Raw genomic sequence first — 57,671 nt, 5'->3', positions numbered from 1 at the left:
AACATTTTGCCCAAAAATCCAACTGATACAGATAGAATAACTAATAATGCCAATATTTTCTTGATTGTTAACTGTGGTAACCTTTGGAAACCCAAATTAATAAACGGAGCCACAATCATCATAACTATGTAGGCTGTTACGTACCAGTATCTCCCTAACAGCACTGGGAATATTGACTCCACTAATAACTTAACCGACAAATCAAAGCCACCAAACACAAATACTATTGCGGCCATTACAGGGGCCCAAAAACTCGTTTGAACTATTACATCCCACACTCTGAGATACTTGATTTTTTTGTCATTCATTAAATATCCGGTTGTCATCGCAAAGATATTAACCGCAATTATGACAATATTTTCAATTGTCCATAAAGAGACAAACTGATAATTAGTTATATTTTTATCAAATAATAGCCCCCTTGTTCTAAATTGTGAAGTAACATAACGCCAAACATCGCGAAAATTTTCGCCAAATCAATCCCAAAATTTCTCTTCATTTTCCGCCTCAACATATTAACTGTAATTTTTTCCATAATAAAAGCCACTGAAGCCAAGCTTGGCCAAGTGGCCTATGATTTTCTTGTTTCTAGGGAGTATTTCTTCTAACTCGTGTCTTCTCGTAAAAATACTAGAACAAAAGAAAGGGTTCTACAATTTTTGGTACTGATAGACATTTCATTTTGAAACGTCATATCGGTACCTTTTTTAATTATTCTGGTACAAAATAAAAGGCAGTTCAGCTTGAGCCCTGAACTGCCAAAGACGTTTCCCCCTAGAAAGGAAAAGAATATCCATGGATAAGAGTATCAAAAAACTGCTTGGAATAACAGACTTAAATATCGAATTCGACGATACACAGCCAGAACAATTTCACGAAGAGGTTATTAAAGGACAGACCGTTACCGTTTGGCACTTTAAACTCACCTATCATCGTCGTTGTGATCAATGCGGGTTCACATTGATCACAACGGCACAAAACTGGTTCGGCACGTTGGCCCTCGCAGTGGCTTCCACTTCAATTACTTCGAAATCCGAAAGCAGAAGTATATCTGTGCGAACTGTGGGCACACAGCCATCTCAGAGTTTAATGACGTTAAACCCGGCGACCATATTATGCGTAAAGTGAAGCAGACTGCAGCGATGGAACTCAGTGAAAACGTCAGTCAAAAACATATCGCAATGGATAATAACATCTCAACTCACACCGTTATGCGCCAAGCTGATGGTTTATTTAGCTACAACAAAACTAATTTCCACTACCTGCCAAAGCATATTGCATTCGACGATTTCAAATCAGGTAAGTTCTCAGAAAGTGGTATGAGTATGATTCTCATCGACTCGACCATGCATCGAGTACTAGATGTCATGCGGAATCGTGGTGACGGTGCATTAGCTGCGTACTTCGAACAATACAGTGTGGAAGCTCGCCGTGGTGTACAAACCATCACGATTGACCTGTTCACGCCATATCGAAAGATGATTAAGGCATTATTCCCTAACGCAAAAATTATCGCAGACCGGTTCCACGTAGTCACCCAAGCTTATCGTGCCTTGAATCAAATTAGAATTCAAACCATGAAAAAATACGGCAGTGACAGTCGAGAATATCGACAACTAAAGCGTTTCTGGAAATTACTAATGAAGAAGGAAACAGACCTCGATTTCACTGCATGTAAGAAGCGAATCAACTTCCAATACAGCTACCTAACCGATCAAGAAGTAGTCGAGCGACTACTTCAACTTTCCGATGAACTTCGCGATTCCTATAATTTCTACCAAGAAATTATATTCGCCGTGTCACGCTCGAACCAGATTACTTAGACGCAGCGCTATTTCCAGATAAGAACGATGCCCAGTACCAGCACCTAGCTGGCCAAATGAAACACGCACGTCGCACGCTTCGTAGACATCGTGAAGAAATTCTCAACAGCTTCATCTACGGTTATTCCAACGGTCCAGTTGAAGGAGCCAATAACAAAATTAAGGCTATCAAGCCCGTCGCCTACGGCTTCCGTAGCTTCAAGAACTTCCGATTGCGCATTCTCATCTCATTCAAGAACAGCTTCTACTCGATGAACTACAAAGCAAAAACCGCCGAACTCGAAAGTTCAGCGGCGTAGCTAGGCTCAAATATTCAATTTATACGTTCATCAGTACCATTTGACTTTGAACCTTAATATTGAATACAAAAAAGCCCTTGCAAATCGAAAATGATCTGCAAAAGCTTTTTTCTATTAACTATATTTATTACTCAGCTGATGAACTCTCTTCTGAGGAAGAAGATTCTGATGATGAGTTTGACTCAGAAGAATTTGATGACTCTGATGAGCTAGCTTCTGAAGATGAAGACTTTGATGATGACTTGTCAGACTTGTTTGTCTTTTCCATCGCAGCGGCTTGCGTGTACGTTGACAAAACGTTCTTCAAGTCTGAATCCTTGATGTTAACGTCGGCCTTAGCCAATTCGTTTCCAATCACAGCTTGAACCTTCGTTGAATCTGACATTTCTTGTTCAACCAAGATATCAGTCATCTTTGACTTCATGTCCTTGAATGGCTTCTTTTCATCACGTGAATCCATCTTGATGACAAAGTAACCTGAGTAAGTTGATGACTTAACTGGGTTCTTCGTGTATTCACCCTTCTTCAAACCAAACGCAGCTGTCTTGAAGTCGTCTTCAAGCGTTGTGTTAGTTGAGTCGAAGGCTTCCATCTTTCCACCCTTGTCCTTAGTAGAAGAATCCGTTGACTTCTCCTTGGCCAAGTCCGCGAACTTCTTACCCTCATCCAATTGCTTGATGATATCCTTGGCTTCATCTTCTGAAGAAACCAAGATAACTGATACGTTCACGTCAGGTGTGTAGCTGTCGTAAGCCGCCTTCAATTCCTTGTTAGAGAACTTTGAGTTTGACTTAACGGCTTGCTTCTCCAAAGCTTGTAGGCGCAATGAGTCGCGGAACGTATCTTCCGTCATACCATTGTTAGCCAAAGCTGAGGCGAATTGTGCACCGTATTGCTTCTTAACTGAGTTGAATTGTGAGCTAACTGACTTCTCAGAAACCTTATCACCGTAGTTCTTTTCCAAAACCTTCTCGATGATCATGTTAGCCAATTGTTGTTGACCAGCACTCGTGTTCTTCAACTTCTTGTAATAATCAGCTTGTGAGATGTTACCGTCATTAGTTGTGGCGATTGACTTAGGACCAACGCCCCAGGCTGCCAATCCCAAAGCTGCCGCAACGACAACCAAAATAGCTACTACTTTCTTCCACATGGAAAAATGCCCTCTTTCAATATTTATATATGTGTTTTAAGTTTACCATACGAAGCTTTAACTTGCTTAAAGCACTTGGTAAGTCGCACCCATCGCAAAGCGTCCGTTATCAAGCGTTTGCTGAATATTCATATGTTCCGCAAAGTCCGCATCACGATAACGAAGACGTGATGTCTTGATACGCCATGGTAGATTCTTCAAATTATCAACCATTTCTTCGTCAGCCTTCGTTTGTTTATTCAACATGTAACGAACAATCAAGCGAAGCCATGAGACGCCTGTCACCTTATCAAGGAAGGCAATATGCGTAAATGGCATTGGTCGAATATCATCAGCCGTGACTTCACGGTCTAATGGCAAGCGATCCGTCACCAACTGGTACAAGCCAGCCGTATCCAGTGTCATATCAGGTCGTGGCAATGATTCCCACAATGAATCGGTCATGGCCGATTGATCGAAGACGATGCCCCCATTATCCTGATGGCCGACACCAATCACGTGCAATTCAAGCCCGTCATAGAAGTAATTCACGATGGTTTGTTGACCATCACTTAGCATACTACTTGGTAGGTACTTTTCTTTGGCGATTACTTGAACATTTACACCCATCTTACGCAAACTCGTAATCAACTTAATACGATTACCTGGCACAAACACGCGCGTTGGTTGTTCAATTTCAATAACGTTCATCACATCAGAAATTTCCAACGGCTCGTAATACTGCTTGTGTGCCAGTTGCGGAATGAATGTTAGGTCAGTCGGATTGTTATTCATCAAAACCGTCTTGATACCTTGGCGTGACAATTCATCGGCCACCATCGCCATGGTGTATGATGCTGCGGCACCATCCCCAAGACGAAAGGCCCCCGTTCCAATCACCAAGGCTGAATCATCCCCAAGTCGCTCACTCTCATTCTCCGTTTCAAACGTTGAATAGAATTGTGAAACTGACTCTTCGAATTCACCAGCTGACGGCTCGAACGCCTTATACGTTGGCAAAATACCGTTATCCCAACGATAACGTCGCACCGCCTCGTACTTTTCATCCCATAGCTTAGCTACCAAACCATCAGACAACCCGTAATACTTGGCTTGTTGCAAGGTATCGGTATCCCATGGATGATTCTTAACAGCGCTTTCCAAATTATTAATGCGCTCTAGTTTATAGAAGTAAAACGCATTAATCTTAGTCAACTCAGCCAATTCATCAACGGTATAACCGCGACGGATTGCCTCAAGCAAAACTAAAATACGGTTATCGCGTGGGTGAATTAATTGCTCAATAATTTCATTATCGGTCAACGCGTTCATCACAGTCGGTGAGAAATTACGGTTGTTAAAGTGAGCGGCACGAATGGCCTTTTCCAACGCCTCTTCAACACTGCGCCCCACACCAATTGTCGCCCCAACTGACTTTTGCACGGTATCCAAACGATTCTCGGTTTGAATACCGGCTGACTCTAGTTCACCAAAGGCAAACACCGGGAAACGAATCACAATGTGGTCCATTGTCGGCTCCAACAAAGCTGTGTGCTCGGCATAAATTGATGGTACGCGCACCTTATCAAGGGTTTCACCCATCATCAAACCAGCGATAACTGGCACCAACGGATAGCTCGTGGCGGCCACTAGCATGGCAGAGGTACGGTCAAAGTATGGCGTCAAACGTGTGATGACATACTCTTCTGTCGTCGGATTAACGGCAAAACGTACTTCCAGCAAGCCAACGACGTTAAAGCCACGTGCAACTGTAAAGGCTGCGTTACGCAATTGTTGGAACACCGGGTCCGGCAATGTTTGCACCGGCGTAATCGCAATCGAATCAGCCGAGTGAATACCAACCGGATCCATATCCTCAACACCACCAATCAACACGGTCGTATCGCGCTTATCACGTACAACCACCATGGCAATTTCTTGGTAACCGCGAATACTCTTATCCACGTTGACTTGATGGGTCAAAGAACGGTTCAACGCCGTTTCGGCTGCCCCTTCCAGTTCTTCCACATCTTCAACTTGGAGACGAATCGTTTGTCCAACTGGTGCCACCGAACGTACAACCACTGGAAAATCAAACTCACGCGCTGCATCGAACACTTCACTGACATTGCTTGCCAAACGCGTTTGAATGGCTGGCAACTTTAACTTGGTGAGACGCTCTTGCAGGTACTTGGTATTTTGCGTGGCTTGCATAACCGGCAATGTCATCCCCAAAACCTTGGGCGCATTATCACCAAGCAATTCAACAATTTCCGCTGACAAACGAACGGCTGTTGAGCCACCAACACTCGCAACCATCGCCGTAATGCCTTGTTCAACAATTACCTTAACTAAATTAGGTGCAGTCAACGCGGTTTCAATCACCGTCACATCATCGCGTTCATTCGTAAAGCCAAATGGGTTATCATCGACAATCACGATTTCATGACCACGACGACGAAGTCCCTTCACCACTTGATAGCTTGCAGCATCACTTTCAGTTTCACGACCAAAATCATTGGCAGATCCACCGATAATTAAGATTCGTTCACTCATGATAGCCACCCTCCTCGACGTGCAGTCACCATTTCCATAAATTCATCAAAGGCCTGCGTTGCTTCAATTGGTCCTGGCGCTGTATCTGGGAAAAATTGCACACTAAACGCTGGGTAATCTCGGTGACGCAATCCTTGAATAATCCCGTCCGTCATATCGATATGTGTAACAAACATATCAGTGTCACGCACAGAATCTGGATCAACACTGAACCCTTGCCCCTGTGTCGCAAACATAATGCGATTCGTGATTTGCTCACGGATTGGGTGATTCATCCCATGGTGTTCAACTGGCATTTGTTGTAGCTTGGCACCATTGGCGAGCGCAAATAATTCATGTCCCAACCCAATGCCAAACATTGGCACGCGTTGCTCAAATTGACGAATAATATCAAATGTTTCATCTGGGATTTGACGTGGGTCACCCGGTCCTGATGACAACACAATACCATCGGGGTCCAAGTTAGCAACTTCATCCGACGTGGCGTTGTATGGCAACACCGTCACATTGGCATCAAAGTCACTTAGCATGCGCAAAATACCATTTTTCAAACCGAAATCTAGTACCACTACGTTCGCCCCACGCCCTGGGTTAGCATAAGCCTTGGGCGTTGAAACTTGTGGCACCTGACGCGTCGTCAAAACCATCGCGCGCAATTGATCGAACGCGTGGTCATCTGGCGCATCAACAATTGAGGCCTTTTGCGTCCCCGTCTTACGCAAATGACGAGCCAAAGCGCGCGTATCAATTTGTGAAATACCGGGTACGTTATGACGCTTCAAATAGTCGTGCAAACTCATCGATTGCAAACGATTGGTTGAGATATCGGCGACTTCACGTACTACCACACCTTTAACCGTTGGCACAATTGATTCATCGGCGCGGTGATTAATACCAGCCGCCCCAATCGTTGGTGAGGTGAACATCACAATCTGATTGTGATAGATCGGGTTGGTAATAACCTCTTGATACCCCGTCATCCCCGTGTGAAAAACAATTTCCCCAAAATTCGTCGCAGGTGATCCAAACGCTTCGCCGGCAAAAATCGTGCCATCTTGCAAAATTAAATAACGTTTTGTCATGACGTCGTGCTTACCATGCATCAAACATGGCAAGTCCTCCTTTCCGTCCTGCCTTTTAATTAACGAATTTCAACTGAATCAACACCGTCAACTTCTTCAACATTGACGTTGATGCGCTCGGCAGCCGCCGTTGGAATGTTCTTCCCAACGAAATCGGCACGGATTGGCAACTCACGGTGACCACGGTCAACCAAAACGGCCAAGTTAACTACTGCTGGGCGGCCGTTATCCATCAAGGCGTCCAAAGCCGCACGAATCGTACGACCTGTGTAAAGCACATCGTCGACCAAGATAACACGCTTGCCGTCGATATTCGTATCCAACACAGCCTTCGTACCACGGTCCGTTGCATCATCACGATAAGTTGAAATATCTAGCTCAGCAACTGGGATTTCTGCATTTTCCAATTGTTGCAAACGTTCTGCAATACGTTGGGCAATATAAACACCGCGCGTCTTAATTCCCACAATCACGAGGTTATTAATACCCTTGTTCTTTTCGATAATTTCGTACGTAATACGTGTCAAAGCACGTTGCATTGCCATTGCATCTACAATTTCTTTAGCCATAATCGAATCCCTTATCTGTTTATGTATACAAAAAGGCGTCACCTAAAAAATTAGGTAACGCCAAGTTTAAAATCAACATGTCTCGTTACCTCTTGCATCTCTCTGGATAGCATTAAGAAGTAACTTCATTTTAGCACGAAAACCGCGTCGTTTGGGACTTAGTTTGCGTCAATTTCTGCATATGGGTCTAATTGATCCAACATTTCCGTAAAGTACGCTGGTAATGGCGCTTCAAACGTCATTTCTTCACCAGTCGTTGGTTGCGTCAAACCAAGCGTTGCCGCGTGCAAGTATTGACCATTACCTGGCAACGTCTTCTTTGGTCCGTACAATGGATCACCAGCCACTGGGTGACCGATATAAGCCATGTGCACACGGATTTGGTGCGTACGTCCTGTTTCAAGCGTTACTTGCAATAGCGTGTAACCAACAAAACGCTTCACGACCTTGAAGTGGGTCACTGCGTCACGACCACCGGCCACAACTGCTTGCTTCTTACGGTCAGCTGATGAACGACCCAAAGGTGCCTTGATGGTTCCTTCGTTTTCAATGAATTCACCGTGAACAAGGGCGTAGTATTGACGCAAGTTCTTCTTGTCCTTCAATTGCGCTGACAATGCTTCGTGGGCCTTGTCATTCTTGGCAACCATCAACAATCCTGACGTATCCTTGTCGATACGGTGTACGATACCAGGACGAACCACCCCGTTAATCGTTGAAAGTGGTGTGTGGAACATCAACGCGTTAACCAACGTGCCTGATTCGTGACCCAACGCTGGGTGCACAACCATCCCTTGTGGCTTATTGACAACCAATAGGTCATCATCTTCATACACAATGTCCAATGGGATATCTTCCGGCTTCAAATCAATCTCAACTGGTTCAGGAACCGTAAAGGTAATTTCATCCCCTGGCTTCACGCTGTACTTGGCCTTCTTCTCGGCACCATTTACCTTCAACACGCCGTCGTTAATCCAGCCTGTCACTTGGGTACGTGTATAATCTTCAAACGCGTCAGCAACGACCTTATCAAGACGGCCAGTTTGGTCCGTGATTACCAATGTCTCTTCTGTCATAAAAATTCTCTATCCTTCAATCTTCTCTTGTAGAGCTTGCAACATGCGCTGCCCCATCAAAAAGCTGTATTGCTCACCGTCATGGCTAAACATCACCGTGTGCTTGTTAAATTGTACAAATTCCATATCCTTAAAGTGGATCTTCTCGGTGTGCATCCCAATAATGTGTGGGAAACGCAACGCATCATCTTCCAATGTCACACGTCGACGCAGAATGGTTGCAGCTGCCACGACGACAAACACGAAGAATGACACATATGTCCAAACGTTAAGTGTTGTCACCTCAAGCCACATAATCATGCCGAACAAGGCAATCATTAAAATCCACGTCCACGATACCCAGCCTACTAAACCGGCGGGTTGGTAAAAACCTTTCATGTCTACGCTCCTTTCGGGAGTTCATGCTATTTTCTAGTATAATGAAGTTAGAGGTTTTTGTCATGTTAATCAAGTTATATGCTGATGCTGCGACTCAAGGAAATCCCGGTCCAAGCGGTGCCGGCGTTGTTATCTCCGCCGACGGCAAGCAAACACAACTTCACCACGCACTGGGTGAAATGAGTAATCACGAAGCTGAATTTCGGGCCGCTATTTTTGCCTTTGAGCAATTACTACCCATCGCCTCACCTGACGACACAGTCATGTTTTACATCGATTCAAAATTAGTCGCGGATAGTATTGGTAAATCCTATGCCAAGCATTATCCAGAACTAATTGACACCCTAATGGCGCTAATTGATCGGTACAAGATTGTCTTAACAACTTGGATTCCAGATCGTGAAAATCAAGGCGCTCACAAGCTGGCTTTGCAAGCCATTCATTGATAGTAAAAGCGCGCATCCTCGGATGCGCGCTTTTTGCTTTATGATGCTTTCTTAATACCAATGCCTGTCCAGGCTGACAACAATGAGAACACTGGTGACAACAAGGCAAAGAAGACAAATGGTGCGAAGCTGTGAACCGGTACGCCCAATGTTTGCGCGGCAAAGCTACCCGCCACACCCCAAGGAACCAAGTAATTAACGACCGTTCCTGAGTCTTCCAATGAACGTCCCAAGGCCAAACGTGACAAGCCAACGCGATCAAACGCTGACTTCCAAAGCTGACCTGGCAAAATCGTTGACAGGTATTGCTCACCAATCATGAAGTTGGCTGCAATTCCAGTAAAGACGGTACCGGTAATGACACCAGCCCCACTCTTAATGCGGTTTGCAATTGGCGCCATAACGGCTTGCAAAATACGTTGTTCCGTCAGCAAACCGCCTAGGGCCAAGGCCAACATAATGATAATGACCGTTGGCATCATCGCTAACATACCACCACGGTTCAACAATGCTTGTAGCATGCCATTCCTAGCTGTGGTCTTGAACCCATTCAACAAAATGTCGGCCAACATTGCTGGTGTGTGGTTAAGCAAGAAGAACGCACCAGTCACGGCAACGTTGATTAGTAGCGTTGGAATAGCTGGCACCTTTGCCCAGGCCATCCCCACCAACAAAACCAGCGGTACAATCGTCCACCAAGTTGGTGACAACAAATCGGCCAAGCTAGCTAATTTTGCAGTCGATGCACCAGCGTGACCGCCACCGATAATGAAGAAAATAATGAATGACACAACCAACGCTGGCACTGTCGTCCACATTAAGTTCTTGATGTGCGCGAACAAGTCAGTTTCTGAAATCGATGAAGCCAAATTCGTTGAGTCTGACAATGGTGAACTCTTGTCGCCAAAAATTGCACCTGACAGCACGGCTCCGGCAACCAACGCTGGTTCAAATCCCATCGCTGTACCGACACCCATCAAGGCCACCCCGACTGTTGCAAGCGTGGTGAACGCTGATCCAATCATTGAACCGACGATGGCCGTTACCAAGACAGCACTTGGCAAGAACCAAGCTGCGTTTGCAATCTTAAACCCAAGCCAGAGCATCGTTGGAATCACGTTTGTCCCCATCCACAATGCAATTAACATCCCAATCAATAGGAACAAAAACAATGGCGCCAAAGCAGTTTGTAGACCACGCAACATATCACGTTGAATGTCTTCCCATGTTGCGCGGTGCAACTTGGCAAAGACCATCGTTACCAACAAACTTAGTGTCAATGGGACGTATGGTGATAACCCAAGGCCGATAATACTACCAGCAAAAATAATGATCAAAATAACAATAAGTGCTAACGCTCGTCCAAAGCGTGGTGTTGCTTGCTTTTCCATATGTGTCTCCTCGTTCGTTACAATCTAGTCAGTTCAACTTTCAGTTATAGCTGCGATAACGAACGAGTCCGCCAACGCCACGTGTTACATCAAATACCCCATGGTGCATTCCTCCAAACAAATAAAAAAGTCCCAGTAACCTGCAAAACAGATTACTGGGACGAATTAGCAAAAATCCGCGGTACCACCCAAATTAGTCGCATACTATCGCATGCCACTCTCTTTCAGACTATTCCGTTGTAAATAGTTCAGTCATAACACCTGCGCCACTCACAGCAACCGTGGCTTCTCTTACGTACAATGTTATGTCCTACTGATGTGTCTCAGTTTACGGAATAGATGAGTGCTTGTCAACACTAAAATGAGATTTCTTTAATATTCATCGGCGATTAGATTATATTGCATCGCAATACCGAGATTACCATTCGCTGTACGTAGGGCATCAATAAAGGCTTTATCGTCCATGCCTTGCTTCATGCTTAGCAAATATTGCAACTCGAACAATGACCCCAGTTCAGTGGTTTTAATACGCTTCAGAATAAACTTTTCGGTGTATTCAGTCAAAATGGCTTCCACTTCTTGTTTGTCGTACAAATCTTCTGGCACCGTTAGCTTGAGCAATTGATCGGTCGTTGCGTGCCCACCAAAGTCCATCATATTCATCAGCAACATTGCCAATAGCAATAATGTGGCCGCAATCACAGCATACGCGATATAACCCAAACCAGATGCCAAACCAATAGCCATCGTTAATAGCACGTACGTAATTTCAGCTGGGTCACCAGGCGCTGAACGGAAGCGGATAATCGAGAATGCACCAGCCAATGAAAAGGCACGGGCGACGTTATTACCCACCAGCATAATAATGACGGCAATCACAACTGGCAATAAGACCAATGTGAATGAGAATTTTTGTGGTGACACTCTTGAATTATAAGTTTTCAAGTAAACCAAGGCTGTTACGAGTCCTAGTACCATGGCCGTGACCATCGCAATGATAAACGTTGGCAATGTAATCGCCGTGCCAGAACTACTCGTTGTAAAAATTGAATTAAGCATGTGCAATTTCCTTTTGTAAAATGTCTGTGTAAGTCTCGTCGCTCGCTTGGAAGCTACGTTTTAGGCCGCGTTCAAATTTTGAAAAACTTGTGGGACGTAACTGATAATCAGCAACTATTCGGCGGAGAAATGTTGGCATCCCCAACTCGGTTTTAATCTCCATCAATACCATTCCAGCCGGCAACAAGGTCGCCCCGATTGTTTGGCTTGAAATACTCAAATCGCGTGTCGACGTCCTAATATTGGTGTCGAACGATATCCGTAAATCGCTATCGCATGACGTCGCATGAAGCGCAACTCGTTCATACGCTACCTTAATCACCGGTTGCAATTGTTTGCGGGCCAACGCTAGGACTTCCCGACCGATTTGGTTATCCGGTAAGTCACCGGCAGCCAAGAAGCGATTCGCCGTTTCATAATCAACCGTGATGCGTCGCTTATAGGTTTTCTTCAAAAACTTCTTTTTAATCTCCAAGAAAACCGGCTTATCCGCGTTCGCCGGTCCATAAGATCGCATGCGGAGTCGCTGTTTAAATTCATTGGGTTCCAATCGCAATGCCTGCTGTGAGACGGCATCCGTTACTGATGCATAATAAAGCGATTGAATGGGATACGATTCTCCCGTTTGGTTGTAACGATCTAGACGCATCTGTTCAGCTGCAAGCAACGCCTGCAAAATGCCCTCGTACTGCGCTTGGGTAATAATATATTTCACTTCATATCGATTGAAAACTTGCATATTTTCACCAATCAGTCCTAACGCATGCCACCGGCCGGCCCACCACCAGCCATTCCTTCAGTCAAACCATTACCAGCCGTCACTTCAGTCGTCGTCCCGTTCACCGTTACCTTATAGGTAGAACCTGACTTAATGTCGGTCGATGCAACAGCAACCGTGTCACCATCAGCGTTAACCGTGTAGCTTGCAATCGTCTTGTTTGCATCATCAACTACGGTTACCTTGTCACCCTGCTTAACGCCACTTGGCAACTTCACATAGGCGTTATCAAAAGTTGCTCCAGTGCCAGTTCCACCGTAGAGCACCGTACCGCCAGTAAAGGTCAACGTGCCATCCAAATCGACTGCCTCGTTGTCTGGTGATGAACTGATCATCGCTTCGACCGTACCGCCTGACATTGTGATGTCCCCGTTTGAATCAAGGCCGTCACCACCAGCAAGGAAGACAAGCTTACCCGCCGTGATATTCAAGATCGGTGTCTTGTAACTACCTGAGGCATTCACCGCATCATCCGTACTACTAATCGTGGTTTCACCACCATCGATATCGATTTCATTGGCTTGCATACCTTCATATGAACTTGTGACCGCAACCTTACCGCCTGAAATCACCAGTTTACGTTCGGCCGAAATACCATGATTACCATCTTCCGTACCCGTGGCGACTGTAACGTCTCCACCAGTAATTTCAACCAAGCCCTTATTTTCGTCGTTGTCTTGATTTGATTCAATCGCATCATCCCCAGCTGATACGTTAACCGTACCGTCGGTAATGTGCACCGAATCATGACCAACTAAACCGTCTTTAATTGCCTTGGCAAACACCGTACCTGACTTGATTTTCAAATCATCCTTGGTATAAACCGCATCCTTTGAATCACCATTAATTGCGACCACACCGTCACCCTTAAAGGTTAAGTCGTGCGTTGCATAAACGGCTGCTTTCTCCTCGTCGGTATCAGCAATTGTGCCACCGTCAATCAAATTAATTGAATTGGTTGCTGATGAAATAATGGTCTTGTCCGCGTTCTTCTCATAGATAGCTGGACCAGTCGTCGATGTCAGATTCACGCCGTTCATAATGATTGTGACTTCATCCTTGTCACCGGCATCAACGACAATTTGTGCATCGCTCGCTGATCCTGTCACGTAATACGTACCACCCTTAGAAATCGTGATGGTTTTATCGGACACCTTTACACCAGATCCAGTTGCCTTCATCTTAGATAAATCCACCGTACCATCGGCCGTCACCTTGCCAGATGCATCGCCGGTTTGCGCTGCGGTTGGATAAGCTGTTACAGCGAGCTTATTCGTGGTGGTCGTCGATGAGCTTTTGGCACTAGCTGTTTTTGCTACTTCGGTATTCGTGTCGTCAGTATCTGATTGCATCACCGCATAACTAGCACCACCTAGCGCCATTACGCCTAGCACACCAATCGTTGCGACTGCTTTTTTATTTTTCATCATTTTCTTTCACCTCGATAATTTGTACTATTACTATGCCGGTTGAACCTTAAAGCTTCACTCAAGGGAGCTAATGTCAAACTTAAAATTTGTGAATTAAAAAAGACCAGCCATTTGACTGATCTATCCACGTTAGGCCGATTTAATTGTTTGAAATACACCACCAATTAATAGCAACGCTGAAATAACATAGTACCCAACAATAAAGGTCGAGCCCGTCCCGGCAATTTCTAAGATACCCGCGACGATCAAGGCAATGATGACCGACCAAGTGGCCAAATTGCCCCACGCCCAGAACGTTTTGTATTTTGGGGATTGGGCAATTGCTGGCTTAATGGTTACCACCAATACTTGCCAAATCAACACCGCTGCGGGTACTAACCATGCCCAATTCATTTTTGACGACTGTACCCCGTGACCGAAATAGTTGTAAATCAGGTGGAAAACAAAGATAAATCCTGTCACACCCAACCACTTAAACGCCGTTTGATATTTTGCCATGTTCCCTCCTTACTCACTGTAGCCAAAGTACAACATATCTGACACCGCCCGTTCACTAGACTGGCCAGATCCACCAACTGGATTGTTAATCACCTTGCCATTGAGCACCATGGTTGATGATCCCCCGCCGTCCAAATTGTAGGCGTAGGTTGCCCCATGACTTTTCATGACATTTGCTAATTGATACAAAGACAGCCCTGTCGATTCAGACGTTCGACCATCAGAAACCACCACCACGTAATGATTTTTACCAACCTGTCCAATTGCGGTACGTGGATTAGAAGCCTGTGATTGACCAACTTCAGCGTCTTCAGAGACCGTCACTTTGCCGTTTTCAACCAGCGTTGGGCCAAAACTTAGTACCTGCTGGGCACCATTTTTAAGTAGTTCACTCGCCGTTTCATCGCTCTGATTAACTGACTTCATATTGCCGTCGCTATCAATAACTAACGCATCCGTATCGGTTGCCACAGTATCGCGATACAATGTGCCATTGCGCACAACATAACCAGTATCGCGGAAACCATAATAATCACCATTAATCGCAAAAATCGCATTATGCTCGCTTGCCATCGATGACGTTTTTTCAGTGTAGTTACGCCCATATGTATTATTAGCCAAGGCCGTTTGTAACAAGCTTGGATCATCGACTGTTATGTCCGCCACGTAGACCGTTGTGCCATCAACCCGTTCGGTTGTGACGTTAATACTCATGTGACTATCCTCATAGGACGTGGCCGTCTTTTTGACCGTACTTGAATCTTTCTTCGCAGTTGTCTTGACGGTTTGCGTGCTCGTCGCAATTGCTGTACCACTGTGCTGTATCATAAACGTATCAACCAGTGTAAAACTCGTATAAACCGTCAAAATTGCGGATGTCACTAACGTTAACTTACGCTTCATGCGTTCTCTCCATTCGTGATTTGAAAACCAATTTCTTTTGTACTAAATAGCTACCAACAAATATTAAGGTATCTACCATTATTTTTACCGGCACTGGATGCGGAATAAACGTATCCACCAACTGTAATAGGCCTGCTGATAAGACCATTTGAAAGGTAAATAATGCGACATAGCGGCGACGATCACCAGTCGTATTTTGTGACTTAAACACCCATCGTTGATTAAGGATGAAGTTAAAAATACCAGAGATGAATCGAGCCAGCACCGATGCCCCTAATAAACTCATTGTGGAAGCCCCTTTAAACAAGGTCAGCAGCAAAACTGCAAACAACGCAATATCAACCATCGCCGAACTCAATGATGAGAAGGCAAATTTCAAAAAGCGTTTGTAGACCAATAAGGAATCACGAATTGGGTGAAAATGGGTACCTTCATTGTTACCCTCATAAATAGTTTGAATTGGCACCAGTGCTAGACCGATGTCCCGTTCTTGTGACTCCAGCAACATGTTCATTTCATATTCAAATCGGTCACCACTAATCTCGCTCATCGCTGATAATGTGTTGCGAGGCAAACCACGTAAGCCGGTTTGGGTATCCGGTATGACTAACCCCGTTGCAAATTGCGTCATCTTACTGGTTAATTTGTTACCCCAGTAAGATTTGGGCGGTACAGCCCCCTTTTCAAAATTACGGACACCCAGAATCAAGTCATCTGTTCCCGTTTCCAGCTTTTCCGCAATCCGAATAATGTCAGAAATGGCGTGCTGACCATCTGAATCGGCTGTCACAATGCCAGCTGTGTTGGGAAATGCTGTTTGGACATACTTAATACCTGTTTTAAGAGCCACACCTTTACCGCGATTCTGGTCATGTACTAGTACCGTGGCAACTAGCTCTTCGATTTGCGCAAAGATTGTTTGGTAGTGGATGCCTGATCCATCATCCACTACAACAACCGGACGATTGGTCACTGCCTGCAGGTTCATCATCACGGTAATGAAATTTTCTGTTGGTTCATAGGCCGGAATGAGAATCACGGCCGCCGAATTATTAGTCTTTGTCATAAGGATTGCCTCTCTTTCGATTGTTTGCAATCATAATGAACCGACCAAAAACCAAACTTCAGTGAAGCACAAGCCAAACATAAAAGGCCGTGAATCTCTTGAATCTGTCTCAAGAAATTCACGGCCTTAAAATATCACCTTCAGTTATTTACTTAATGTTGTAAGCTTGCAAATAACGACGTGTTTGCAAGTCCAACCAGTATTGTGGGTTCAAGTCTTCGCCGGTAGCATCACGCAATACTTGTGATGGGGTCTTTGAAGCCCCATATTGCCACACATGCTCCCTACGCCAGTCGAACAACGGTTGAGTGTCACCGGCTTCAAGCAAGGCATCAATATCCAACGTCTTCGCCATCTCATGACGGAATTGGGCAGCATACAAGTGGCCCAATGCATATGATGGGAAGTAACCAAAGTCGCCCCCAGCCCAGTGGATATCTTGTAGGATTCCTGTCAAATCTGACGGTGGTCGAATACCAAGATACTCTTCATACTTGGCATTCCACAACTCAGGCAACGTTTCGACATAGATGTCATCATTGAAGATGGCCTTCTCAATTTCATAGCGTATGATGATGTGCAATGGATATGTCAATGGATCAGCTTCCGTACGAATCAAACTGGCTTGTGTCTTCATCCAACCCTTGTAGAACGTTTCAAAATCTACATCATCTAGGACACCGTGGAAGGCTGCTTGCATAATTGGGTAATCATGGCGCAAAAAGGCTTCTGAACGACCAATGACCACTTCATTAAAGAGTGACTGTGACTCATGAATACTCATCGCAATGGCTTTGTTAAATGGTGTGTAATCCCACTTTGGCGCCACGTTTTGTGCAAATAGACCGTGCCCCGCTTCGTGCAAAATTCCCAACACTGCCATCTGGAAATCATCGGTTGCCCAACGCGTTGTAATACGAGCATCATTGCGGTTCAAATCTTGCATAAATGGGTGAATCGTATCGTCCAATCGTCCCTTGTTTGGATCGTAGCCCAAACGAACTGCGGCATCCCAAACGTACCCACGTTGATCAGCAATCGCCACATCACGGTGGAGGAAACTGTCATCTGGCTCAGTTCCTTCAGTTGCCAAACGATCACGCAAGGCCACTACGCCCGCCTTCACTTCGTTAAAGACTGCGTCCAACTTTTCAACCGTCAAGCCAGGCTCAAATTGGTTCAGCAACACATCATATGGTGTGGCCTCATCCTTGCGCCAGTACGTGATAAACTTGCGCTTCAAAGCAATCAATTGTTGGAGGTACGGTGCGTAGATGCTGTAATCATCTTGCTCACGAGCCTCTGACCACGCGTCTTGCGCTGATGAGCTCAACTTATTAAAAGCAATGTACTCGTCAGCTGGCACAAGCGCATCACGCTCATAATCTTCCTTAAACTTCGCAAACAAAGCTTGTTCATCATCAGAAAGTTCTGCAGCGTGTTCATCAAAGTAAGCCACCAACGCTTTGGCTTGGTCACCAGTTGAAACGCCCAAATACTTCTCTGTTAGATAACTTTGTAGTTCCGCACGAAATTCACCTGAATCCTTAGGCATCCCAGTTAATTGGTCCCAGCTTGCCAAAGCCATCGTTTCTTCCAGCAAGGCTTGTTCTTTCAATAGCGCACGTAAATCCGCACCTGTGTATGAGTCCGTCATCTCATAACCTCCGTTTTTAGTCGTTTCTTTATTCTAATTGAATTTTAATATAAAAACAAACCAGAAAAAAACTCACCAACCAAAGTCAGTGAGTTTAATCGTTTTTAAAATTTCATGCCATACTTCTTGTGGCTGTACCAACCGTAACCAATCGTCCAGGCGATACCACCAAAGGCTGCAATCATATCGGTCTTGTCCAAGAACAAGGTTCCGAAGATGAACAAGAAGAATGCGAGCGTCAATGGACTAGCAATCTTGTAGAAAGGCATCTTGAAGCCATCTTCAATGTAGTCTGCACTAGCGCGATACTTGCGGTGGGCCAACATAATCAAGCTGTAGATAACCAACGTAATCGCCGCCGTAGCTGATGCGAAGAAGTTAAATGCTGATTCAAAGATTGGCAATGCGTTGATGATCGGCGTCAACATAATCAAGATTGCTGAGAACAATACCGCACGTGATGGGATTGCCTTCATTGATAGCACCTTGAAGTATGATTGCCACTTCCCTGTGTTTTCCAAAGCCAACGCGTAAACGTCTCGTCCGGCTGAGTAAATCAACGTATTCAAGGCTGACATCGCTGCTGTCAAAACCACGAAGTTCAACAACGCTGCTGCCCAGTGAATACCGATTAACTTAAAGATAAACACGAATGGACTTTGGTTTGATGGCAAGTAGTGCCAATCATAAATTGACATGATAATTGCCAAGGCCCCCACGTAGAAAATCAAAATACGGAATAACACCGTGTTGATAACCTTTGGCATCACCTCGCGTGGGTTCTTTGTTTCCGCTGACATCAAACCAACGAATTCAATTCCAACGAACGCGAAGAAGACCATTGGGAATGCTTGCATGAAGCTCATCCCACCATTTGGGAAGAACTTGAAGTTGTGCGTAATATTACCTAGTGAAACTGGTCCACCATGTGCTCCTGGTGCATTGAAACCAGTCAGCATCATAATAATTCCCGTTGCGATAATACCTAGGATAGCAATAATCTTGATTGATGAGAACCAAAACTCTGCTTCACCGAAGAAGTTAACCGCGAACAGGTTAACCCCCACCAACAGAATCATCACGATAATTTCGATTAACCATGCTGGCACATTTGGTAACCAGTATTGGACATATAGCCCGATGGCCGTCAACTCCGCCATGGCTGGCAAAATCAATGTAATCCAGTATGACCAACCTACAAAGTGCCCGGCCCCCGGACCTAAGTACTTTGACACAAAGGCCACAAATGAGTTGTTGTCCGGATCGGCGTAAAGCAACTCGCCGATGGCACGCATCATAATATATAGGAAGATTCCTGTTAGTAAATAAACAAATAGGATTGATGGTCCCGTCAGACTGATTGAGTCTCCGGCTCCCAAGAACAATCCTGTTCCAATTGTTCCACCAATCGCAATCATCGTCACGTGACGCTTAGATAACCCGCGATTTAGCGAATCAGGCGCGGCGTTTTTGTCTGCCATGCGCTGCCCCTCCTCTGAATAAATTTGCTATCATATACAAATTCATTTTCTCTTTTATTCTCTTTTTATTCATCAGCCAAAAGGCAAACCCTTTTGACAACGAATAATATCATAGCACATCAATGTATTTTTTTGCACTCTTTTTTGAGTATTCGTGCATGTTTTTGCGGTATATGCATTGTACGGTGTATATATTCAGAAGAAAAATTCGAATTTTGATTCGTTTTACAAAAAACATCCAACCGCAAAGTGTTGGATGTTTTCTTTTTAGTGTTGTGGATTGTAGTTAACGACTGAACCGTCTTCATTGATAACTTGGCCGTTGTGGTTTTGATCATCAAAGAAGAATGACAAAATCAGTTCAGCGGCATTTTCTGTCGTACGAACGAAGTCACCTTGAATGTGGCCGTTCAAGTCAGTTGAAACAGCACCTGGCATCACGGCAAAAATCTCAACAGGCATACCCTTTTGTTCGAATTCAAGACCGAAGTCCTTCGTCATCACATTAAGCGGTGCCTTAGCAGCCATGTAACCAAGTGGGTGCCACCACTTACCTGGCTCAATTGGCGTTGAAACGTTAACAATCGTTCCATTGTTCTTTTGTAGTACTGGCAAAAGCCCCTTCGTCAACTCGTATGGTCCGATGAAGTCGACCTTATAGATATCAAGCAACTCTTGTGCTTCGAACTCCCATGCCGTACGTTCCATATCACCTGAAATACCGGCATTGTTGATCAACAAATCCAATCCGTTGTAGTTCGCGTTGATGTTTGCTACTGCTTCATGGATGCTATCCAAGTTAGCAACATCAATCAACAACAATTCTGCATTACCAAATGCTTGCAACTCGCTCACAGCAGCTGCACCACGCTCGGCGTCACGTGCGCCGACCAATACGGTGTAGCCCATTTGTAGCAATTGCGTTGCAATCGCATAACCGATTCCCTTGTTTGCACCAGTAACCAAAGCTGTCTTAGCCATTAATAATTTTCCTTCTTTCTTTAAAGCTCCATTATTATATAGCCGCGACTGACAAAAAGTAAGGTCTTGAAATTATTAAAAACCCTGCTCTGACTGGCCTATTTATTCGTCGGTTAGCCTCTTATCGACGTCCGATTTGCCCACGCACTAGCGCGTCATCATATGACTTTGCCAAGTTCATTGGAATCGTCATTAGGAATTCGGCCATATCGGATAGATTAACACCTACCATGGCTACACGACGCTTGCGACTTTGCAATCGGTCTTCAACAACCGTGTATAGCATTTGTTCATCACGTGTACGTGGTGCAAGTTGAATTGCTGATGTGGTTGGAATCGATGCAATACGTTCTTCACCATCATCTAGCTCGTTAAAGTAGCTCGCTGTTTCAGTCAAATCAACCGGCACCTTGAAACGCAATTCCAATTCATCCCCATTGTATGAGACTTGCACCGTGTGCAACTCAAACACCCCAGTACCATCTAAATCATCATTCAATTCATCAACCAGTGGACGAATCTCAGTCATCAATTCACGATTGAAAAACTTCTCAGCGCTTTCAGTGGACCCTTGCCCACTCATTTGATAACCCACATAGGGATCTTCGTGTTCAGTCAAAATGTTATCGACAACGTGATTAATTTCAAACTTCATATCTTTTCTCTTTCCTGTACTAGAACAAAAACACCCAACCAAGGTTGAGTGTTTTTCAGTATCGAACAATTATACCCTCTGGCAACTGCAAAACCAAAATTATCCTGGTTGTAATCGCATTATTCGTTAGTTATTAACTAAGCTATTTTTGTAATAAGACTACTTGCGAATAAGCTGAATTGTTGTAATAAATGTTTGTTGTGATTCAATTTCGAAATTGATATAATAAATACTATAAATAAAAGCACCGCAAGGAGGTCGAGATCCCTGCGGTGTCATAAATGCTATTCGTTAGTAGTGTTGTCAATGGATGAGTGTGATGTGTGGTCATACCCATCTTTTTTATTGCTCTTGGCTGCAATTTGGTCCGCCTTGTGCTCTTCATGAGCAATAAGAACCGGACTGTACATAACTACAGCCAATCCAATCACAAATACCATAGCTATCAAAACTACGAACACTTGATTTGGTGAGAGCATGGACGCCAACCGTCCTACCTCTTGAAATGCATTATTGAATGTATGCTGGAGCATAGCAAATCCTCACTATTCGTTATATTTAAAATTGTGTAAATAGGGATTTGCATGCTACTTACTATCCAACATTTATTAGTATAACAGAAATATCACGCCGAAGATTTATACCAAATAAATTTAAAGGTAACACCCTTCTGCACCAGCAATAACAACTGAATAATTTAAAAAATGACCCATTAGTTATGACTGCGTACAGTATGTATATGTTGTAGCTAATGGGCTATTTTTGTCTATAGCTCAACACCCCATTACAAACAGCTACCATGCAGTTAAAATAGCCCATGATAAGGACTATTTTCGATATCCAATGCACGTAATCCCTATTAGGTGGCAGCCGGTGACTAGCTATTGTTAATAACAACATTAGGGAATCAAAGGTTTTTGTTTCATTTGATGGATGGATTAATACTTAGTGCAAAAAATTCCAACCGCTGATCGCATTTTTAAAGATTGCTGATAATTACACAATCGAATATGCACAACGCAAAATAGACCCGACTCTCCTCTGCTAGTGTGTACGGTCGAGTCGGGTCTATTTCTTTCGTTCACTATCTACTACACAAATCCCCAGCAATCGTCATTGACGACCTGCTAGGGATTTATTTCTACATTAAAGTCAACACCGCCGTCTGTTTTTTGTCCATCCTTTGTCCTAGGACGGGGCACGACCCCATTCGATTGCGTGGTAGTTACCAACTAGATGGTAAAAATAAACGTAAAACAAAGAGCGGTTTCCGCACTAAGACAGAAGCGTCAGCCTGGGAAAATGACATGAAAATCCGACTCAACAACGGCTATCAAATTGATAAGGCAACAACTATGTTTGTTGATTTCTATGATGATCGGCTCAAAAGACATTTCTATGCACGGCTTGCGTCACACTCATTCCAGTCTATTAATCAGTAAGGTTGTTGACGTCGCATATGTTAGTGAACGACTCGGTCACAACGCGACTTTAGTGACAATGAAAACTTACCTATCACTACCTCGAAATTGAGAGGAAATCAGAAGTGAAAAAAGCCATCGAACTGTTGAACGATTAGGTGCAAAAAGGTGCAAAAAATCACCTTTCACCAGCCAATTTCAAAACAAATGTAAATCTTATCTGATTGCATCCGTTCCTGTGTCGATTCGTCACAAACGTTGCTATACGGCCGTTTATGTGTGCACAAAAAAACACCCAACCAAGGTTGAGTGTCTTTTCAGTATTGAATCGCTTAAAATTAAGCCAAACCGTACTTCTTGTTGAACTTGTCGACCGCACCATCGGCAGTAGTAAACTTTTGCTTACCAGTGTAGAATGGGTGTGAATCTGACGTAACTTCAACACGGATCATTGGGTACGTAGCACCTTCGAACTCGATCGTCTCGTTTGAAGTACGAGTTGAACCAGTCAAAAGCTTGTAACCAGTAGTTGAATCAACGAAAACCACTTGGTGGTAATCTGGGTGAATATCAGCCTTCATCGTGTTTCTCCTTATCGCCCTAGTACATTGCGTACCAGAGTCAGTTTATTTAACCTGAATATAATACCATAACTTCGAAGAGAATGGTAGTCTCTCAACCAAAGAAATTTGCAGAATATTCACAATTAGTGATTAGCACCCTTTGCAAATTCTGTATCATCTTCAGCCTTAAGCACCGCCATAAAGGCTTCTTGTGGCACATCAACCGTACCAACCGCCTTCATGCGCTTCTTTCCACGCTTTTGCTTATCCAACAACTTTGCACGACGATCAGGGTCACCCGTGTGAATCTTTGAGGTAACGTCCTTACGGTACGCCTTAATCGTTGAACGTGAGACAATCTTTGAACCGATTGCAGCTTGCACTGGAATTTCAAAGTTACGACGTGGGATGATTTGCTTCAACTTAGCCGTAATAATACGTGAACGCTCTTGGGCAAAGTCCTTGTGCACGATAAAGCTCAAGGCATCGACCTTATCACCGTTCAACAAGATATCAATCTTAACCAAGTCAGACTTGCGGTAACCTGAAATATCGTAATCCAATGAGGCGTAACCACGTGTGTTTGACTTCAACTTATCGAAGAAGTCAAAGATGATTTCTGACAATGGAATGTAGTACTTCACGTTAACGCGGTTTTGGTCCAAGTAATCCATCGTATCGAATTCACCACGCTTTTGTTGTGCCAATTCCATAACTGCCCCAACGTATTCGTTAGGCACCATGATTTGTGCGTGTACGTATGGTTCTTCAATCCACTTGATGGCACTAGCTTCAGGCAACTCTGATGGGTTGGCCACTTCAACCATTTCACCGTCCGTCGTGTACGCGTGGTACGTTACAGATGGTGCCGTCGTGATCAATTCCATATCGAATTCACGTTCAAGACGCTCTTGCACAACGTCCATGTGCAACAAGCCCAGGAATCCAGTACGGAAACCGAATCCCAATGCTTGTGACGTTTCAGGCTCAAATTCCAATGACGCATCGTTCAATTGCAACTTTTCAAGCGCTTCACGCAAGTCGTTGTACTTTGAGTTATCCGTTGGGTACAAACCTGAGTAAACCATCGGCGTCATTGGTTGGTAACCTGGCAACGCTTCAGCTGCTGGGTTCTTAACTGACGTAATCGTATCACCAGGGCGTGCGTCACGAATGTTCTTGATTGAGGCGGCCACATAACCAATATCACCAGCCATCAAGAAATCACGCTTCACAGGGTGTGGTGAGTTCACACCAACTTCTGTGATTTCGTATTCAGCACCTGAGTTCATGAAGCGAATCTTATCACCCGGCTTCATAACCCCTTCCTTCACACGAACGGTCAAAATAACACCCTTGTATGAATCGTAGGCTGAGTCAAAAATCAACGCTTGCAATGGTGCTTCCAAATCACCCTCTGGTGCAGGAATCTTGGCCACGATTTGCTCAAGCAATTCTGGAATACCAATACCTTGCTTAGCTGATGCCAAAACAGCTTCAGATGCATCAATACCGATCACATCTTCGATTTCAGCACGGACAGCCTCCGGATCAGCGGCTGGTAAGTCAATCTTGTTGATCAATGGCAAGATTTCCAAGTCATTTTCCAACGCCAAGTAAACGTTTGCCAACGTTTGGGCTTCAACACCTTGGGCGGCATCAACAACCAAAATTGCTCCATCAGCCGCAGCCAATGAACGAGACACTTCATAAGAGAAGTCGACGTGACCTGGTGTATCAACCAAGTGGAAGATGTACGTCTCGCCGTCGTTCGCCTTGTAGTGAACTTCAACCGCGTTCATCTTAATCGTGATACCACGTTCACGTTCCAAATCCATCGTGTCGAGCAATTGATTTTGCATCTCACGTTCAGTAACCGTGTGCGTTGCTTCCAGAATACGATCTGAAATCGTCGACTTACCGTGGTCAATGTGAGCCACAATACTAAAGTTACGAATGTGAGATTGGCGCGCCTTCATTTCTTGAATGTCCATTATTTATCGCGCTCCTATTCTGTCTAATTTTTCTGTCCCTACCATTATACAGGGTATTTCGGTGCCTGACGATAGTAAAAAGAGACCAATCCGCGCAGATTAGTCCCTTTCACCTTACTTCTTGGTCACGTCCTTGAATTCGCCTTCCAAGACTTGTGCCTTGTTACGCATTTCATGGTCGTGACGTGCCTTGCGTGATTGCGTGTACACAAACAGTCCGACCAAAATCAAAATAATAAAAAACCACATACTACTTCTCCTAGTGTGTTACGGTCCAATTCAACATCTTTTGCACATGGGAAACATCGGGATCATCTGATCCGCCAAACAACGTTTCACCCGTATTCATCGTGGCAATTTGTGCCATTTCGTCGTCTGTTAATTCAAAATCAAATACATCCAAATTAGAGGCCATTCGCGCTGGCTTCATTGACTTTGGAATTGTGCTAATACCTCGTTGAAGCAGCCAACGCAAAATAACGTGAACCACTTCTTTACCGTGGTTCTCAGCAATCTTAGTCAAAATTGGTGAATGGAATACATCATGCATCCCCTCCGCAAACGGTGCCCACGCTTCAACCAAGATGCCTTGTTCTTGGAAGTACGCCACCTTATCTGCTTGTTGGTGGAAAGGATGGTTTTCAATTTGGTTCACCATTGGTGCGATGTCGTTCAATGTCACAAATTGCGTCATCAACGCTGGTGAGAAGTTCGACACACCAATTGCACGAATACGACCGGCTTTATAATCTTCTTCTAGCGCACGCCAAGCACCCCAGATGTCACCAATTGGGTGGTGCAACAACACCAAATCCAAGTAATCAGTTCCCAGCAATTCTAATGAACGTGCGACAGAAGCCTTTGCCCCCTCGTAGCTCATGTCTTGCACCCAAACCTTGGTTGTCAAAAACAAGTCATGACGATCAACTTCACTTTCGGCAATTGCGCGACCAATATCGCCTTCATTGTCATAAATCACAGCTGTATCAATCATGCGATAGCCGGTCGCAATGGCATCCTTTACTGCTTGGGTAGCTTCAGCGCCTTGCACTTGCGCAACACCGTACCCAAGCACCGGCATCTTTACCCCATTTGCTAATGTTCGAAACTCCATTTTTATTGCCTCGTTATCTTATCCGTTAATACCCTGTATTATACGCTTCTACAATGAAAAAACACGGCAAATTGCCGTGTTTTTGTTTACAAAATTGGCGTCAGCAAACGTGAGAACATTTGCTTAAACTTACGCCATCCTGATTGGTTATCGAAGTATTGACGGGTCAAACGCGTTGAAACCCGCAAATCCTTTTCAAAAATCTGATTCATTTCCGCAGCCAATCGACGGCTGTACATAAAGGCATTCACCTCAAAGTTCAAAGCGAATGAACGAATATCCATGTTGGCACTACCGACCGAAACAATCTTATCGTCAATCACCAATGTCTTAGCGTGCAAGAATCCCTTGTCATACGTATAAACTTCAGCGCCCGCTCGAACCATCGCACGCGCATAGTATTCCGTCGCACGATAGACAAACGGGTGATCCGGCATACTTGGAATCATGATGCGTACCTTCACCCCTGAACGAGCGGCCACAGATAGCACATCCATAATCGCTTGGTTCGGAATAAAGTATGGCGATTGAATCGTGATACTTTCACGGGCAATCGCAATCATATGCAAGTACCCTTGATAAATTTGTTTTGAATCCGACTCTGGTCCTGATGATACAATCTGCATCGCCACATCCCCAGCTTGCGTACTGTCTGGGAAATAATCATCACTAAACTGCAACTTTTCTTCCGTTGTAGTTGCATTCCAATCCATGAAGAAGCGACTTTGCATTGCCAATACTGCGTCACCTTCAACACGCAAATGCGTATCACGCCAGTAACCGAACTTCTTTTTCTTGCCCAGATATTGGTCACCCACGTTAAAGCCACCAATATAACCGATATTACCGTCGATAATCACTAGCTTGCGGTGATTGTGATTGTTCACGCGGAATGAAAATGGCTGCCAATCATGAATCAAAAATGTTTCAATTTGGCCACCAGCTTCATGCAAGCGCTTGAACATCTTCTTGTGGCGACCACCTGACCCCCACATGTCATAAATGACACGAACACGCACACCTTCAGCTGCTTTCTTCGTCAACAAATCAACTAGTTGATTTCCGATTTCATCATCATAAATCGTATAGTACTCAACATTCACGTGATGCTTGGCCTGTTCGATATCCGCAAACAATTGCGCAAATTTGTCTTTACCATCCGTGATAACTGAGACATGATTTTCATTTGTAAAAATCGCTTGCTCATTATTCAAGAACAAACGAACAAACGTTTGTTCCTCTTGATAATCGGCTGTGGCAATGTGTGCCATTTGCTTCTTTTGCTTCTTCGCAATGCGGTCAATACCCATGACACGTTGCGTTCGAATGTCAAAAATACGCTTATTTGATAGCTTACGCCCAAAGAAGAAATAGAACGCAAAACCAAAAACTGGGAACAATAACAGCACCAGCATCCAAGCCCAAACCGTCGTAATATCACGGTTTCGATCACGGAAAACCGTGACAATCGCTCCTAACGTATTCGCGATTAACAAGACGATTAGCGCAGTATTTATCCAATGTTCAATCATTTGCTAATCCCCACTTTCCTACCTACTCACAATCGTACGTCTATTGTAGCAGTACAATCGACAAAAAAACCAGTGCCATCACGCACTGGTTACATTTTCATCGAAATCTTAACATGATGTTAAGCCAACATTTTCAGCAAATTGCGAATTATACAACTTTGCATAAGCGCCATTTGCAGCCAACAAGTCATCATGCTTACCACGTTCAACGATATTACCGTGTTCCATTACTAAAATCTGGTCGGCATAACGAATCGTTGATAAACGGTGAGCCACAACGAAACTGGTACGACCGGCCATCAAACGTGCCATCGCGTCTTGAATCATCCGTTCCGTACGCGTATCAACTGAACTCGTCGCTTCGTCCAGAATCAAAATTTCCGGATCAGCCACAAAGGCACGGGCAATCGTTAGCAATTGACGCTGCCCTTGCGAAATATTCGTTGCTTCCTCGTTTAGTACCGTATCATAGCCATCTGGTAACGTCTTAATGAAGTCATCCGCGTGGGCCATCTTGGCTGCTTCGTAGATGAAGTCATCCGTCGCATCCAAACGACCATAACGCAAATTATCCATAATCGTTCCCGAGAACAACCACGTTTCCTGGAGCACCATCGCAAAGTGATGACGCAAGGATTGGCGACTCATCGACTTCGTGTCTAAGCCACGCAGACGAATTGTCCCTGACGTCGTGTCATAAAAACGTTCCAACAGGTTAATCATCGTTGACTTACCCGCCCCAGTTGGACCAACAATTGCGACCATTTCCCCCCGCTTCACCGACATATTATAATCGGTCATCAATGGCTGATCAGGTACATAACTAAAGGCCACATTTTCAAACGTCACCAAATCATCTGTTTCAATTGGTTCAACTGGCTCTGGGCTGTCCATCTCAGGCTCATCCAGCACTTCAAAAATACGTTCAGCTGATGCCACTGTTGCCTGAATGGTATTCGTTAAGTTAGCAATCTGAGTGATTGGTTGACTAAACTGATTCGTGTACTGCAACATCGCCTGGACATCACCCAAGCTGACTGAACCTGACGCCACCTTAATGCCACCAATTACAGCCATCGCAAGGTAATCCAAATTATTGACGAAACGCATCGAAGGGAAAATCAACGTCGAAACGAACTGCGCTTTCCAGGCCGACTTATAATACGTTTCGTTTTGTGCATCAAAATCAACCATGACGTTCTTTTCTTGGTTAAACGTCTTCACCACCGTGTGCCCGGCAAACGTTTCTTCAACTTGGTCATTCAACAAACCAAGTGACGCCTGCTGGCGGGCAAAGAAACGCTGTGACAACGGCGCAATTGTTCGCACGATTAACAAGGAAATTGGCACTGTCGCAAATGCGACCAATGATAATTGCCAGCTAATTGTCAGCATGAAGTAGATAACGCCGACGAATGTCAAAGCTGATGTCACCAGCTGAATCAGTGACTGATTTAGCGTTCCTGAGATATTATCCATGTCATTAACAACACGCGACATAATGTCCCCATTTTGGTGGGTATCATAATACGACACCGGCAACTTCGTCATTTTCACTTTGAAGTCTTGACGTAATTGATAGACCGTACGTTGCGCAATTCGAGTCATAATCCATTGCTGCGTGATTGAGAAAATCGCACTCAAGACATACAAAATCGACACGAACACCAAGATTTGGAAAACCTTATCCATGTTAATGTGAATGCCTGTATGCATTTTCACTGAGCGTGTCACGTCATTAAAGATAACCGTTGTCGCTTCACCCAAAACCTTTGGCGCACGAACTGACAACACAACTGATACCGCTGCAATAATTAACGAAAAGATAACGCCGGCACGATCCTTACGCAAGTACTTAAACAGGCGAATGACTGTTGGCCAGAAATTGACTGCTTTTTCGACGGGGCGTCCCATGCCGCCACGGCCACCACCGCGACCGCCACTAGTATAACTACGCATTGACACCCACCTCCTTCAAATCTGCTTCAGACAATTGGCTCCGCATAATTTCTTGATATGCTGGGCAAGTCTTGGCTAGCTCTTGGTGCGAGCCAACCCCTGCTAATTCGCCATTGTCTAGCACCACGATGACGTCAGCATTCATAACGGTCGCAATTCGTTGGGCAACAATGACCTTGATTGCCGGTGCCAAACGTTCGTCAGCATTAATAGCAGCTCGCAAACGTGCATCCGTGGCAAAGTCTAGCGCTGAGAACGAATCATCAAACACATAAACCTTCGCGTCTTTAATCAAAGTACGGGCAATCGTCAAACGTTGACGCTGACCTCCCGAGAAGTTAGCCCCGCCTTGCTCAACCGTCATATCCAAGCCACATTGCTCTTGAATAAAATCATCTGCTTGTGCGATTTTCAAGGCATCCCAAATTTGTTCGTCTGTCGCATATGGCATACCGAACGTCATGTTTGAGCGAACCGTTCCAGTGAACAATGTCGCCTTTTGCTGGGTAATCGATACTTCCTCGTGCAAATCATGTTGAGAAAGCTTTTTCACATCAACCCCTGACAGGTCAACGTGACCACCGGTTGCATCAAGCAAACGCGGAATCAAGTTAACCAGCGTCGACTTACCTGAACCGGTTCCACCGATAATCGCCATTGTTTGCCCCGCTGTTGCTTGCGCAGTAATATGACTCAACGCTGGTCGTTCGGCGCCTTCAAATCGATATGACACATCATCAAACGCTAATGATGCTGGTCCGTCAGGCAATGCCACCGTTTGATCAGCATCCGTAATCGTGTCAGCTGAATCCAAGACCTCATCAATACGGTCCGCTGATGCTTGGGCACGTGGTACCATGACGATCACCATTGATAGTTGCATAAAACTCATCAAAATTTGGGTCGCGTAAGTCTAAAATGCCACCAAGTTTCCCATTGGCATCAGGTCAGCACCAATCAACTTGGCTCCCAACCAGACAATCCCAACGTTGGTGAATGACAAAATAATCGTCATCACTGGCATCATCATCGCAACTGTCGTAAAGACAACACGTGCTGTGTGTGTCAAATCATAGTTGGCCTCTTTAAACTTATCAACCTCGTAGTCATCACGATCAAACGCACGGATAACGCGCACACCAGTCAGTCCCTGCTGGAAAATCAGATTGATTTTATCAACCTTCTTTTGCATCGTCTTAAAACGCGGTACCGAGATGCGCATATTGATAAACACAGCGAGGGCCAAAACTGGCAACGCAACTGCGAAAACCATCGTTAAACGATGATCCAAACGCCATGCCATGATGGATGCACCCACAAACAAAAGTGGTGACATCAGCATCATACGCAACACCGTTTGGAACACGTTTTGGATTTGCGTGACGTCATTTGTCGTTCGGGTAATCAGCGTTGCGTTTCCAAATTTATCAACGTTCTTAGCATCCATAAAGGTAACCTTACGGAACAGCGCACTACGCAACTTCATCCCCAATCGTTGACTCTGAGTCGCCGCAAAGAAAACATTCAACGCTGCCCCTGACCAGCCGGCAATGGCAATCAACAACATGATGCCACCCATGCGCCAGATATAATCGATATCGTTTTGGGCAATTCCTTTATTAATAATGTTCGACGTAATTGTCGGCAATGACAAATCCGCCGATACTTGAACCATTAAAAACAACACCGCCAGTATGACTGGAATGGGTTGTAAATATCGTTTTCCTATTCGAAACATAATCATTCCTCACGTTCTGTTAGACACCGTTAGTTTACTCGCCTTTTTCGGATAATAAAAGAAAAAGCTCATGGACGCACCATGAGCTTTGATTATGTTTACTTATTTTGACCGACGAACTCCCAAAAGAGCTCACTTGCCTTAGAATGTTGGGCTGTATTCTTACGCATAAAGGCCAATTGACTCACATCATTGAGGTTAATCGGACGCTTAATGATATCTGGGTTAGCCGACATATCAACGCTCTTTTCCATCATGATTGAGACACCCATCCCGTTAGCAATCATATTTAAGATGATATCGATACGTTGCCCTTCATAGGCCACTTTTGGCTCGAAGCCAGCGGTACGGGCCATTGCCATCACACGGTTATAAATCGTTGTTTCACGCCCGAGCAATAAGAATTCTTCATCTTGCAAATCGCCAATTTTCACCTGCGCCGCGTCAGCCAATGGATGGTCTTTTGGTACAACGCAAACAAACTGATCCTTATCTGTCACGATTGTTTCGTACTTCTCATTGATGTCCCCGAAGTCACGACCAAACACTACATCCGCTTTACCATTGTCCAACGACTGAGTAATAACGCCGTGATCAACTTCAGATAGGTGCAATGAAATTTCCGGATGCTTATGATGGAATGCAGCAATCAACTCAAACCCGCGATAGTTGGAAACTGATGGAATCGCAAGGATCGTCAGCGTATTTTCAGATTCCGCTGCGTGCTGATTAAGTGTACGCAACATCGCATCATATTCGGACATAATTTTGGCTGCATAAATAGCAGTAATACCCCCGGCCTCAGTTAATTTGATGGTTCGGTGGCTACGCTCAAACAGCTTCGTATCCAATTCCTTTTCTAGCGCTAAGATTTGTTTTGAGATGTTACCTTGCGTCGTGAATAAACGTTCGGCGGTCTCGGTATAGCTTAGCGTTTTCGCCAAATCTAAAAATACCTCAAACTTATGGATATCCATAATACGTCCTCTTAAATATTACTCTTTGGAATAGTTTATCACATTTTTGGATTTGTTGCGTTTACTTATTAAGCGTAAGATAGAAATATCGCGTTTTATCACGGCTGCTATTGGTCTAAACCCCTGGCTTTAGCCAGGAGTAAAGACCAAGGACGCCCCTGATAAGGGCGACTTGGTCACATCGGAGGTATCAAACCTCCGATATTTCCAGTCTACTTTATGGAGGTTAAATAGAATATGAATATGCCTACTGGTATTATTATTAATGCTTTGTCCGTTTTAGCGGGCGGTATCGTCGGTGTCCTTTTCGGTAACCGCATTTCTGATAAATTTAAAAATGAAATTAACATGATTTTCGGCGTCGCCTCAATGACAATGGGTGTCATTGCCATTGCGCCAACTAAGAACATGGCGCCAGTCATCTTTGCTTTGATTCTTGGGACATCACTTGGGTTGATTTTCCACGTTGGTCAACTGGTTAACCGTGGTGCTGGTTTTATGCAACGCCAAATTGCTCGCGTTATCCCAATGAAATCAAGTATGCCTGAAGATGAATTCATGGCAACCTTGTTGACGGTCATCGTCCTATTCACCGCCTCAGGAACTGGTATCTACGGTTCCTTGGTTAACGGTATGACTGGTGATGCGACAATTTTGATTTCTAAGTCAATTTTGGATTTCTTCACGGCAACTATTTTTGCAGCTAACCTTGGCTTTGTGGTTTCAGTAATCGCCGTACCACAATTTATTTTCTTCTTTATTCTATTCTTGCTAGCTGGGTTCATTTACCCACTGACGAACCCAGCCATGATTACAGACTTTAAGGCTGTCGGTGGTGTGCTGATGCTAGCCACTGGATTCCGTATGATTAAAGTTAAGATGTTTCCCACTGCAGATATGATTCCTTCAATGATCATCGTCATGCCACTTAGCTGGCTATGGATGACCTACATTCTACCTGTACTAACCCACTAAATACAAAAAACCGCTTAATTCACAAATCGTGAATTAAGCGGTTTTATTTTTCAACTAATTAGCTGATTTGTAATTTTGTAGAGACAAAATTACTTTTCAGAAATAGCTGCGATACCTGGCAAAGTCTTACCTTCCAAGTACTCCAATGAAGCACCACCACCAGTTGAGATGTGGCTCAATTGGTCAGCAACACCAAGTTGTTGAACAGCGGCAGTTGAGTCACCACCACCAACGATAGTCGTTGCACCGTTCTCCTTAGTTACCTTAACCAATTCTTCACCGATAGCCAAAGTTCCCTTGGCAAAGTTAGGCATTTCGAACACACCCATAGGTCCGTTCCAAACAACAGTCTTTGCGTCTGACAAAACTGACTTGAACAATTCGATTGACTTAGGACCAGCATCAAGGCCCATGTAACCGTCCTTGATACCATCTTCAGCAATGTACGTGTCAGCATCGTTAGCAAACTTGTCAGCTGCTACGGCGTCAACAGGCAATACCAACTTGTCGCCAGCTTCTTCGATCAATTGCTTAGCCAAGGCAACCTTGTCTTCTTCAAACAATGAGTTACCGATAGCCTTACCGTTAGCTGCGTCGAACGTAAATGCCATTCCACCACCAACGATAACCTTGTCAGCCTTCTTCAACAAGTTCTCGATAATCGTGATCTTGTCTGAAACCTTAGCACCACCGATGATAGCAACGAATGGACGCTCTGGGTTTTCAACGGCACCACCCAAGAACTTGATTTCCTTTTCCATCAAGAATCCAGCAGCAGTTTGTGCGATGTTTGAAGCGATACCAACGTTTGAAGCGTGGGCACGGTGAGCCGTACCAAAGGCATCGTTAACAAAGACGTCACCCAATGAAGCCCAGTACTTACCAAGCTCAGGATCGTTCTTTGACTCACGCTTAACTTCTTCACCGTTAACAACGTCTTCGAAACGCGTGTTCTCGAAGATCAAAACTTGACCATCTTCCAAACCAGCGATTGCGTCTTCCAATTCCTTACCTTCAGTAGCAGGAACAAAAGTAACAGGTTGACCCAACAAGTCAGCCAAACGTTGTGCAACAGGCTTCATTGACAAGCCCTTCTTGTCATCTTCACTCTTGATACGTCCCAAGTGTGAGAACAAGATAGCGCGTCCGCCGTTATCCAAAACGTACTTAATAGTTGGCAATGCAGCTACGATACGGTTGTCGTTTGAGACAACAACTTCACCGTTCTCTTCCTTCAAAGGAACGTTAAAGTCAACACGCATCAAAACCTTCTTACCCTTCAATTCCAAGTCTTCAACAGTCAACTTAGCCATTGTAAAAGTCCTTCTTTCTGTGTGTGATTGCTTTTAATAAAAATCAATAACTATATTATATCAAAAAACAGGTGGTTCAGAATGTCTAAACCACCTGTTTTTACTCTATCTACTAGAAACTAGCAATTAGAGAGTTGCCAAGTGCAACAACGTACGGATCATGTTTGAAGTGAAACCGTATTCGTTGTCGTACCATGCAGCAGTTTGAACCAATTGCTTGTCACCAACAGTGATGACCTTAGTCAAAGTTGGGTCAAATACAGCACCGTGCGTGTCGCCGATGATGTCTGATGAAACGATTTCGTCTTCGTTTACACCAAATGAATCGTTGACATACTTCTTAACAGCGTTGTTAACTTCTTCGGCAGTTACAGTCTTTGACAATACAGTCGTCAACTCAGTAACAGAACCGTCAACAACACCAACACGTTGTGCGTGACCGTCCAACTTACCTGCAACAGAAGGAACAACCAAACCGATAGCCTTAGCGGCACCAGTTGAGTGAGGAATCGTGTTTGCTGAAGCAGTACGGTTTGAACGGAACTTTGATCCCTTAGGACCGTCCAAGATCATTTGCGTTGAAGTGAAGGCGTGAACCGTCGTCATCAAACCGATCTCGATACCAAATTCCTTGTCCAATGCGTTAGCCAATGGAGCCAATGATTGCGTCGTGCATGAACCAGCTGATACGATGTGATCATCTGAAGTCAAAGTGTCTTGGTTAACTCCGTAAACAACCGTTGGGATGTTTCCAGCTGGAGCTGAGATCAAGACCTTCTTTGCACCTGCATCCAAGTGAGCTTGTGACTTTTCTGCTGAAGTGTAGAATCCAGTAGACTCCAAAACGATTTCAACACCATCGTTAGCAACCCACTTCAAGTCAGCTGCGTTACGCTCAGCGTAAACGCGGATCTTCTTACCATCAACGATGATACCTTCTTCGTCAGCTGAAACTTCAGCGTTCAAAGTACCGTGCGTTGAGTCATACTTCAACAAGTATGCCAACATAGCAGGGTTAGTCAAATCGTTAATTGCAACAACTTCGATGTCGTCCGCAGTATCCTTCAACTCAAGGATGCGACGGAAGGCCAAACGACCAATACGGCCGAAACCGTTGATACCAATCTTAACAGTCATTATTAAGATTCCTCCCAGAAATTCTTTGTAAACGTTTTTACGTTGTCTATTATACGACTTTGTATAAAGTTTCGCAAACAGTTGTAACAACGTGCTTTCAACATCGCAACAAATATGAAATTTGTTACGAACCGAGTCGATCTTTCGTTCTGAAATAAATCAGTACTCCTAACCAACCGATATGTTTATTATACGCCACTAGCTTAAAAAAAGCTCACTTTTGCTTTGATTAAGAACAAAAATGCCCAGGATTCGCTCCTGGGCATTTGTTACTTTTTCATAGAATTTACAAGACGACGCTTTGTACGGCGGAACGTCGTTGACATGAAGCTCGTGTGCAATTCAATCAATGTCAAAATCACAAGCAACGTCACCGTTCCAATAACTGAGAACCACGTCCCTGTCATATCAATCAATGAACGTTCGTCACGGCTAGCCAATGAAATTGACGATGCCTTAACAACCTCTTCCTCTGACAACGCTTCGCTAATCAAATCGAAGTCTGCCATACCAATCATTTGTTGCAACGTAAATGGGTCGTTCAATGATTGGAACTCGTGTAGGTTTTCCTGTAGTTGATCTTCTTCACTCTTCAAACGATCTTCCCAACCATCGCGGTCGTTATCAAAAATCGTTAGCAAACGAATTTCGTGAATCAAAAAAATGTAGTCAGCGACATATTGGTAGGCGGCTTGTTCTAGAGACAACAACCCTTGTTCCATTTGTCCTTGGTGATCGCTCAATTGATGAGTTGCCTTCTTCAAAGCATCTACGACATCGGCTTGTGCCTTAAAGCGATCGCGCATACTATCGACCTTCCCCAACGCGGTCGTATACGCCGTATACATTTCTTCATTATCAGGCGTATCCGCCATTGGTACAGCAGACGTTTGTGCGTTTGTATCAAACACTTTCGTCTCTTCCCCGTATGCTGTTACTTGCATGCCTAGTGCGACAATAAATGTCACAACTGCCATACCAACCTTTTGCCACTTTTTCATAACATTCATGCCTTCCATTTCTCTCTTGTAAAAGAATAGCAAGACATTTTAGATTTATTTGGCGTAATTTATGACGAAATTCCAGAAAATGTGAATTTTTAATGTGCTATGTCCCAAAACAAAACGCACCCGGCCTCACAGAACCAGATGCGTTAGAAAACTCGCTTATTTTTGCAAAACAATTTGGTGTGCTTGACTAGCGTTTGCACCACTCAAACGAGCTAGTGCATAACGTGCTACACGACCTAATCCGCGTAGTACGTGTACGCCACGCAAATCCCAAAGGAAATCAATCGCAGTTGCTAACGTCACTAAGATCAACCATGCAATCGCCATCAAAAGCCCCAAAACAAATACTCCATTCCATGCTGCAATCATAACATTACCTCCCACGATTAATTTAAACCTAACTGATGTTGTTAATTAAAGTCCTAAACGTCTATCGCTTAGGACATAATTTATTATATATTAGGTTTTAACTAATTTCAACCCTAAAGTTAGGTTTTAATTAACGGTAACTAATGCGGTCCATTGGGTGGGCTGCGTTAAAGGCATTAATAATCTCAAGCATGTCTCGACGAGTTGCCCCTTTTTGGGCGTACTTAACTGCTTTTTGCTTATCTTTTGAGACATTTGATAGCGTTGATTGAAAATGCATACCGTTACGTTGGTTAGATGGTAAAGCCATAATCGATTCCTTCTTTCAACATGTTAGCCAGGGAGTAATCCACGACGCTGATAATAGTTAACCGTCTCGTCAGCAAAATCACTTGGGTAGCCCAAATGCTCTTCTAACATCCAAGCTGCAAAAGGTTCATCTGAGTGTTGACGGGCAATACGCATTAAATCATCTTCTGAAGTCATGTAGGCAATCACTTCTTCACGCGCGTTAACTTCATTATTATGGGCCCGGACAGCATCATAGTCCAAATGATCCCCTAAATCAGAAATAGCGTGATGATATTCTTCGACCAGCGTACGTGCCTTATCGAATGTATCTAGTTCGCGGTCGATGAAGATGTATGCCTTGTCACCTTTCAAGTAAGCAACACCGTCTAATCCCGAATTTTCTTTTAATGGCATCGTATCTAGAATGATAGGTTCTAACCCGTGTTGCGTCAGATCATCCTCTACGCGCATTAATAGATCATCGTAATCATTACTTCGCATTGCGGTCCTCGTAGTCAGCAATCAATCCTTCAATATATGCCTTGGCACGGTCGATAACACGGTGACGATCTTCGTCAGGCAATCCTGAAATATCCAAGCCCCAGTGTGCTGCCATCAAAACTGGTTCATCAGTCGCAACGGCCGTTGAAACCTTATCTGGATCTTCAACTAGGTCAGACTTTGACACACCAAAGTATTCAGCCATTGCTTCAATCTTATCGATACGTGGGTACGTCTTACCGTTTGACCAATCAGAAATCGTCGCCGTTGAAACACCAACGATTTCAGCCAAACGGGCCGCTGTAATTTCTCGTTGCTTGATTAGGCGCTTAATGTTTCGCCCCATAATCTCCTTACCTTCTGATGATGCCATAATTTTCACCTTTTTCTTGTTTGTGTTTTTAATGTTTATTTCAGTCTTATAGGTATTATATTAAAGGTAAACTTAACAAAACGCAAGGTTAAACCTAATCTATTTTATGCTATTGCGCGCTTTAAAAGAATTGGGCTATACTAAATAACGTATTGGACTTGTAGTGTAATGGATATCACGTCGGATTCCGGTTCCGGAGATGAGGGTTCGATTCCCTCCAAGTTCATCATATATGCTAAAAAGACCGAGATTTTAAAATCTCGGTCTTTTTTCTATCTATATTATTACTTAGCTACCTTCGCGTAACCTGTGCTGTAATCAATCACAACACCTGGCTCTACGTTAGGAACGAACACATTAAACTCAAGTGAGCCATCTGATGACTTCGCTTCAAGGTGTGATCCAGATGGTACCAAGTTATCCCCATCGTAAACTGGCGTTACACGGTAACGCACCGTCTTGCGGTTATCTTGCGCACGTCGCACTTGTGTCTCGTAGTAGTTTTGACCAGTGTTGCTGTCGTTACCATTTGACGCTTGGTTAGCCCACGCCGTTTGCGCTGTGATGTTTTGTGGATTTGCCTCAGAAGCATCAAAACCACGTACACTTCCAGCCAAAGCGTAACCGATTGAGTGCCCACGATTATAGAGCATCTTGTAGTTACCACCAATTGATAGCTGGTGCCAGCCAACTGGTTCCATTTGGCGACTATTACCAGTTTGATCACGTGATTGATATTGACGGCTAGCCTTTGTTAGTAGCGCATTGGCAGCGCCAGCTCGACCCAAAGAATCCTGCTTAGCAAGTTGCACATATGGCGCTGAACTTACCTTGGCATTCAAATCAGTCTTATTGTTGTTAAGAATGAAGGCACCATTACCATTAAAGCGAACGCTATTCGTACCCAATTGCTTCACCACGTTAGCTGTCAAAACTGATGATGCTAATGATTCATTTGGGTGCTCGTCTGACGTGCTGCCATAATTAACTTTCGCATCAGACTTAACACTTGATTGTGCATAATTTGTCTTCGTTACTTGTGTGCCATTATTATCTTTTAGCACGGTTTGTTGCAAAGCAAATACACCCAATGCAATTACAACACCCGCTACAGATACTTGTCGCTTACGTCCCATGTCAAAAACTCCTTCTCTTATATCCCTGAGATATTATTATACCAGCAAGTTCTACTTAATATTGTCTTTGAACTGTCAAAAGTTGCATGTTATCTGGTATTATTAGGGCAATTAATAAATATAAACGAGGATGTCATTATGACGAACAAGAACTTGATTGCAAAGCAAGAATTGTCACACCCTGCCGACTGGAAGCCTGAAGCTGCCCACGCCGATGTACGTGAGCAAATCGAGGATGCTATCGCCAAGCGTTTGACTGAAATCATCGCAACGGTTGCCGACTTCGGTTTCGAATCAGCAACGGTTAACCTACACGACTTGCAAGACTTCGTGCGTGATGTCGTAATTGGTCACTACCAATTCCACTTCCGCAAGACCCCTGCTTTGCGTGAACAACTTGTTTTGGCCAACGAAATGCCAATTTCTGTTTTCAACACGCTCGTTCAAAGCGGTGTTGCTGACATTTTGGATAACTCAGATTTTGAATACTCATTCCACACTGACGGTGAAGTTCAAATTTTCTGGAACTAAAAACATAAGGCGTGAACAAACAATCCGTTTGTTCACGCCTTTTCTATTTCCGATTGCCTGGCACATCTTGATTCCTAGGCAGTACATACTGCTGAATCAGATCGACAATTTGTTGATTTTGTGGCAAATCAGAGTGCTGTGCGTCATCCCCAGTCACTGTAATTTCAGTAAAATGGGCAACCTGTTTTTGGAAGATGAATTTGCCGGTTTGTACCGACTGTTCTGGCACAATGCCATCATCGTCATAGGTTTCAGTTCCCATAATTGAATACACGGTTAAATCGCTCGGTAATTCGTCACGTTCTTTAATAAAATCCTGCAACATTTGCGTGCGGTTCTTAGAATTTGTTTCTTCAAAGTTGTATGGCGTCCCGATGGTCATGAGCACGTTGATATGCTGACTATCGTTATCATAATACTTTTCCAAAAAGCGCGTCCAAATTAAGCCACCATTCGAATGCCCGATGGCTTGAAATTGACGGAAACGATATTTCTTCTGCAGCATCTGCAAAGCTTCATTAAACCAGCTGGCCTGCTTTTTTATATTGGCATAACCATCATGATTATTCTCAAATGCCACCACAAAATACGGTGCTAAATCACCATTACGCACCTTTCCAGTCGTGACCATTGAATTATCAGTCTTAACCGTCACCTTCACTAGGCTGTGCTTATTGTCACCCTTATTCAGTTGGGCAATTAGCTGATCAAACCGATTCTGCGAAGCTGATGACCCCGGAATTAAAATCGTTGGCGTCATGCGTGAGTTAAAGATTCGTTGATTTGTCGTCGTTTTGCTCTGACTCCAACGAAGCCCAACAATCGCCATTGTAATCAAGAGGACGCTTAGTAATCCTAGTATTAACATTAACCAGCGTTTACGCATAGGCAACCTCCCCACTCTTATGCAGTTCTTGCACAACACGCCAGAAAATCACAACATCCAACGCTAACAAGCCAATTGTCACAAGAATGTACAGCCACATATTATGTGAAGCTAGGCCACCAAATAGAATTGTTGGCGTTCCTGATGGCACCCAATAGACAGCTGGTGCCAAATGCACGGCCAGCAACAAGGCACCAATGCCTAGATTAACGGTAGAGGCTATTATCATCGTACGCAGAACACGCCAATTCCACATAATTGGTAGCGCAAACGCAAGCGCCCACCACTGATCAAAAAAGGTTGGAATTATCGTTAGGATTAATAACAATGGCAACGGCTTATTCCGCGCTTGAATTAAGTACGTGATTAACAATGCCAACATTAATCCCGCACCACCAAACCACACAAATGCAGATAGTGGATATAACGAGAACACATGCGGAATTGTTTGATGTTGCAGGGCAGCCACCAAATTTTCGTTTGCTGCGGTAGCTGAAATGTCTGGGCGGATTACACCAGCAACTGCATTTAAGCCAAACCAGTTTCCAAAAACGGCTACCAGCACCCATAACCAGGTCTGCCAAAGGTCAGTCGACCCATCCCCAATTAACGTGATTAGCCCCTGCTGCATTAGGCCGAACAAAGAAAGTTTTAACCAACTGTGCAAGGTAACAGCATACGCCCCGATGATTAGGGTCACTACAATCGCTACCAGATACCGGTGCCTTGGTTTAACCAGTTGAACCGGTACCATAATGGCAAATACCATCAACGGCAATACTGCCAAATTCATGAGACTCGCGGTGGTGTTCAGCATTTGCCAACTCACCAACGTCACAAGCGATAGTAATATCGTTTGCTGATGCCCTTGGAATTCATCTTGTAAGCGTTTTTGAATCGCCAAGACGATAACCAAGACTCCCATGATTTGAAAGCCTTTGTCTAAAAACAAGGTCACAACGCGATTGATTTCGCCAAAAGTTGGGATAACATTGCGCCCATATCCGAGTGTGACCGCAAAATAACCATCTGGTCGTAAGAATAATTGTTGCAGTAAATAAAGCCACGTTAGCATCAAAACGAGTGGTAACATTTGCTGCATCGCACGCCGGACAGCCTGTATATTTTCTTTCATACGCGCCATCCTTTCATAAAATTCGGAACGTCGCAGTCATAAGTGGTCAAAAAATGGCGATTAGACATCATATCTAATCGCCATTATTCTACCACTACAACTGTCAATTATGCTGATTATCTAAAAGCAGCGACATTTTTCGCCGTAGCCCATGAGTCATCAAAGAATTGATCATTCATGTCGTACGTCGGCGTCTTACTTGGCGTCGTTAGGAAGTGGTTCACTTTCTTGTCCATGGCCAACCAGCCACGCCAACCAAGGTGAATGGTATCTTGCATAAAGTGCGCCTTGCCACCATCTTGAGAGAAGTCTGCAATATTAGTGAACCCTTGTGAAGTTAATTGATAGCGGATTTTAGCCACAGCATCTTGATACATAGTCATATCAAGTCCAGTATACTTAGCCCACTTTTCATTAACTGGTGGAATCACAAACAAGACATTTGTCTTCGTCTTAGCAAATTGTTGCAATGACAATTCGAAGTCACCATATTCAGGTGAGTTCGTGTAATCAAATGACTTTTGTGAGCCAGACAAGGCCTTCACGTGCTTGGCAACACGTTGCTTGTAGAACGCATTATCAATACCAAAAGTGTTGTTTGTCGTACGCTTTGCCGCCAACTTATCAGCTAATGATTCAAGCTTTTGTTCATTATAAGGTTGTGGCAAAATCTTCGTCTTAGGCAAAATCTTCTTTTCGTAGTTATTGCCCAATTGGAAGTCTGCGAACAACGCGTCTTGGTGATTAATGAAATCTAGTCGTAGCCCAATCATGTTTCGATCGCCATCAGACAACTTTTCACCCTTGGCAATCTTCTTCAAATAACCTGTCAAAGCACTCGACACATTCATTTGTAGCAAACGCTTTGCGGCATAGCGATCAGTAGGTGTATCACCAGCCGATTGCAACCAGGTCAATGCCTGGGCCTGACTAAAGTAATACTTGAACGCTGCCGAGTCCTCACCTTGCTTCACAAACCATTGTGGTGAAATCACATAAACGGCTTGCTTCCCTTGCATTTGCTGACTAATTTGCTGCATACCGAAGTATTGCGTCAAAGACTGTGCACCACGCTGACCAAGCAAAAATGGTCGGTATGAACGATCATACGCTTGCGCCAAAACTGATGGGTGCAAAGAATCCATACGGCTCCATTCACTTGAACCAAAGAAAGGCACGAAGCGGTGCTTTGGATCCGTTAAGGCCCGTTGCTTCAACGTTTGATTTTTAAAAACCGTTGGCGTCAAGGCGTTAGCAGCGCGCTGCTCATCTTGAAAATTGTGTTTGTTGGTTGACATCGGTGCCAACTCAATCACCGCAACGACAAGTGCAAAAGCTAAGATGACAGGACCAAAAATTAGTCCCAATCGTTTAAGCATTACGCAACTCCTCGATACCTTCGATAATCTTGTTAGCAGTGTTCCAATCGTCACGGCCCATTTCTGATACTGGCACCTTAATGTTAAACTTTGATTCGATTTCTAGCACAAGCTCAACCGTTCCCATTGAATCCATGATACCGGCATCGAACAAATCTTCATCCATCATGTCGGAAACATCTTCCAAGAACAAGTCATTAATCATGGCAATCAATTCTGCTTTTACATCCATTTTTATTTACCCCATTTTTAAACTATAACTGTTAGTGTTGGTGGAACCAAAGTTGGTTCAAGAAACCAGAGAACAACAAGAAACTCAACATCACGACATTAAACGTGAAGAAGATGGCGAAGGCCTCCGTAAACTTGTTGTGTGGCACTTGTCCCTTGTGACGCTTCTTATAACGTAGCCACCAGTCATTGATGACCAGTGCAACACCGTGGAAGATTCCATAAGAAATGTAGTACCACGTCACACCGTGCCAGAATCCCATAATCGTCATATTGATGATGTAGGCCACACCTGATGTGACATTACGGTTCTTGAATACTTTGTTGCGCATCAGAACCATGACCAAACGCATGAAGATGTAGTCACGGAACCAAAAACTCAATGACATGTGCCAACGATTCCAGAAGTCCTTCAAATTCTTCGCCATAAATGGCTTATCGAAGTTAATCGGCGTTTCAATTCCCATCATGTATGAGATGGCAACGGCAAACAATGAATACCCCGCAAAATCAAAGAACAAGTCGAATCCGTAAGCGTACATAACCCCTAGCGTTGGTAGATTGAATAATCCGCCTGCCCGTAAGGCTGCCTGTTCCAAAGGTGGCAACAACAACGACCCGAAAATGTAAGCCAAGACAAACTTGTACAAGAATCCTAAGAACAAGTACTTAACTGCCTTTTCAAGCATACCCAAATACTTGTCGCGATCAGGTACATTTTCATAATCTTCATTGAAACGACGGTAACGATCAATTGGTCCTGATGACAGCGTTGGCATGAACAACATAAACCGCATGAACTGTGGCAATGAAAATTCCTTCAACACGCCATCGCGGATTTCCATAATCATACCGACTGAACGGAACATCAAGTATGAAATCCCCAAAAATCCAAGCAATGAATTTTGACCATTATCGATAGCTGGCGTGATTTTAACAATCGCCAATGGCAAGATGTCTAACAAGACAGCGCCGTAGAACACCCACTTGTTGTCGGCTCGCTTACGGTATGCTGCATAACCAAACACCATCACCATCTGCCAAATAATGTAGCCAATCAATGCGATAAACTGTTGCCAATGTGTCCCAGCAAACATCAACACGATGAACGCTAATGACACCAGACCTTCATACCACTTGATTCGCTTACCATACAGCATGGCAATCACAATTGGCACTAACGCCAAAACTAAGTACCCAAAGTATTGTGGATCACCATATGGCTGCCAATTTGGCAATGCTTTAAGCCAATCCATCATCGATTGTTAACCTCAGCAATCAAAGCCTTGATGTTAATCTTACCGTTTGGCGTAATTGGCAAGTCATCACGGTACAAGAAACGTGATGGCATCATGTAAGGCATCATATCGTCCTTCAAGTCTTCCTTGATAGCCTTCGTCAATTGCAAATCCTTTTCGAATTGCTCACGAACACCTGGCTTTACAACCACATATGCCAACAAGTTTTGCACCTTGTGTTGGTCGTTGTAACGTGGCACAGCCACAGCTGATTCAACGTATTGTGACAAGTTCAAGACGTGAGACACTTCTTCCAACTCGATACGGTAACCATTGAACTTGATTTGGAAGTCCAAACGACCACCGTAGTGCAACATGCCATCTTCATCAAAGAAGCCAAGGTCACCGGTGTGATAAGCTGGTTGACCATCCAATTCAAAGAAAGCAGCAGCTGTCTTTTCAGGGTTGTTCAAGTAACCCTTTGACACAGCTGGACCTGAAACAATGATTTCTCCTTGTTCACCAACTGGCAACTTGTTCCCCTCTTCGTCCATGACAAAGGTTGGTGAATCAGGCTTTGGGAAACCAATTGGCAAGCGCTCAGCCTTTTCAATCATTGCTGGCGTAATGGCAACTGCTGACAAAGCAACCGTTGCTTCCGTTGGGCCATAGGCATTCACGATGCGAGCTTCTGGGAAGCGTTCGTGCAACTTAGCTGCCGTGCTTACCGTTAGCTCCTCACCATCGAAGTAGAAGTACTTAATTTGTGGCATCTTTTCAGCCGTAAAGTCTTCTGACAACATGGCCATGTCCGCAAATGATGGTGTTGATGTCCAAACTTGAATTGGCAAATCTGGCAAAACAGCAAACAACTCCTTGAAGTTTTCCGTTACATGCTTTGGTAGCGCGTACAACGTACCACCCATTGCCAACGTTGGTGCCCAATACATCACTGACAAGTCAAATGAGTATGGTGGTTGTGCCAACATTTGTGGTTGCTCTGGTACTGAGAAGTCCTCAGTGTTTAGCATCCAGTTCGTGTATGACAATAGGTTGTTGTGTGAAATTTGCACACCCTTTGGCAATCCGGTCGTTCCTGAAGTAAAGATGATGTAGTAATTATCATCTCCTTCAACAGCGTGCGTCATCTCATATGAAGCACCTGACTTGAAGGCCGTTTGCAATTGATAGATATCAATAACCGGCACGTCCGTAATCTCAATTGGCAACGGGTCAACCGCAATGACCAAGCTTGGCTTACCAATTGACAAAATGTTTAGCAAACGCTCATTAGCTGAGTTAACATCAACCGGTGCATAAGCGTGGCCTGACTTGCTCAAACCAACAAAAGTTGCCAACATTTCATATTCTTGACCACCAAATACCATCACCAATGACTTATCTGGTAAATCAAGCGAATCGACGTAAGCTGCCAATCCATCTGAGTCGCGCTTCAAATCAGCGTATGAGTGCGTCTCACCTAGCACATTGTAGACAGCCATATCTGGTTGTGTTTGTGCGTATCCATCAATCGTCTTCAACATGTTCGTAACTTGCATGTTACTAAGCCCCCAAAAATCTCTTATCTCTAGAATTCGTTATAAATAAAGTGTCCTTGGCCTAAACCTGAATAGCCGTACAAATAGAACAAAATCATCAATACAACTGCGTAAAACAGCGTTTGCAAAACAAATTTCACAACTGGCTGCTGACTCATTGCCACCAGCTTTTCAATCATATCTAAACCTCTCGCACATATTTCTGTCTTTTTCGCAACACAAATGTCACAAAAGTTTCATTTGTTATTTTAGCACGTATTCATAAACGAACCATAAAATTTACCTTTTCTTGGAGTTTAAATTTTTAGTTTTTTCGGAAATTTACTAAAAAAGGACCGAAATCCCAAAATAAAGATTTGTTCGGTCCCGAATGTTAATTCACTTTTTTATTGTTATATTGCGTGATTTCAATTCCCGTATCAGACAATGCCATGTGCGCGATCGACCCATTTGCAGGACGTTCGTGCACCTGAATCTTCCCTTGTCCATAACGGTCAGCTAACGAAATCAATGTATTTCCGTGACTAATTAACAAAACTGTATCACCATCTTGTAGTCGTTCATCGGATAAAATTTGGGCAAAGCCTGCATCAACACGTTCCCAATACTCGGTTGCATTTTCAGCATCATGCCAAGGATCAGCGTCCTTCAGCAAATCCTTGGTCCTATCAACCCCATATGCATCAACAATTTGTGCATAGGTTGTCAGACCAACTGGTGCGCCTGCTGCCGTCCAGGCGACATCCATATTGCTACCTTCAAAGCTACCATAGAACTCTTCGCGGAAATGCCAAGAGGTTGTTAACGTGACATCCCCAGACACTTTGTTAGCCGCCAAAATATACTTGGCTGTGTCCATCGCACGGGTTGTATCCGAACTATAGGCTGCTTTGAATGAAACGTTCGCAAGCGTCTCACCCACGCGTTGCGCATCAGCAATTCCGTCTTCAGTTAACGGCGAGTTTCCCCATCCTTGTAACTTGTTATAGCGATTAAAGTACGTCTTACCATGACGCACAACGATCAAATTAATTGTCTTCATGCTAACCGTCCTTTCAACGCCATTATAGCAAACTTACTTTTTACGTTCCAAAACACCTTTACGGCGGCGAATTTGTTCCGGCTTAAGGTGGGCACGGAAGATTTCAACCGCTTGCTTGGCTTTAGCGCCGACAAACTCAAATTCTTGGCCAGCAGTCGTCTTAACGAAGAAGCCACGGTAATAGAAATTCAAAAAGATTTCCATACTAACTGATTCAACGGTATCCCAAGGAATTTGAATGTAGCCACCACCAGCATTAGCACGGAACTCCATGCCTCGGTCACCATAGAACATACGTCCTTGTTTGATGTTAACCGGTGACATCATCGCATTTGCGTTACCCTCTAGATCGATTTTTGTATTAAGTGCTTGTACCATAATTCTTTCCTCTACTATTTGATATGTATCCCCGTTGTCGGGGGATTTGTTGTTTAAATTAGTTAGTGGTTAGTGTCCGCCCTTACGGTCGGAGTGCTTGGCCCCTTCTGAGGCACGCTAACACGTCCAGACCATGACCTGCAGGGAGCGGAGTCCACGCCGTTGGCGCGTACTCCTTTACCTCCCGTGGATCTAAGCGGGAAACCCGCTAAGAACCCACACCTGCGGGTCAAGGTCTGCACGTGTCTATACGCGTGGCGGGGCCAAGCACAGCAACCGAGAGACACTCTATTTGTTTGATAATCATCTACCACCATACTATAGGGTGAACAGTTCACCCATTTATTTCCTGGTAGATGATTATCTCAAAAGGATTATTATATCTCGGCTGCTGGCAAGGCAGTTCGGTGGTATCGGAGCGTTCAAATTGAGGCAACATGCCGCACGGCCGGCGCTATTCAGATAAGCCCACACAGGACTAAAAGGATTAGGGGGAATTATTTGCCCCACTGAATGGCGTCCGCGCCATTCGGTTGCCCCGATTTGAACTTTGCCGGAGATAGCCCCGAACTGCCTTGCCTCGGCGCGATAGCGACGACACACCCCACCACCTAACCTTCGTTAACTAAAAATGGTAGCAGGCGTTTCCGCCTCCTACCATTTTAGCAAACATTATATCGTTCGAATGATTATCCCATGATACCAAGTGCGTAAGCCAAGATACCAACGGCGAACAATCCGAAGATGATTGTGATAGCTGATACGCGCTTACGTAGCAACCACAATACCAAGAACAACAATAGCAATGGTGCCAAACCAGGAATCAATTGGTTCAACGTGTCTTGCAACGTCGTAATCTTGTATGCACCCAAAGTTTGACCACCTTGGATTTGTTGTACGATTTCGATCAACTTTGATACTGAAACGTGACCATCATTAATTTGTGAAGCCAAGCTTCCCATATCAACACCAGCACCGTCTTGTACCTTAACCTTTGAAACAACCAATGGGAAGTTCATCGTCGTCCAACGAGGAACCAGCACACCCATGATAAACATACCAAGGATTGATGCACCCATCGTAATCTTTTGCATGGCACCACCGGCCAAGTTTTGCGTGATGTTAGTTCCTTGCTTGTAACCAAGGTCTTGTGTGTACCACAAGAATCCCATACGCAAGACGTTCCAAACAACGAAGAAGATGATTGGTCCCATGATTGAACCACCTTGTGCCATACCGGCAGCAAAGGCTCCAAGCACTGGACGAACAGTTCCCCACCAGATTGGGTCACCGACACCGGCCAAAGGTCCCATCATTCCGACCTTAACACCTTGAATCGTTTCATCATCGATATCAGCACCGTTTGCACGTTGCTCTTCCAAAGCCATTTCAACACCCAAGATTGGTGAAGCCACGTATGGGTGTGTGTTGAAGAATTCCAAGTGACGCTTCAAAGCTGCGGCACGATCTTCCTTTGATGAGTACAACTTCTTGATTGCAGGAATCATGGCGAATGCCCAACCAACGTTTTGCATACGCTCGTAGTTCCATGAACCTTGCAAGAAGAATGAACGCCACCAAGTTGCACGAAGTTCCTTCTTAGTCAAGTGAACTTCATTCTTTACTAATTCAGACATGATGTTATTCCCCCTGCTCCTAGTAGTTGTTCAAAATGGCATCGACTGGGTCGCCACCATTTCCGCCGGCAGAACCGCCGCCGTTTGATCCACCACCGTTACCGCCGTTAAACTTTGGTGACAATTGTAGGTAAATCAATGCAAGTACCAATCCGATGATACCCATAGCAATCAAGTTCAATTCAGTCACAGCTGATAGGGCGAATCCCAAGAAGAAGAATGGCCACAACTCAGCAGTTGCCATCATGTTAATAACCATGGCGTAACCAACAACCACGATAAATCCACCGGCAACGGCCAATCCCTTAGTAATCACTTCTGGGATAGCGTTCAAAGCGGCATTAACAGGTCCGGCACCAACGGCCATAACGATTGCCGTTGGGATAGCAATACGCAATCCTTGGAAGACCAAAGCCAACCAGTGAACACGCTCAACACCTGCGATATTACCCTTTTCAGCTTCACGGTCAGCGACGTGAGCCAAGGCAACCGTAATCGTACGAACACCGATCGTCAAGATTTGTCCGGCAACGGCCAAAGGAATCGCGATGGCCATACCAGTCTTGATGTCAACTTGTGCAGGTCCAGTAACCAAGTAAGCTGAAACAACTGATGCCAAAGCGGCATCGGGTGCGATAGCGGCTCCGATGTTCATCCATCCCAAAGCCAACATTTGCAACGTTCCACCAAGGATAACACCTTCCATTAGGTGACCAGTTGCCAATCCAATCAACGTTGCAGCGACCAGTGGTTGGTGGAATTGGAACTCGTCCAAGATTCCTTCCACACCGGCCAAGAATGCGATTAGAATTACGAAAAACGCTGAAATCATGCGTTCATCCTCCCAAATAATTTCTTAGCAATAATAATAGTAGTTATTCAATTGTGATTACTTCAACAAGTCGAAGATGTCCTTGCTTTGATCACTTGGCACCTTTCGAACATCGAAAGTGATACCTTGGTCACGCAAGTACTCCAACGTCTTCACGTCTTCGTCGTCAACGGCAACGGCGTTCGTCACCATGCGCTTACCTTCTGAGTGAGACATTGAACCGATGTTAACCTTGTCCAACTTAACACCACCCTTAACCGCTGCAGCAACATCTTGTGGTGTTTCAAACAACAACAAGGCCTTAACTGAGGCAAAACGTGGGTCATCCCAAACATCAACCAACTTTTGAATTGGTACAACGTTAACCTTTACACCAACCGGTGCGGCTTGTACCAACAATGTCTTACGCAACTCATCCTTAGCAACACCGTCAGAAACAACGATGATACGATTTGGTTGTACTGACTTCGTCCAAGCGGTTGCAACTTGTCCGTGCAACAAACGTGAGTCGATACGAGCCAAGCGAACGTCGATTTGGCGCTCACCAGAGTGCTTTACTTCATTAATATCCCCCGCAGCTACTGCTGGTGCTGCTTCTTCTGATGAAGTAGCGTCCGTAGCTGGCGTTGCCTCTTCCGTTTCTGGAATTGACTTCACACCTTCCTTGGCAACTGGTACCAAGTAGTGTGCAATTTCGGCAGCCGTTTCCATTGAGAAACGAGCACCATATGCTTCTACCAACATTGGTAGGTTCAAACCTGACACAATCGCCATGCGATTTTCGTGTTGGGCTTGAATACGAGTTGCCGCGTTAAACGGTGACCCGCCCCACAAATCCACAAGGAACAAAACTTGTCCCTCTGGCTCAAACGTTGCCAACGCATCGTCATACTTCTTCATCAAGTCCTCTGGACCTTCGTTTGGCATAAACGTTACAACTTGTACGTTCTCTTGCTCCCCGAAGATCATTTGACCTGATTGACGGATGCCGGCAGCGAACTCGCCGTGACTAGCAATAATGAAATTCACCATAATTGCCACGCTCCTTAAATTTATTAATCCCTTAGGTACAAAACAAATTGTACCCTACATATGTTCATATGTAAACGCTTTCAGGGAAATACGTTACGATTTTATGAATTTTCCTGCAAAACGCATAATATCGATATTAATTATTTACTGTGTTTTATTTATGAAAAAAATCCTGATTTTGTTTAACTTGTGTACCCAGCACGCTTTAGTACAAGCCCATGCTCTGGCGTTCGCGCATTCACGACAATTTCTTCAACTGCAAAGATGTGAGCCAATTGCTCATCCGTAAAGATGCCCGATGCAATCGCGCACTCACGCAAAGGACGATTCGTCTTAAGCGATTCCTTCGCCAACTCGGCGGCTTGCTTATACCCAACCATGTTCGCCATCGCTGTTGCAAATGAGGCTGACAAGTCAATGTCTTTAGCCAATCGTTCTTCATTGTGTGTAATGCCGGCGATTGCGTGCTCACGGAATGTCTTCATCGCTGATGTCAAATGCGTGATTGATGCAAACATACGATAGAACAAAACTGGCTCAAAGGCGTTCAATTCAAGTTGCCCTGCTTCTACAGCAGCCGTAATCGTGGCATCGTTTCCAATGACTTCGAATGCTACCTGATTAACAACCTCCGGAATCACTGGGTTAACCTTGCCTGGCATGATTGAACTTCCCGCCTGACGCGCAGGCAAGTTAATTTCGCTCAATCCTGATCGTGGACCAGAACTTAGCAAACGCAAATCATTACTCATCTTTGATAGGTTGACTGCTAGCGTCTTCAAAGCACCTGATAACGTCGTAAACACATCCAAGTTTTGCGTGCATCAAACAAGTCGACGGCTTGGAATAATTCTAAGCCAGTCACTGTTTCCAACTTTGGAATAACGTGTACTTGGTAGTGGTATGACACATTAATACCTGAACCGATTGCTGAGCCACCCAAGTTCAGAGTGTGCAAGGCAGCTTCCGCATCTTGCAAGCGACGCAAATCACGACGTAATGGCTTCAAATAAGCGTGGAATGAATTACCAAGTGTCATCGGCACTGCATCCTGCAGTTGCGTACGACCCATTTTGTAAACGCGGGCAAATTCATCAGCCTTGGCTCCCGACGTAGAAATCAAGGCTTCCAACTCATCGAATAGTGGCGCCATCAATCGAATCATCGCCAACTTCCCAGCCGATGGGTAAACGTCATTCGTACTCTGCCCCCGATTAACGTGATCGTTTGGATTGATGCGCGCGTAATTTCCCTTTTCATCCCCCAACAATTCCAACGCCAGATTAGCGACAACTTCATTCACATTCATGTTCATGCTGGTTCCAGCGCCACCTTGAATCGGATCAAGTGGGAACATAGCGTAGTCGATTGGTTGTTGCAATAGTTGCTTAGTAGCCGCCACAATCGCGTCGGCCGTTTCGGTTTGCAAATCGCCAGCCGCTGCATTCACTAATGCTGCGGCTTCCTTAATTTCAATCAGTCCGCGAATTAATTCCGGATTGACCAGTTCCCCGGTAATTGGAAAATTCTCAACGGCGCGTTGGGTGTGCACCCCGTAATATGCCGTTGCTGGTACTGAAACTGTTCCTAAAGAATCGCTCTCGTGTCTCATCTTATTTAGTCACCTCTTTAATAAATTTTGACTAGTGTACCGTGTATTTATGCCTAAAGTGTGTCTTTTTGTAAGGCTTCCTAACATCTAGTAACTGTTAAACGTTTTACGAAAGCGTGTTTTTGTGATGATGATATAATGAAGGGACTTCTTTACAAGGAGATTTATATATGAAACAAACCTTTCGGTGGTGGCAAAATCTGTTTGTCGAATACACATTTTTATTTGTATTAACCGCTGGGGCTATTTTTTTGCCCTATTACTTAACTGGTACGTCACTTGTCTGGCAATCAGATGGAATTGCACAACACTTTCCAGCGTTGGTGCAATGGCAAAGTGATTTGAAAGACTTACTATTCAATCACGAATGGCCAAACGCCTGGCAATGGCAAATCGGACTCGGAGCAGATTATCTCCAAACGTTTGCTTATTACACGATGGGCGATATTTTCACATACGGAGTTGCTCTGGTTAGCAAAGCCCATGTGCTCGCCTATTACAACTTAAGTATTGTGATACGGCTATTTCTAGCCGGATTGAGTTTTATCGTCGTGGCGCGTCATTTTGTGCCCAAGCAACAAAACTGGCAGTATTTAATCGGTACCTTCAGTTATATCTTTTTCGGCTATACGGCGTTCGCTGCGTTTGAACATCCATTCTTCTTGAACCCGCTGATCATCTTTCCATTGCTGATTCTGATGTTGCATCGGGCATTAAGCAAACGACAGTATGGTTGGTTTACCGTATTAGTGGCTTGGACCCTGTGGAATAACTTTTATTTCGCCTTTATGATGGCAATCGGTGCCTTTGCCTTTTGGCTGGGTTATCAATGGTTTAACAAGAACTGGCTAAACTGGCGTCAACATCTAGTGCTGTTTGGTCACGCCGTAATCGGCGCGTTGATCCCGATGATTTTATTCTTACCGAGTGTCATGGCTGTTTTGCAGTCTGCTCGCTCTGGTAAGTCATTGGCTAACGGTTTGACTATCTATCCGGCGTATTACTATTTAGGCTTGCCTGGTAATTTGATTGGTAATTTAACGACGCCTGATTTTTGGTTGACTGGTGGCTTTAGTGCCCTCAGTGTGATGGCTATCATTTTCAGTCTTCGCCGTTGGCAAGCATTCAAACCCTACAATTTGATTTGGTTAGTTAGTTTTGTCGGTGTCTTATTACCCGTTTTCGCTGGCCTATTGAACGGTGGATCTTCCCCTTCAAACCGATGGATTTTCATGTTGGCCTTGCCAATTAGTCTGGTAACTATCGTCATGTTGGGGCAATTAAAGCAGCTAACAGCCCGTGATTACTTAACGTTCTCGCTAGTCGGACTCCTATCGGCCACATCTTTGTTTATCATGAGCAGTTTTAATTTGAACATGCGTTTTGGCTTGGTGATTGCTTGGTTCTTCGGTACAGTCGCTGTGCTGTGGTTCACGCAACATCACCTGTCACGTCCAAAACTTGCTTGGTTATTGGTCGGACTGACACTATTCAACGTGGTTTTGATTACAAGTCGCAACCACACTGATAATACCAACCCCAATCAGAGTGATATGTTAGCTACTCAGTCTGTTAACAAGTTATTGGCTAACCAAAAAAACTACGTCCCAACGTCAACAACGTTCGAACGCAGTTTCATTGATAACCAGCTTAGCAATGCGACCGGTATTGCGCCGGCAACTAATTTGCCAATTCTGAGTCAGGTTAATAATGTCGAAAGTTACTGGTCACTCCAGAACGGTGCGGTCGGCAACCTGATGACGGCGTTAGAAGTTGGCCCATCAAATCCCAATGACGTGACGGGAAATCTCGACAATCGTGATGTCCTAAGCAACGTTTTAGGCATTAAACAACGTTTTCAAAATCCTGATACCCTGACACCGGCTTCATATGAAGAACAGTCAGATGTCACGGTCAATGGTCAAACCGTCTTAACCTCGGAAAATGCGTATCCATTGGTATATTTGCCTAAGTATACAATTGCGCAGCATGACTTTAATCAACTATCTGCGACCAAAAAGGAAGCCACGTTAGCTGATAGTGTTGTCGTACCAAGTGTGACGTCAGGTGAAGCATCAGCCTTTGCCCAAGAAGTGACAACAGCGAAGGTCCGCACCGATCAAACGAAACCGGCTAAGCAAAGCGTGCACTTCCGTTACACAACCCATGCTTCATTGTTGCCTGATGGCATCTTCCTACCGGCTGATAAGACCCTTAAGGGGACGGAATTGCATTTGACTTTGTCACATATCAAGTACCATCCTGCGTCGTTAGCAGAACAACATCATCAAGCTTTGGCCCAGTATGAATATGATTATGAGCAAGCAAGTCGTAACCCGCAAAATGAGCCCGATTTGCGCCATAATACTGCCGCCTATTCATGGAATTGGTATCAGCACAATGTGAAAAACGCTGGTAATGAGATTGGTGGTTATACAATTACAGCTGGTTATGCGGATCGTGAAATCAGCACAACACAAACTGGTCAAACAAACCTGTCCTTCTACAACCCTCGTCAAAGCGTCACATTGAACCTTGGACAGGCGACGAAGACTAATCAGGAACAATTTATTCCGCTGACCTTCTCACGTCCTGGAACCTATGAATTCGATGTATCAATTGAAGCTATTCCAACGGACAAACGATTTACAAAGGTTGCTAAGGCGACACAAGCGACAGCACCGCATGTTCAGCTGACTGATGATGCAGTCAAGACTACGGTGTCAGTTAAGACGCCTCGTGTATTGGCAACGACCATTCCGTACAGTTCTGGTTGGTCAGCCAAGGGTTACCACCTGCAGAAAATCAATAACGGTTTTGTTGGTATTCCCCTACACAGCGGCAAGAACAACATTTACTTAACATACGAGACACCAGGCCTAACTATTGGCCGTTGGCTCAGTTTAGCTGGTATTATGCTATTTATCCTAGTCAGATTAATCCGGCGTTATATTAAATAAAAAAGAGATTAACACGAACGCATCTAAAAATGCGCAATGTGTTAATCTCTTTTTTCTTAGGCAAATTTTCCTGACTCATCAGCCAACAACAATTCACGTTCAATTTTTTCTTTAGCACCCAAATCATCCAGCCACTCCGCTGGGAAATCTGGATCAGCAAACGTCATGATAACTGCGACCAACGCCGCAATTGTATCCGTGTCATCACCCAGTGCAGCTGCCGTCTGGACAGCCTCTGCGAAGCTTGTTGTGTGCAACAACGTCCACAGTACCGCTTGCAACGTGTCGACAACGTAACCTGAACTAGGCACCTCATCACGCGTCATAGTCTTAAGATGATTGATAATATCAGCTGATGATTGCTCGTCAGTAATCGCTAACCAGCCGAATTCTTCTGTTTCAAGTGCTGCCGTTTCCATAGCAGTACGATTAGAACGACGAATAGCCATATCTAGGGCACGTTCTACATTTTGTACACGCGGCATCATACGCAAGAAATAGATAAAGAAACGTGATGCTAAGCGTGAACGACGGTGTCCATGAGTGAGGCCCGTCAATTCGTCACTAATCTCTTCAATCGTGCGGTCAGAATCAAACTCGTAAAAAGCCACCGGCCAAACACGCATCAAGGCGCCATTACCATTGTTTAGCTCATCATCTGGGCGGAAGTAACTAGTATCACCAGTTTCCTCGTATGATTTAATTGCAGCGGCTGTACCGTTACCAACGTCGAACACTTCACCATAAGGCGTGAAGGCTGCGTTTTCCAAATAATCAACAAAATTACCCATCACCGTCTTTAGATCAAACGGTTCAAACAAAGCATTGATAGTTGCTAGCGTTAAGCTAGTATCATCACTCCACGTCCCTTTTGGCTGTGAGTATGTTTGATACCCGACCATCTCTGGTACGACTTCATATGTATCACGTCCCTTAAATTCATAAGGGACACCAAAAGCATCGCCCATTGCGAAGGCATACATGGCTTGTCTTAAATACGTTGCTTTCATATGCTGCTCCTCTAATTAAACACGATCCATTGCAAACCAGTCGGCGATGCTCATCCATTCACCCGTAGACTTAGCTTGAATTTGATAATCAGTAATATCATATAGGGTCTTACGATCGCCCTTTAGTGGTGACCAGTACGTTTCGTCAGCGCGTCGAATAACATCCCAATAGTTATACACATCTTCAGTCCCAGCCTCATCTCGGACATGGAAGCCATCAGCTAAATTGAAGCTCTTCTCACCGACTTGGGGACCGCCGACACCTAAATCAACTAGTAGTTGTTGATATGATTCGTTTGTAATTGGTTCGTTAGCCATATCTTATCCCTCACTTGTTCTATGCTAAATTCATTTTACAACAGAAGTTGCGTGCTGACAGTACAAAAAAAGAGGCTTAGGCGAACCTAAACCTCTAATAATCGGGACGACAGGATTCGAACCTGCGACCCCCTGGTCCCAAACCAGGTGCTCTACCAAGCTGAGCTACGTCCCGATATTGATTTGTTCAAAATAAAAAGCCCGTTTCCGGACGTTTCATTTTGAAAT

The 57,671-nt window shown here is 44.4% G+C and carries 55 protein-coding genes, 3 tRNA genes and 2 pseudogenes (2 of these 60 only partly in view); 9 read left to right on the top strand and 51 right to left on the bottom strand.

Going from position 1 to position 57,671, the window contains the following annotated elements; translation table 11 throughout:
- On the bottom strand, positions 1–398 hold the 5' portion of the coding sequence (locus tag ACAW68_03025; GenBank protein ID XGA16993.1) for an acyltransferase family protein. 568 nt of this gene lie to the left of the window's left edge; the window shows 398 of its 966 coding nt (coding positions 1–398); its start codon is at positions 396–398; its stop codon lies off the left edge, out of view.
- Between the two features lie 549 nt (positions 399–947).
- On the opposite strand from ACAW68_03025, the gene ACAW68_03020 reads away from it, so the two are divergent.
- Both ACAW68_03020 and ACAW68_03015 read left to right on the top strand, forming a co-directional pair.
- On the top strand, positions 948–1,823 hold the full coding sequence (locus ACAW68_03020) for an ISL3 family transposase (GenBank protein ID XGA16545.1): 876 nt from the start codon (positions 948–950) through the stop codon (positions 1,821–1,823).
- A gap of 56 nt (positions 1,824–1,879) precedes the next feature.
- Complete coding sequence (locus ACAW68_03015) at positions 1,880–2,122, top strand: transposase (GenBank protein ID XGA16544.1); 243 nt, start codon at positions 1,880–1,882, stop codon at positions 2,120–2,122.
- Between the two features lie 127 nt (positions 2,123–2,249).
- On the opposite strand, the gene ACAW68_03010 is transcribed toward ACAW68_03015, so the two are convergent.
- The 6 genes from ACAW68_03010 to ACAW68_02985 form a co-directional block, all read right to left on the bottom strand.
- Positions 2,250–3,275, bottom strand: a complete 1,026-nt coding sequence (locus ACAW68_03010; protein XGA16543.1) for a peptidylprolyl isomerase — start codon at positions 3,273–3,275, stop codon at positions 2,250–2,252.
- A gap of 66 nt (positions 3,276–3,341) precedes the next feature.
- Positions 3,342–5,810, bottom strand: coding sequence for a carbamoyl-phosphate synthase large subunit (locus ACAW68_03005; protein XGA16542.1), 2,469 nt, complete (start codon positions 5,808–5,810; stop codon positions 3,342–3,344).
- A complete protein-coding gene (locus ACAW68_03000) occupies positions 5,807–6,892 on the bottom strand; it encodes a carbamoyl phosphate synthase small subunit (GenBank protein ID XGA16992.1) in 1,086 nt (361 codons plus the stop codon). Before ACAW68_03000 ends, ACAW68_03005 begins: the two co-directional genes overlap by 4 nt.
- A gap of 59 nt (positions 6,893–6,951) precedes the next feature.
- Positions 6,952–7,461: a bifunctional pyr operon transcriptional regulator/uracil phosphoribosyltransferase PyrR gene (gene pyrR / locus ACAW68_02995; GenBank protein ID XGA16541.1), complete on the bottom strand. Its 510-nt coding sequence runs from the start codon at positions 7,459–7,461 to the stop codon at positions 6,952–6,954.
- Positions 7,462–7,619: 158 nt separating this feature from the next.
- A complete protein-coding gene (locus ACAW68_02990) occupies positions 7,620–8,537 on the bottom strand; it encodes an RluA family pseudouridine synthase (GenBank protein ID XGA16540.1) in 918 nt (305 codons plus the stop codon).
- A gap of 9 nt (positions 8,538–8,546) precedes the next feature.
- Complete coding sequence (locus ACAW68_02985) at positions 8,547–8,915, bottom strand: EbsA family protein (GenBank protein XGA16539.1); 369 nt, start codon at positions 8,913–8,915, stop codon at positions 8,547–8,549.
- Positions 8,916–8,977: 62 nt separating this feature from the next.
- Between ACAW68_02985 and ACAW68_02980 the strand changes: the two genes are divergently transcribed.
- Entirely contained in the window at positions 8,978–9,361 is a 384-nt protein-coding gene (locus ACAW68_02980; GenBank protein ID XGA16538.1) for a ribonuclease HI family protein, read from the top strand.
- Positions 9,362–9,399: 38 nt separating this feature from the next.
- Here ACAW68_02980 and ACAW68_02975 read toward each other — a convergent pair whose 3' ends face one another.
- The 11 genes from ACAW68_02975 to ACAW68_02925 form a co-directional block, all read right to left on the bottom strand.
- Positions 9,400–10,752, bottom strand: a complete 1,353-nt coding sequence (locus ACAW68_02975; protein XGA16537.1) for a Na+/H+ antiporter NhaC family protein — start codon at positions 10,750–10,752, stop codon at positions 9,400–9,402.
- A 372-nt stretch (positions 10,753–11,124) separates the two neighbouring features.
- On the bottom strand, positions 11,125–11,811 hold the full coding sequence (locus ACAW68_02970) for a DUF4956 domain-containing protein (protein ID XGA16536.1): 687 nt from the start codon (positions 11,809–11,811) through the stop codon (positions 11,125–11,127).
- Positions 11,804–12,550: a VTC domain-containing protein gene (locus ACAW68_02965; protein XGA16535.1), complete on the bottom strand. Its 747-nt coding sequence runs from the start codon at positions 12,548–12,550 to the stop codon at positions 11,804–11,806. The genes ACAW68_02970 and ACAW68_02965 overlap by 8 nt, the downstream gene beginning before the upstream one ends.
- A gap of 17 nt (positions 12,551–12,567) precedes the next feature.
- Entirely contained in the window at positions 12,568–14,019 is a 1,452-nt protein-coding gene (locus ACAW68_02960) for a carbohydrate-binding domain-containing protein (protein XGA16534.1), read from the bottom strand.
- A 129-nt stretch (positions 14,020–14,148) separates the two neighbouring features.
- Positions 14,149–14,517, bottom strand: coding sequence for a hypothetical protein (locus tag ACAW68_02955; protein XGA16533.1), 369 nt, complete (start codon positions 14,515–14,517; stop codon positions 14,149–14,151).
- Positions 14,518–14,526: 9 nt separating this feature from the next.
- The gene (locus ACAW68_02950; protein XGA16532.1) at positions 14,527–15,420 is read right to left on the bottom strand and encodes a phosphodiester glycosidase family protein; all 894 of its coding nucleotides are present in this window, start codon (positions 15,418–15,420) and stop codon (positions 14,527–14,529) included.
- Positions 15,410–16,486 (bottom strand): GtrA family protein, encoded by a 1,077-nt coding sequence (locus ACAW68_02945; protein ID XGA16531.1) that lies wholly within the window; start codon positions 16,484–16,486, stop codon positions 15,410–15,412. Before ACAW68_02945 ends, ACAW68_02950 begins: the two co-directional genes overlap by 11 nt.
- Positions 16,487–16,634: 148 nt before the next feature.
- A complete protein-coding gene (locus tag ACAW68_02940) occupies positions 16,635–18,143 on the bottom strand; it encodes a carboxypeptidase M32 (protein XGA16530.1) in 1,509 nt (502 codons plus the stop codon).
- Positions 18,144–18,247: 104 nt separating this feature from the next.
- On the bottom strand, positions 18,248–19,624 hold the full coding sequence (locus tag ACAW68_02935) for an amino acid permease (protein ID XGA16529.1): 1,377 nt from the start codon (positions 19,622–19,624) through the stop codon (positions 18,248–18,250).
- A 267-nt stretch (positions 19,625–19,891) separates the two neighbouring features.
- Complete coding sequence (locus tag ACAW68_02930; GenBank protein XGA16528.1) at positions 19,892–20,605, bottom strand: SDR family NAD(P)-dependent oxidoreductase; 714 nt, start codon at positions 20,603–20,605, stop codon at positions 19,892–19,894.
- Positions 20,606–20,726: 121 nt separating this feature from the next.
- A complete protein-coding gene (locus ACAW68_02925; GenBank protein XGA16527.1) occupies positions 20,727–21,260 on the bottom strand; it encodes a hypothetical protein in 534 nt (177 codons plus the stop codon).
- 1,049 nt (positions 21,261–22,309) lie between these two features.
- Between ACAW68_02925 and ACAW68_02920 the strand changes: the two genes are divergently transcribed.
- Both ACAW68_02920 and ACAW68_02915 read left to right on the top strand, forming a co-directional pair.
- Complete coding sequence (locus tag ACAW68_02920; protein XGA16526.1) at positions 22,310–22,702, top strand: Arm DNA-binding domain-containing protein; 393 nt, start codon at positions 22,310–22,312, stop codon at positions 22,700–22,702.
- Positions 22,632–22,793 (top strand): tyrosine-type recombinase/integrase, encoded by a 162-nt coding sequence (locus tag ACAW68_02915; GenBank protein ID XGA16525.1) that lies wholly within the window; start codon positions 22,632–22,634, stop codon positions 22,791–22,793. The genes ACAW68_02920 and ACAW68_02915 overlap by 71 nt, the downstream gene beginning before the upstream one ends.
- 226 nt (positions 22,794–23,019) lie before the next feature.
- On the opposite strand, the gene ACAW68_02910 is transcribed toward ACAW68_02915, so the two are convergent.
- The 8 genes and pseudogenes from ACAW68_02910 to ACAW68_02875 all read right to left on the bottom strand — a co-directional run bounded on the left by ACAW68_02910 (position 23,020) and on the right by ACAW68_02875 (position 32,558).
- Positions 23,020–23,262, bottom strand: coding sequence for a type B 50S ribosomal protein L31 (locus tag ACAW68_02910; GenBank protein ID XGA16524.1), 243 nt, complete (start codon positions 23,260–23,262; stop codon positions 23,020–23,022).
- A 125-nt stretch (positions 23,263–23,387) separates the two neighbouring features.
- Complete coding sequence (gene lepA / locus ACAW68_02905) at positions 23,388–25,238, bottom strand: translation elongation factor 4 (GenBank protein ID XGA16523.1); 1,851 nt, start codon at positions 25,236–25,238, stop codon at positions 23,388–23,390.
- A 114-nt stretch (positions 25,239–25,352) separates the two neighbouring features.
- Positions 25,353–25,487, bottom strand: a complete 135-nt coding sequence (locus ACAW68_02900; protein XGA16522.1) for a hypothetical protein — start codon at positions 25,485–25,487, stop codon at positions 25,353–25,355.
- 10 nt (positions 25,488–25,497) lie between these two features.
- Positions 25,498–26,352 (bottom strand): aldo/keto reductase, encoded by an 855-nt coding sequence (locus ACAW68_02895; protein ID XGA16521.1) that lies wholly within the window; start codon positions 26,350–26,352, stop codon positions 25,498–25,500.
- A gap of 86 nt (positions 26,353–26,438) precedes the next feature.
- The gene (gene cls, locus ACAW68_02890) at positions 26,439–27,884 is read right to left on the bottom strand and encodes a cardiolipin synthase (protein XGA16520.1); all 1,446 of its coding nucleotides are present in this window, start codon (positions 27,882–27,884) and stop codon (positions 26,439–26,441) included.
- Positions 27,885–27,992: 108 nt separating this feature from the next.
- A complete protein-coding gene (locus ACAW68_02885; GenBank protein XGA16519.1) occupies positions 27,993–29,843 on the bottom strand; it encodes an ABC transporter ATP-binding protein in 1,851 nt (616 codons plus the stop codon).
- A pseudogene (locus ACAW68_02880) lies at positions 29,836–31,581 on the bottom strand (ABC transporter ATP-binding protein). The gene ACAW68_02885 and the pseudogene ACAW68_02880 overlap by 8 nt, the downstream one beginning before the upstream one ends.
- Before the next feature lie 98 nt (positions 31,582–31,679).
- Positions 31,680–32,558, bottom strand: coding sequence for a LysR family transcriptional regulator (locus tag ACAW68_02875; protein ID XGA16518.1), 879 nt, complete (start codon positions 32,556–32,558; stop codon positions 31,680–31,682).
- 243 nt (positions 32,559–32,801) lie between these two features.
- On the opposite strand from ACAW68_02875, the gene ACAW68_02870 reads away from it, so the two are divergent.
- Positions 32,802–33,533 (top strand): DUF554 domain-containing protein, encoded by a 732-nt coding sequence (locus ACAW68_02870; GenBank protein ID XGA16991.1) that lies wholly within the window; start codon positions 32,802–32,804, stop codon positions 33,531–33,533.
- A gap of 89 nt (positions 33,534–33,622) precedes the next feature.
- Here ACAW68_02870 and pgk read toward each other — a convergent pair whose 3' ends face one another.
- The 7 genes from pgk to ACAW68_02835 form a co-directional block, all read right to left on the bottom strand.
- On the bottom strand, positions 33,623–34,846 hold the full coding sequence (pgk, locus tag ACAW68_02865; protein ID XGA16517.1) for a phosphoglycerate kinase: 1,224 nt from the start codon (positions 34,844–34,846) through the stop codon (positions 33,623–33,625).
- A gap of 126 nt (positions 34,847–34,972) precedes the next feature.
- Positions 34,973–35,983: a type I glyceraldehyde-3-phosphate dehydrogenase gene (gene gap / locus ACAW68_02860; protein XGA16516.1), complete on the bottom strand. Its 1,011-nt coding sequence runs from the start codon at positions 35,981–35,983 to the stop codon at positions 34,973–34,975.
- Positions 35,984–36,252: 269 nt separating this feature from the next.
- Positions 36,253–36,984, bottom strand: coding sequence for a hypothetical protein (locus ACAW68_02855; GenBank protein XGA16515.1), 732 nt, complete (start codon positions 36,982–36,984; stop codon positions 36,253–36,255).
- A gap of 165 nt (positions 36,985–37,149) precedes the next feature.
- Complete coding sequence (locus ACAW68_02850) at positions 37,150–37,362, bottom strand: hypothetical protein (protein ID XGA16514.1); 213 nt, start codon at positions 37,360–37,362, stop codon at positions 37,150–37,152.
- A gap of 130 nt (positions 37,363–37,492) precedes the next feature.
- Positions 37,493–37,672, bottom strand: coding sequence for a hypothetical protein (locus ACAW68_02845; GenBank protein ID XGA16513.1), 180 nt, complete (start codon positions 37,670–37,672; stop codon positions 37,493–37,495).
- 23 nt (positions 37,673–37,695) lie between these two features.
- Positions 37,696–38,154, bottom strand: a complete 459-nt coding sequence (locus ACAW68_02840) for a hypothetical protein (GenBank protein XGA16512.1) — start codon at positions 38,152–38,154, stop codon at positions 37,696–37,698.
- Positions 38,144–38,527, bottom strand: coding sequence for a helix-turn-helix domain-containing protein (locus ACAW68_02835; GenBank protein ID XGA16511.1), 384 nt, complete (start codon positions 38,525–38,527; stop codon positions 38,144–38,146). The genes ACAW68_02840 and ACAW68_02835 overlap by 11 nt, the downstream gene beginning before the upstream one ends.
- 154 nt (positions 38,528–38,681) lie before the next feature.
- Between ACAW68_02835 and ACAW68_02830 the strand changes: the two genes are divergently transcribed.
- Positions 38,682–38,753 (top strand) — tRNA-Arg (locus ACAW68_02830).
- Positions 38,754–38,811: 58 nt separating this feature from the next.
- Here the strand turns inward: ACAW68_02830 and ACAW68_02825 are convergent.
- The gene (locus tag ACAW68_02825) at positions 38,812–39,663 is read right to left on the bottom strand and encodes a DNA/RNA non-specific endonuclease (GenBank protein ID XGA16510.1); all 852 of its coding nucleotides are present in this window, start codon (positions 39,661–39,663) and stop codon (positions 38,812–38,814) included.
- Between the two features lie 138 nt (positions 39,664–39,801).
- On the opposite strand from ACAW68_02825, the gene ACAW68_02820 reads away from it, so the two are divergent.
- On the top strand, positions 39,802–40,194 hold the full coding sequence (locus ACAW68_02820) for a hypothetical protein (protein XGA16509.1): 393 nt from the start codon (positions 39,802–39,804) through the stop codon (positions 40,192–40,194).
- A gap of 43 nt (positions 40,195–40,237) precedes the next feature.
- Here the strand turns inward: ACAW68_02820 and ACAW68_02815 are convergent, their stop codons facing one another.
- From ACAW68_02815 to ACAW68_02755, 13 genes and pseudogenes are all read right to left on the bottom strand, one after another.
- Complete coding sequence (locus ACAW68_02815; protein ID XGA16508.1) at positions 40,238–41,080, bottom strand: alpha/beta hydrolase; 843 nt, start codon at positions 41,078–41,080, stop codon at positions 40,238–40,240.
- Complete coding sequence (locus ACAW68_02810) at positions 41,073–42,215, bottom strand: hypothetical protein (protein ID XGA16507.1); 1,143 nt, start codon at positions 42,213–42,215, stop codon at positions 41,073–41,075. The genes ACAW68_02815 and ACAW68_02810 overlap by 8 nt, the downstream gene beginning before the upstream one ends.
- A gap of 116 nt (positions 42,216–42,331) precedes the next feature.
- Complete coding sequence (gene dltD / locus ACAW68_02805) at positions 42,332–43,594, bottom strand: D-alanyl-lipoteichoic acid biosynthesis protein DltD (protein ID XGA16506.1); 1,263 nt, start codon at positions 43,592–43,594, stop codon at positions 42,332–42,334.
- A complete protein-coding gene (gene dltC / locus ACAW68_02800) occupies positions 43,587–43,826 on the bottom strand; it encodes a D-alanine--poly(phosphoribitol) ligase subunit DltC (GenBank protein ID XGA16505.1) in 240 nt (79 codons plus the stop codon). The genes dltD and dltC overlap by 8 nt, the downstream gene beginning before the upstream one ends.
- Before the next feature lie 31 nt (positions 43,827–43,857).
- On the bottom strand, positions 43,858–45,084 hold the full coding sequence (dltB, locus tag ACAW68_02795) for a D-alanyl-lipoteichoic acid biosynthesis protein DltB (GenBank protein XGA16504.1): 1,227 nt from the start codon (positions 45,082–45,084) through the stop codon (positions 43,858–43,860).
- On the bottom strand, positions 45,081–46,622 hold the full coding sequence (gene dltA, locus ACAW68_02790; protein XGA16503.1) for a D-alanine--poly(phosphoribitol) ligase subunit DltA: 1,542 nt from the start codon (positions 46,620–46,622) through the stop codon (positions 45,081–45,083). The genes dltB and dltA overlap by 4 nt, the downstream gene beginning before the upstream one ends.
- A gap of 29 nt (positions 46,623–46,651) precedes the next feature.
- Positions 46,652–46,801 carry a teichoic acid D-Ala incorporation-associated protein DltX gene (locus tag ACAW68_02785; protein XGA16502.1) on the bottom strand — a complete coding sequence of 50 codons (150 nt, stop codon included), beginning with the start codon at positions 46,799–46,801 and terminating at the stop codon, positions 46,652–46,654.
- A 194-nt stretch (positions 46,802–46,995) separates the two neighbouring features.
- The gene (locus ACAW68_02780; protein XGA16501.1) at positions 46,996–47,664 is read right to left on the bottom strand and encodes a histidine phosphatase family protein; all 669 of its coding nucleotides are present in this window, start codon (positions 47,662–47,664) and stop codon (positions 46,996–46,998) included.
- Between the two features lie 33 nt (positions 47,665–47,697).
- The gene (locus tag ACAW68_02775) at positions 47,698–48,042 is read right to left on the bottom strand and encodes a DUF956 family protein (protein ID XGA16500.1); all 345 of its coding nucleotides are present in this window, start codon (positions 48,040–48,042) and stop codon (positions 47,698–47,700) included.
- A gap of 689 nt (positions 48,043–48,731) precedes the next feature.
- Complete coding sequence (locus ACAW68_02770) at positions 48,732–49,679, bottom strand: PTS system mannose/fructose/sorbose family transporter subunit IID (protein ID XGA16499.1); 948 nt, start codon at positions 49,677–49,679, stop codon at positions 48,732–48,734.
- Between the two features lie 19 nt (positions 49,680–49,698).
- Positions 49,699–50,511: a PTS mannose/fructose/sorbose transporter subunit IIC gene (locus ACAW68_02765; GenBank protein XGA16498.1), complete on the bottom strand. Its 813-nt coding sequence runs from the start codon at positions 50,509–50,511 to the stop codon at positions 49,699–49,701.
- A 57-nt stretch (positions 50,512–50,568) separates the two neighbouring features.
- Complete coding sequence (locus ACAW68_02760) at positions 50,569–51,543, bottom strand: mannose/fructose/sorbose PTS transporter subunit IIB (protein XGA16497.1); 975 nt, start codon at positions 51,541–51,543, stop codon at positions 50,569–50,571.
- 182 nt (positions 51,544–51,725) lie between these two features.
- Positions 51,726–53,155 (bottom strand): annotated as a pseudogene (locus ACAW68_02755) (aspartate ammonia-lyase).
- A 251-nt stretch (positions 53,156–53,406) separates the two neighbouring features.
- Here ACAW68_02755 and ACAW68_02750 point away from each other — a divergent pair.
- Positions 53,407–56,115 (top strand): YfhO family protein, encoded by a 2,709-nt coding sequence (locus ACAW68_02750; protein XGA16496.1) that lies wholly within the window; start codon positions 53,407–53,409, stop codon positions 56,113–56,115.
- 56 nt (positions 56,116–56,171) lie between these two features.
- Here ACAW68_02750 and ACAW68_02745 read toward each other — a convergent pair whose 3' ends face one another.
- The 4 genes from ACAW68_02745 to ACAW68_02730 all read right to left on the bottom strand — a co-directional run.
- On the bottom strand, positions 56,172–57,125 hold the full coding sequence (locus tag ACAW68_02745) for an ADP-ribosylglycohydrolase family protein (protein XGA16495.1): 954 nt from the start codon (positions 57,123–57,125) through the stop codon (positions 56,172–56,174).
- A gap of 15 nt (positions 57,126–57,140) precedes the next feature.
- Positions 57,141–57,443: a hypothetical protein gene (locus tag ACAW68_02740; GenBank protein XGA16494.1), complete on the bottom strand. Its 303-nt coding sequence runs from the start codon at positions 57,441–57,443 to the stop codon at positions 57,141–57,143.
- A gap of 101 nt (positions 57,444–57,544) precedes the next feature.
- Positions 57,545–57,618, bottom strand: a tRNA-Pro gene (locus ACAW68_02735).
- Between the two features lie 52 nt (positions 57,619–57,670).
- Position 57,671: transfer RNA gene (locus ACAW68_02730), tRNA-Leu, on the bottom strand; it runs 83 nt beyond the window's last position.

This window comes from Weissella confusa, assembly GCA_041871065.1.
Lineage (GTDB): Bacteria > Bacillota > Bacilli > Lactobacillales > Lactobacillaceae > Weissella > Weissella confusa_A.
The sequence above is the reverse complement of the archived record's forward strand: the minus strand, read 5'-3'. Positions and strand labels throughout refer to the sequence as shown.

Excerpts from the sequence above, each read along its gene's own strand:
- ACAW68_03020 (XGA16545.1), top strand. The coding sequence starts at position 948 with ATGCGGGTTCACATTGATCACAACGGCACAAAACTGGTTCGGCACGTT.
- ACAW68_03015 (XGA16544.1), top strand. The coding sequence starts at position 1,880 with ATGAAACACGCACGTCGCACGCTTCGTAGACATCGTGAAGAAATTCTC.
- ACAW68_03010 (XGA16543.1), bottom strand. The coding sequence starts at position 3,275 with ATGTGGAAGAAAGTAGTAGCTATTTTGGTTGTCGTTGCGGCAGCTTTG.
- ACAW68_03005 (XGA16542.1), bottom strand. The coding sequence starts at position 5,810 with ATGAGTGAACGAATCTTAATTATCGGTGGATCTGCCAATGATTTTGGT.
- ACAW68_03000 (XGA16992.1), bottom strand. The coding sequence starts at position 6,892 with ATGACAAAACGTTATTTAATTTTGCAAGATGGCACGATTTTTGCCGGC.
- pyrR (XGA16541.1), bottom strand. The coding sequence starts at position 7,461 with ATGGCTAAAGAAATTGTAGATGCAATGGCAATGCAACGTGCTTTGACA.
- ACAW68_02990 (XGA16540.1), bottom strand. The coding sequence starts at position 8,537 with ATGACAGAAGAGACATTGGTAATCACGGACCAAACTGGCCGTCTTGAT.
- ACAW68_02985 (XGA16539.1), bottom strand. The coding sequence starts at position 8,915 with ATGAAAGGTTTTTACCAACCCGCCGGTTTAGTAGGCTGGGTATCGTGG.
- ACAW68_02980 (XGA16538.1), top strand. The coding sequence starts at position 8,978 with ATGTTAATCAAGTTATATGCTGATGCTGCGACTCAAGGAAATCCCGGT.
- ACAW68_02975 (XGA16537.1), bottom strand. The coding sequence starts at position 10,752 with ATGGAAAAGCAAGCAACACCACGCTTTGGACGAGCGTTAGCACTTATT.
- ACAW68_02970 (XGA16536.1), bottom strand. The coding sequence starts at position 11,811 with ATGCTTAATTCAATTTTTACAACGAGTAGTTCTGGCACGGCGATTACA.
- ACAW68_02965 (XGA16535.1), bottom strand. The coding sequence starts at position 12,550 with ATGCAAGTTTTCAATCGATATGAAGTGAAATATATTATTACCCAAGCG.
- ACAW68_02960 (XGA16534.1), bottom strand. The coding sequence starts at position 14,019 with ATGATGAAAAATAAAAAAGCAGTCGCAACGATTGGTGTGCTAGGCGTA.
- ACAW68_02955 (XGA16533.1), bottom strand. The coding sequence starts at position 14,517 with ATGGCAAAATATCAAACGGCGTTTAAGTGGTTGGGTGTGACAGGATTT.
- ACAW68_02950 (XGA16532.1), bottom strand. The coding sequence starts at position 15,420 with ATGAAGCGTAAGTTAACGTTAGTGACATCCGCAATTTTGACGGTTTAT.
- ACAW68_02945 (XGA16531.1), bottom strand. The coding sequence starts at position 16,486 with ATGACAAAGACTAATAATTCGGCGGCCGTGATTCTCATTCCGGCCTAT.
- ACAW68_02940 (XGA16530.1), bottom strand. The coding sequence starts at position 18,143 with ATGACGGACTCATACACAGGTGCGGATTTACGTGCGCTATTGAAAGAA.
- ACAW68_02935 (XGA16529.1), bottom strand. The coding sequence starts at position 19,624 with ATGGCAGACAAAAACGCCGCGCCTGATTCGCTAAATCGCGGGTTATCT.
- ACAW68_02930 (XGA16528.1), bottom strand. The coding sequence starts at position 20,605 with ATGGCTAAGACAGCTTTGGTTACTGGTGCAAACAAGGGAATCGGTTAT.
- ACAW68_02925 (XGA16527.1), bottom strand. The coding sequence starts at position 21,260 with ATGAAGTTTGAAATTAATCACGTTGTCGATAACATTTTGACTGAACAC.
- ACAW68_02915 (XGA16525.1), top strand. The coding sequence starts at position 22,632 with ATGATGATCGGCTCAAAAGACATTTCTATGCACGGCTTGCGTCACACT.
- ACAW68_02910 (XGA16524.1), bottom strand. The coding sequence starts at position 23,262 with ATGAAGGCTGATATTCACCCAGATTACCACCAAGTGGTTTTCGTTGAT.
- lepA (XGA16523.1), bottom strand. The coding sequence starts at position 25,238 with ATGGACATTCAAGAAATGAAGGCGCGCCAATCTCACATTCGTAACTTT.
- ACAW68_02900 (XGA16522.1), bottom strand. The coding sequence starts at position 25,487 with ATGTGGTTTTTTATTATTTTGATTTTGGTCGGACTGTTTGTGTACACG.
- ACAW68_02895 (XGA16521.1), bottom strand. The coding sequence starts at position 26,352 with ATGGAGTTTCGAACATTAGCAAATGGGGTAAAGATGCCGGTGCTTGGG.
- cls (XGA16520.1), bottom strand. The coding sequence starts at position 27,884 with ATGATTGAACATTGGATAAATACTGCGCTAATCGTCTTGTTAATCGCG.
- ACAW68_02885 (XGA16519.1), bottom strand. The coding sequence starts at position 29,843 with ATGCGTAGTTATACTAGTGGCGGTCGCGGTGGTGGCCGTGGCGGCATG.
- ACAW68_02875 (XGA16518.1), bottom strand. The coding sequence starts at position 32,558 with ATGGATATCCATAAGTTTGAGGTATTTTTAGATTTGGCGAAAACGCTA.
- ACAW68_02870 (XGA16991.1), top strand. The coding sequence starts at position 32,802 with ATGCCTACTGGTATTATTATTAATGCTTTGTCCGTTTTAGCGGGCGGT.
- pgk (XGA16517.1), bottom strand. The coding sequence starts at position 34,846 with ATGGCTAAGTTGACTGTTGAAGACTTGGAATTGAAGGGTAAGAAGGTT.
- gap (XGA16516.1), bottom strand. The coding sequence starts at position 35,983 with ATGACTGTTAAGATTGGTATCAACGGTTTCGGCCGTATTGGTCGTTTG.
- ACAW68_02855 (XGA16515.1), bottom strand. The coding sequence starts at position 36,984 with ATGAAAAAGTGGCAAAAGGTTGGTATGGCAGTTGTGACATTTATTGTC.
- ACAW68_02850 (XGA16514.1), bottom strand. The coding sequence starts at position 37,362 with ATGATTGCAGCATGGAATGGAGTATTTGTTTTGGGGCTTTTGATGGCG.
- ACAW68_02845 (XGA16513.1), bottom strand. The coding sequence starts at position 37,672 with ATGGCTTTACCATCTAACCAACGTAACGGTATGCATTTTCAATCAACG.
- ACAW68_02840 (XGA16512.1), bottom strand. The coding sequence starts at position 38,154 with ATGCGAAGTAATGATTACGATGATCTATTAATGCGCGTAGAGGATGAT.
- ACAW68_02835 (XGA16511.1), bottom strand. The coding sequence starts at position 38,527 with ATGGCATCATCAGAAGGTAAGGAGATTATGGGGCGAAACATTAAGCGC.
- ACAW68_02825 (XGA16510.1), bottom strand. The coding sequence starts at position 39,663 with ATGGGACGTAAGCGACAAGTATCTGTAGCGGGTGTTGTAATTGCATTG.
- ACAW68_02820 (XGA16509.1), top strand. The coding sequence starts at position 39,802 with ATGACGAACAAGAACTTGATTGCAAAGCAAGAATTGTCACACCCTGCC.
- ACAW68_02815 (XGA16508.1), bottom strand. The coding sequence starts at position 41,080 with ATGCGTAAACGCTGGTTAATGTTAATACTAGGATTACTAAGCGTCCTC.
- ACAW68_02810 (XGA16507.1), bottom strand. The coding sequence starts at position 42,215 with ATGAAAGAAAATATACAGGCTGTCCGGCGTGCGATGCAGCAAATGTTA.
- dltD (XGA16506.1), bottom strand. The coding sequence starts at position 43,594 with ATGCTTAAACGATTGGGACTAATTTTTGGTCCTGTCATCTTAGCTTTT.
- dltC (XGA16505.1), bottom strand. The coding sequence starts at position 43,826 with ATGGATGTAAAAGCAGAATTGATTGCCATGATTAATGACTTGTTCTTG.
- dltB (XGA16504.1), bottom strand. The coding sequence starts at position 45,084 with ATGATGGATTGGCTTAAAGCATTGCCAAATTGGCAGCCATATGGTGAT.
- dltA (XGA16503.1), bottom strand. The coding sequence starts at position 46,622 with ATGCAAGTTACGAACATGTTGAAGACGATTGATGGATACGCACAAACA.
- ACAW68_02785 (XGA16502.1), bottom strand. The coding sequence starts at position 46,801 with ATGATTGAAAAGCTGGTGGCAATGAGTCAGCAGCCAGTTGTGAAATTT.
- ACAW68_02780 (XGA16501.1), bottom strand. The coding sequence starts at position 47,664 with ATGAAGACAATTAATTTGATCGTTGTGCGTCATGGTAAGACGTACTTT.
- ACAW68_02775 (XGA16500.1), bottom strand. The coding sequence starts at position 48,042 with ATGGTACAAGCACTTAATACAAAAATCGATCTAGAGGGTAACGCAAAT.
- ACAW68_02770 (XGA16499.1), bottom strand. The coding sequence starts at position 49,679 with ATGTCTGAATTAGTAAAGAATGAAGTTCACTTGACTAAGAAGGAACTT.
- ACAW68_02765 (XGA16498.1), bottom strand. The coding sequence starts at position 50,511 with ATGATTTCAGCGTTTTTCGTAATTCTAATCGCATTCTTGGCCGGTGTG.
- ACAW68_02760 (XGA16497.1), bottom strand. The coding sequence starts at position 51,543 with ATGGTGAATTTCATTATTGCTAGTCACGGCGAGTTCGCTGCCGGCATC.
- ACAW68_02745 (XGA16495.1), bottom strand. The coding sequence starts at position 57,125 with ATGAAAGCAACGTATTTAAGACAAGCCATGTATGCCTTCGCAATGGGC.
- ACAW68_02740 (XGA16494.1), bottom strand. The coding sequence starts at position 57,443 with ATGGCTAACGAACCAATTACAAACGAATCATATCAACAACTACTAGTT.